54 protein-coding genes and 2 tRNA genes (1 of these 56 only partly in view) are annotated in these 55,326 nt (G+C 73.8%); 22 read left to right on the top strand and 34 right to left on the bottom strand.

All coding sequences use genetic code 11. From position 1 onward, the window contains the following. A protein-coding gene (locus MNY60_RS07340; RefSeq protein WP_242360291.1) for a hypothetical protein crosses the window boundary here: on the top strand, positions 1 to 89 show its end. The gene continues 169 nt to the left of window position 1, outside the view; the window shows 89 of its 258 coding nt (coding positions 170-258); its start codon lies beyond the left edge, outside the window; the stop codon is at positions 87 to 89. A gap of 215 nt (positions 90 to 304) precedes the next feature. Here the strand turns inward: MNY60_RS07340 and MNY60_RS07335 are convergent, their stop codons facing one another. From MNY60_RS07335 to MNY60_RS07320, 4 genes are all read right to left on the bottom strand, one after another. Next, a complete protein-coding gene (locus tag MNY60_RS07335) occupies positions 305 to 2,143 on the bottom strand; it encodes a SpoIID/LytB domain-containing protein (protein WP_242360290.1) in 1,839 nt (612 codons plus the stop codon). Further along, positions 2,140 to 2,730, bottom strand: a complete 591-nt coding sequence (locus MNY60_RS07330; protein WP_242335800.1) for a hypothetical protein — start codon at positions 2,728 to 2,730, stop codon at positions 2,140 to 2,142. The genes MNY60_RS07335 and MNY60_RS07330 overlap by 4 nt, the downstream gene beginning before the upstream one ends. Before the next feature lie 90 nt (positions 2,731 to 2,820). Then, positions 2,821 to 3,534, bottom strand: a complete 714-nt coding sequence (locus tag MNY60_RS07325) for a HEAT repeat domain-containing protein (protein ID WP_242353643.1) — start codon at positions 3,532 to 3,534, stop codon at positions 2,821 to 2,823. A 52-nt stretch (positions 3,535 to 3,586) separates the two neighbouring features. Continuing rightward, complete coding sequence (locus MNY60_RS07320) at positions 3,587 to 4,507, bottom strand: aminotransferase class IV (RefSeq protein WP_242353641.1); 921 nt, start codon at positions 4,505 to 4,507, stop codon at positions 3,587 to 3,589. Between the two features lie 139 nt (positions 4,508 to 4,646). Here MNY60_RS07320 and MNY60_RS07315 point away from each other — a divergent pair, with 139 nt between their 5' ends. Beyond that, positions 4,647 to 5,045: a hypothetical protein gene (locus tag MNY60_RS07315; RefSeq protein ID WP_242335791.1), complete on the top strand. Its 399-nt coding sequence runs from the start codon at positions 4,647 to 4,649 to the stop codon at positions 5,043 to 5,045. A 54-nt stretch (positions 5,046 to 5,099) separates the two neighbouring features. Here MNY60_RS07315 and MNY60_RS07310 read toward each other — a convergent pair whose 3' ends face one another. From MNY60_RS07310 to MNY60_RS07280, 7 genes are all read right to left on the bottom strand, one after another. Next, positions 5,100 to 6,341, bottom strand: coding sequence for a TolC family protein (locus tag MNY60_RS07310; RefSeq protein ID WP_242353630.1), 1,242 nt, complete (start codon positions 6,339 to 6,341; stop codon positions 5,100 to 5,102). Continuing rightward, the gene (locus MNY60_RS07305; RefSeq protein WP_242360289.1) at positions 6,338 to 9,478 is read right to left on the bottom strand and encodes an efflux RND transporter permease subunit; all 3,141 of its coding nucleotides are present in this window, start codon (positions 9,476 to 9,478) and stop codon (positions 6,338 to 6,340) included. Before MNY60_RS07305 ends, MNY60_RS07310 begins: the two co-directional genes overlap by 4 nt. 8 nt (positions 9,479 to 9,486) lie before the next feature. After that, the gene (locus MNY60_RS07300) at positions 9,487 to 11,040 is read right to left on the bottom strand and encodes an efflux RND transporter periplasmic adaptor subunit (protein WP_242353610.1); all 1,554 of its coding nucleotides are present in this window, start codon (positions 11,038 to 11,040) and stop codon (positions 9,487 to 9,489) included. Continuing rightward, on the bottom strand, positions 11,037 to 11,303 hold the full coding sequence (locus tag MNY60_RS07295) for a hypothetical protein (RefSeq protein ID WP_242360288.1): 267 nt from the start codon (positions 11,301 to 11,303) through the stop codon (positions 11,037 to 11,039). Before MNY60_RS07295 ends, MNY60_RS07300 begins: the two co-directional genes overlap by 4 nt. Before the next feature lie 129 nt (positions 11,304 to 11,432). Further along, entirely contained in the window at positions 11,433 to 11,738 is a 306-nt protein-coding gene (locus MNY60_RS07290; protein WP_242335776.1) for a hypothetical protein, read from the bottom strand. Between the two features lie 2 nt (positions 11,739 to 11,740). Next, positions 11,741 to 12,058, bottom strand: coding sequence for a metalloregulator ArsR/SmtB family transcription factor (locus tag MNY60_RS07285; RefSeq protein WP_242335773.1), 318 nt, complete (start codon positions 12,056 to 12,058; stop codon positions 11,741 to 11,743). Positions 12,059 to 12,190: 132 nt separating this feature from the next. Beyond that, positions 12,191 to 13,141, bottom strand: coding sequence for a c-type cytochrome (locus MNY60_RS07280; RefSeq protein ID WP_242360287.1), 951 nt, complete (start codon positions 13,139 to 13,141; stop codon positions 12,191 to 12,193). A 577-nt stretch (positions 13,142 to 13,718) separates the two neighbouring features. Between MNY60_RS07280 and MNY60_RS07275 the strand changes: the two genes are divergently transcribed. The 3 genes from MNY60_RS07275 to MNY60_RS07265 all read left to right on the top strand — a co-directional run bounded on the left by MNY60_RS07275 (position 13,719) and on the right by MNY60_RS07265 (position 15,754). Then, positions 13,719 to 13,791, top strand: a tRNA-Lys gene (locus tag MNY60_RS07275). A 162-nt stretch (positions 13,792 to 13,953) separates the two neighbouring features. Continuing rightward, complete coding sequence (locus tag MNY60_RS07270; protein WP_242335767.1) at positions 13,954 to 14,736, top strand: AraC family transcriptional regulator; 783 nt, start codon at positions 13,954 to 13,956, stop codon at positions 14,734 to 14,736. Positions 14,737 to 14,950: 214 nt separating this feature from the next. Beyond that, a complete protein-coding gene (locus MNY60_RS07265) occupies positions 14,951 to 15,754 on the top strand; it encodes an alpha/beta fold hydrolase (protein WP_242335764.1) in 804 nt (267 codons plus the stop codon). An 18-nt stretch (positions 15,755 to 15,772) separates the two neighbouring features. On the opposite strand, the gene MNY60_RS07260 is transcribed toward MNY60_RS07265, so the two are convergent. Genes MNY60_RS07260 through MNY60_RS07250 form a run of 3 tightly spaced genes read right to left on the bottom strand, consistent with a single transcriptional unit; the run spans position 15,773 to position 17,935 of the window. Then, complete coding sequence (locus MNY60_RS07260) at positions 15,773 to 16,777, bottom strand: SDR family oxidoreductase (RefSeq protein ID WP_242335761.1); 1,005 nt, start codon at positions 16,775 to 16,777, stop codon at positions 15,773 to 15,775. Continuing rightward, the gene (locus MNY60_RS07255) at positions 16,774 to 17,022 is read right to left on the bottom strand and encodes a hypothetical protein (protein ID WP_242335758.1); all 249 of its coding nucleotides are present in this window, start codon (positions 17,020 to 17,022) and stop codon (positions 16,774 to 16,776) included. The genes MNY60_RS07260 and MNY60_RS07255 overlap by 4 nt, the downstream gene beginning before the upstream one ends. A gap of 52 nt (positions 17,023 to 17,074) precedes the next feature. Further along, a complete protein-coding gene (locus MNY60_RS07250; RefSeq protein WP_242335755.1) occupies positions 17,075 to 17,935 on the bottom strand; it encodes an endonuclease/exonuclease/phosphatase family protein in 861 nt (286 codons plus the stop codon). A 306-nt stretch (positions 17,936 to 18,241) separates the two neighbouring features. On the opposite strand from MNY60_RS07250, the gene cysK reads away from it, so the two are divergent. The 3 genes from cysK (at position 18,242) to MNY60_RS07235 (ending at position 20,147) form a co-directional block, all read left to right on the top strand. Then, positions 18,242 to 19,174 carry a cysteine synthase A gene (cysK, locus tag MNY60_RS07245; protein ID WP_242335753.1) on the top strand — a complete coding sequence of 311 codons (933 nt, stop codon included), beginning with the start codon at positions 18,242 to 18,244 and terminating at the stop codon, positions 19,172 to 19,174. 148 nt (positions 19,175 to 19,322) lie between these two features. After that, positions 19,323 to 20,012, top strand: a complete 690-nt coding sequence (locus tag MNY60_RS07240; protein ID WP_242335751.1) for a sterol desaturase family protein — start codon at positions 19,323 to 19,325, stop codon at positions 20,010 to 20,012. A 62-nt stretch (positions 20,013 to 20,074) separates the two neighbouring features. Further along, positions 20,075 to 20,147: transfer RNA gene (locus tag MNY60_RS07235), tRNA-Glu, on the top strand. 161 nt (positions 20,148 to 20,308) lie between these two features. Here the strand turns inward: MNY60_RS07235 and MNY60_RS07230 are convergent. The 4 genes from MNY60_RS07230 to MNY60_RS07215 all read right to left on the bottom strand — a co-directional run bounded on the left by MNY60_RS07230 (position 20,309) and on the right by MNY60_RS07215 (position 22,455). Then, a complete protein-coding gene (locus tag MNY60_RS07230) occupies positions 20,309 to 20,695 on the bottom strand; it encodes a VOC family protein (RefSeq protein WP_242360286.1) in 387 nt (128 codons plus the stop codon). Positions 20,696 to 20,812: 117 nt separating this feature from the next. Beyond that, positions 20,813 to 21,304 (bottom strand): SRPBCC family protein, encoded by a 492-nt coding sequence (locus tag MNY60_RS07225; protein ID WP_242360285.1) that lies wholly within the window; start codon positions 21,302 to 21,304, stop codon positions 20,813 to 20,815. Positions 21,305 to 21,314: 10 nt separating this feature from the next. Further along, a complete protein-coding gene (locus tag MNY60_RS07220) occupies positions 21,315 to 21,680 on the bottom strand; it encodes a helix-turn-helix transcriptional regulator (RefSeq protein WP_242360284.1) in 366 nt (121 codons plus the stop codon). A gap of 220 nt (positions 21,681 to 21,900) precedes the next feature. Next, positions 21,901 to 22,455 carry a sugar O-acetyltransferase gene (locus MNY60_RS07215; protein WP_242360283.1) on the bottom strand — a complete coding sequence of 185 codons (555 nt, stop codon included), beginning with the start codon at positions 22,453 to 22,455 and terminating at the stop codon, positions 21,901 to 21,903. A gap of 211 nt (positions 22,456 to 22,666) precedes the next feature. Here MNY60_RS07215 and MNY60_RS07210 point away from each other — a divergent pair, with 211 nt between their 5' ends. Then, positions 22,667 to 25,003, top strand: a complete 2,337-nt coding sequence (locus MNY60_RS07210) for a protein kinase (RefSeq protein ID WP_242360282.1) — start codon at positions 22,667 to 22,669, stop codon at positions 25,001 to 25,003. A 48-nt stretch (positions 25,004 to 25,051) separates the two neighbouring features. Here the strand turns inward: MNY60_RS07210 and MNY60_RS07205 are convergent, their stop codons facing one another. After that, positions 25,052 to 25,750, bottom strand: coding sequence for a hypothetical protein (locus MNY60_RS07205; protein ID WP_242360281.1), 699 nt, complete (start codon positions 25,748 to 25,750; stop codon positions 25,052 to 25,054). Between the two features lie 568 nt (positions 25,751 to 26,318). On the opposite strand from MNY60_RS07205, the gene MNY60_RS07200 reads away from it, so the two are divergent. Continuing rightward, positions 26,319 to 26,558, top strand: coding sequence for a hypothetical protein (locus MNY60_RS07200; RefSeq protein WP_242360280.1), 240 nt, complete (start codon positions 26,319 to 26,321; stop codon positions 26,556 to 26,558). A 67-nt stretch (positions 26,559 to 26,625) separates the two neighbouring features. Continuing rightward, positions 26,626 to 27,270, top strand: coding sequence for a hypothetical protein (locus MNY60_RS07195; protein WP_242360279.1), 645 nt, complete (start codon positions 26,626 to 26,628; stop codon positions 27,268 to 27,270). Positions 27,271 to 27,352: 82 nt separating this feature from the next. On the opposite strand, the gene MNY60_RS07190 is transcribed toward MNY60_RS07195, so the two are convergent. Together MNY60_RS07190 and MNY60_RS07185 are read right to left on the bottom strand one after the other, a co-directional pair. Next, positions 27,353 to 30,364 (bottom strand): hypothetical protein, encoded by a 3,012-nt coding sequence (locus tag MNY60_RS07190; protein ID WP_242360278.1) that lies wholly within the window; start codon positions 30,362 to 30,364, stop codon positions 27,353 to 27,355. 171 nt (positions 30,365 to 30,535) lie between these two features. Beyond that, positions 30,536 to 33,439 (bottom strand): ATP-binding protein, encoded by a 2,904-nt coding sequence (locus MNY60_RS07185; protein WP_242360277.1) that lies wholly within the window; start codon positions 33,437 to 33,439, stop codon positions 30,536 to 30,538. A 167-nt stretch (positions 33,440 to 33,606) separates the two neighbouring features. Here MNY60_RS07185 and MNY60_RS07180 point away from each other — a divergent pair, with 167 nt between their 5' ends. Continuing rightward, the gene (locus MNY60_RS07180; RefSeq protein WP_242360276.1) at positions 33,607 to 34,011 is read left to right on the top strand and encodes a hypothetical protein; all 405 of its coding nucleotides are present in this window, start codon (positions 33,607 to 33,609) and stop codon (positions 34,009 to 34,011) included. On the opposite strand, the gene MNY60_RS07175 is transcribed toward MNY60_RS07180, so the two are convergent. The 4 genes from MNY60_RS07175 to MNY60_RS07160 all read right to left on the bottom strand — a co-directional run bounded on the left by MNY60_RS07175 (position 33,965) and on the right by MNY60_RS07160 (position 40,002). After that, positions 33,965 to 35,095: a pectin acetylesterase-family hydrolase gene (locus tag MNY60_RS07175; RefSeq protein WP_242360275.1), complete on the bottom strand. Its 1,131-nt coding sequence runs from the start codon at positions 35,093 to 35,095 to the stop codon at positions 33,965 to 33,967. The two genes, MNY60_RS07180 and MNY60_RS07175, sit on opposite strands and share 47 nt — an antisense overlap. A 172-nt stretch (positions 35,096 to 35,267) precedes the next feature. Beyond that, positions 35,268 to 37,829 (bottom strand): efflux RND transporter permease subunit, encoded by a 2,562-nt coding sequence (locus tag MNY60_RS07170; protein WP_242360301.1) that lies wholly within the window; start codon positions 37,827 to 37,829, stop codon positions 35,268 to 35,270. After that, a complete protein-coding gene (locus MNY60_RS07165) occupies positions 37,748 to 38,803 on the bottom strand; it encodes an efflux RND transporter permease subunit (RefSeq protein ID WP_242360274.1) in 1,056 nt (351 codons plus the stop codon). The genes MNY60_RS07170 and MNY60_RS07165 overlap by 82 nt, the downstream gene beginning before the upstream one ends. Next, positions 38,800 to 40,002, bottom strand: a complete 1,203-nt coding sequence (locus MNY60_RS07160; RefSeq protein ID WP_242360273.1) for an efflux RND transporter periplasmic adaptor subunit — start codon at positions 40,000 to 40,002, stop codon at positions 38,800 to 38,802. The genes MNY60_RS07165 and MNY60_RS07160 overlap by 4 nt, the downstream gene beginning before the upstream one ends. 526 nt (positions 40,003 to 40,528) lie before the next feature. Between MNY60_RS07160 and MNY60_RS07155 the strand changes: the two genes are divergently transcribed. Then, positions 40,529 to 42,322, top strand: a complete 1,794-nt coding sequence (locus MNY60_RS07155) for a glycoside hydrolase family 15 protein (RefSeq protein WP_242360272.1) — start codon at positions 40,529 to 40,531, stop codon at positions 42,320 to 42,322. Between the two features lie 41 nt (positions 42,323 to 42,363). Here MNY60_RS07155 and MNY60_RS07150 read toward each other — a convergent pair whose 3' ends face one another. Next, positions 42,364 to 42,759 carry a low affinity iron permease family protein gene (locus tag MNY60_RS07150; protein WP_242360271.1) on the bottom strand — a complete coding sequence of 132 codons (396 nt, stop codon included), beginning with the start codon at positions 42,757 to 42,759 and terminating at the stop codon, positions 42,364 to 42,366. 79 nt (positions 42,760 to 42,838) lie between these two features. Then, a complete protein-coding gene (gene metF, locus MNY60_RS07145; RefSeq protein WP_242335718.1) occupies positions 42,839 to 43,741 on the bottom strand; it encodes a methylenetetrahydrofolate reductase [NAD(P)H] in 903 nt (300 codons plus the stop codon). Between the two features lie 38 nt (positions 43,742 to 43,779). Between metF and greB the strand changes: the two genes are divergently transcribed. From greB to MNY60_RS07125, 4 genes are all read left to right on the top strand, one after another. Then, positions 43,780 to 44,271, top strand: coding sequence for a transcription elongation factor GreB (gene greB, locus MNY60_RS07140; RefSeq protein WP_242360270.1), 492 nt, complete (start codon positions 43,780 to 43,782; stop codon positions 44,269 to 44,271). Continuing rightward, the gene (locus tag MNY60_RS07135; RefSeq protein ID WP_242360269.1) at positions 44,268 to 44,783 is read left to right on the top strand and encodes a hypothetical protein; all 516 of its coding nucleotides are present in this window, start codon (positions 44,268 to 44,270) and stop codon (positions 44,781 to 44,783) included. The genes greB and MNY60_RS07135 overlap by 4 nt, the downstream gene beginning before the upstream one ends. Positions 44,784 to 44,830: 47 nt before the next feature. Continuing rightward, positions 44,831 to 45,604: an endonuclease/exonuclease/phosphatase family protein gene (locus MNY60_RS07130; RefSeq protein WP_242335709.1), complete on the top strand. Its 774-nt coding sequence runs from the start codon at positions 44,831 to 44,833 to the stop codon at positions 45,602 to 45,604. A gap of 83 nt (positions 45,605 to 45,687) precedes the next feature. After that, complete coding sequence (locus MNY60_RS07125; RefSeq protein ID WP_242335706.1) at positions 45,688 to 46,032, top strand: YtxH domain-containing protein; 345 nt, start codon at positions 45,688 to 45,690, stop codon at positions 46,030 to 46,032. 29 nt (positions 46,033 to 46,061) lie between these two features. On the opposite strand, the gene yihA is transcribed toward MNY60_RS07125, so the two are convergent. Together yihA and MNY60_RS07115 are read right to left on the bottom strand one after the other, a co-directional pair. Next, a complete protein-coding gene (gene yihA, locus MNY60_RS07120; RefSeq protein ID WP_242335703.1) occupies positions 46,062 to 46,712 on the bottom strand; it encodes a ribosome biogenesis GTP-binding protein YihA/YsxC in 651 nt (216 codons plus the stop codon). Position 46,713: 1 nt separating this feature from the next. Beyond that, a complete protein-coding gene (locus MNY60_RS07115; protein ID WP_242335701.1) occupies positions 46,714 to 47,160 on the bottom strand; it encodes a cytochrome c family protein in 447 nt (148 codons plus the stop codon). A 21-nt stretch (positions 47,161 to 47,181) separates the two neighbouring features. On the opposite strand from MNY60_RS07115, the gene MNY60_RS07110 reads away from it, so the two are divergent. The 5 genes from MNY60_RS07110 to MNY60_RS07090 all read left to right on the top strand — a co-directional run bounded on the left by MNY60_RS07110 (position 47,182) and on the right by MNY60_RS07090 (position 50,486). Beyond that, a complete protein-coding gene (locus MNY60_RS07110) occupies positions 47,182 to 47,697 on the top strand; it encodes a hypothetical protein (RefSeq protein ID WP_242360268.1) in 516 nt (171 codons plus the stop codon). A gap of 1 nt (position 47,698) precedes the next feature. After that, positions 47,699 to 48,331 (top strand): dephospho-CoA kinase, encoded by a 633-nt coding sequence (gene coaE / locus MNY60_RS07105; protein WP_242360267.1) that lies wholly within the window; start codon positions 47,699 to 47,701, stop codon positions 48,329 to 48,331. An 8-nt stretch (positions 48,332 to 48,339) separates the two neighbouring features. After that, positions 48,340 to 49,461 carry an SDR family oxidoreductase gene (locus MNY60_RS07100; protein ID WP_242335691.1) on the top strand — a complete coding sequence of 374 codons (1,122 nt, stop codon included), beginning with the start codon at positions 48,340 to 48,342 and terminating at the stop codon, positions 49,459 to 49,461. A 133-nt stretch (positions 49,462 to 49,594) separates the two neighbouring features. Then, positions 49,595 to 50,002 carry a MaoC family dehydratase gene (locus MNY60_RS07095; protein WP_242335688.1) on the top strand — a complete coding sequence of 136 codons (408 nt, stop codon included), beginning with the start codon at positions 49,595 to 49,597 and terminating at the stop codon, positions 50,000 to 50,002. A 4-nt stretch (positions 50,003 to 50,006) separates the two neighbouring features. After that, entirely contained in the window at positions 50,007 to 50,486 is a 480-nt protein-coding gene (locus MNY60_RS07090; protein WP_242335685.1) for a MaoC family dehydratase N-terminal domain-containing protein, read from the top strand. A 68-nt stretch (positions 50,487 to 50,554) separates the two neighbouring features. Here MNY60_RS07090 and MNY60_RS07085 read toward each other — a convergent pair whose 3' ends face one another. The 5 genes from MNY60_RS07085 to MNY60_RS07065 form a co-directional block, all read right to left on the bottom strand. Further along, positions 50,555 to 50,761 (bottom strand): DUF1059 domain-containing protein, encoded by a 207-nt coding sequence (locus MNY60_RS07085; protein WP_242335682.1) that lies wholly within the window; start codon positions 50,759 to 50,761, stop codon positions 50,555 to 50,557. Positions 50,762 to 50,994: 233 nt separating this feature from the next. Continuing rightward, complete coding sequence (argG, locus tag MNY60_RS07080; protein ID WP_242335679.1) at positions 50,995 to 52,350, bottom strand: argininosuccinate synthase; 1,356 nt, start codon at positions 52,348 to 52,350, stop codon at positions 50,995 to 50,997. A gap of 74 nt (positions 52,351 to 52,424) precedes the next feature. After that, positions 52,425 to 53,228, bottom strand: a complete 804-nt coding sequence (locus tag MNY60_RS07075; protein WP_242360266.1) for a tetratricopeptide repeat protein — start codon at positions 53,226 to 53,228, stop codon at positions 52,425 to 52,427. A gap of 3 nt (positions 53,229 to 53,231) precedes the next feature. Continuing rightward, positions 53,232 to 55,097, bottom strand: coding sequence for a molecular chaperone DnaK (gene dnaK / locus MNY60_RS07070; RefSeq protein WP_242335673.1), 1,866 nt, complete (start codon positions 55,095 to 55,097; stop codon positions 53,232 to 53,234). Beyond that, the coding region (locus tag MNY60_RS07065) for a tetratricopeptide repeat protein (protein ID WP_242360265.1) at positions 55,094 to 55,326 on the bottom strand (233 nt) is incomplete at its 5' end. The genes MNY60_RS07065 and dnaK, both read right to left, overlap by 4 nt.

Here is a 55,326-nt window from a genome sequence, read left to right as displayed (position 1 = left end):
TCGGCGCGGCGTTCGTGGCCGCCGCCGCGCTTCGACCGCGCCGCAGGAAGCGCACGCTCACCCTCGGCGACGCGGATCGCCGGCCCTGACGCCGCTCCGAGCCCCGGCGCGCGGCTCGCGGAGCTCGGCCCGCCCGGTCTCCCGGTGATCGTGTACTGCGAGACGGGGAGGAAGAGCGCCGCGGTCGCTCGCGCGCTCGCAGAGCTCGGCTACTCGCGCGTCTACGATCTCGGCGCGCGCTCCAGCTGGTGATCGGTGGAAGGGGCGACGCGCGCTCCCGGGCGGGAACCCCTCGCGGCGCTCTTCAATAGAGGCGGGCGAGCTCCGCGCCCGAGTAGTAGCTGCCCAGGATCTCGCGGTACCCCTGGCCGGCCTGCGCACGCCCCACCGCGCCCCACTGGCACATCCCCGCGCCGTGGCCCCACCCCCCGCCGCGCAGGACGACGCCGTCGCTGGTGGGCTCCACCACGAACATCGCGGAGGGCAGCTCGCCGAGGAGCCGCCGGATGCGGAGCTCACCGGCGATCTCGACGCGCCCACGCTCGCCCTCGACGGCGAGGCGGCGGGCGCGACCCGACACGCCGCGCGCGCCGACCGCGATGGCGCGCACATGACCGACCCCGAGCTGCGCGGCCGCCGCGTCGAGCTCCGCGGCCGAGAGGCGGCGCTCCCATCGGAAACGCGTCATGCCCGGCGTGGAGGGCCGGCGGCACCACGCGTCTCCGGGCTCGGCGAGGAACGCGCGGAGCCTCGCCTCGTCGGCGAGCCCTTCCTTCCATCTCGCCGCCTGGGCCGCGGGAAGATCAGGCCGTCCACGCAGGCTCGCGCTCGCGGCGCCGCCCCAGACGAGCTCGTTGTGCTCCCCGTGGCCGCCGCAGGTCGCGGAGTACACGGCGTCGACGAGCGCCTGGTCCGCCGCGCCGAAGAGCGTCTCCCCGCGCGTGGTGCGCACCGCCTCGTCCGTGCGCGAGGTCCGCGCGCCGTCGCCGCGGTACGCCTGACAGTGAACCTCGGCGCACAGCATGAACGGGTCGGCCGAGTGGCGCGCGCCGAGCTGCGCGAGGACGTTCGAGCGGGCGGTGACCGCCTGGGCCTTGAGGGCCTCGAGCGGCGAGGACGCCGGCATCTCGCTGGGGACGAGCCCGCGCAGGAGCTCCTCGAGCGGGACCCCGTGGATGGCGGCGATCCCCCCGTGCGCGTCCAGCGTGACGAACAGTCGGCCTCCGTAGGCCCTGTCCTCGCGCGCCCGGCCGCGAGGACCGCGATCGTGCTCGACGCCCTCGACGAGGAACCCGGCGTCTCCCGCGACGTCCAGCCACAGCGCCGCGTCCGCCTCGCCGAGCGGCGCGCCGCCCTCGCCGCGGAGCTCGAGCGTCCCGCGCGGCCGGGCGACCACCTCTGCGCTCAGCGCCGGCTGCTCCCCGAACCGCTCGCGCAGCGACGCGCCGGTCGCCCGCGCCGCCTCGAGCGAGCCGTCTCCCTCGGCGACGAGGAGCTCGCGGCGCGCGTCCACCACCCGGCCGCCGACGCCGTACACCGTGCCGGTCACGCGGGAGCGCACCGGCACACCTCGCGCCGCCCAGGTGCGCCGCGCCTCGTCCAGCGCGGCACGCGCCGCGAGCGGCGCCTCCGCGAGCAGGGCGTGGTGAACGACGATCGCGGGCGCCGCCTCGCGCGCGCGGACCGTGAGCCGGGCACCGGCAGGGACCTCGACGACGGTCCCCCCTCGCAGCGTGATCCGCCCGGGGGCGCGGGCGCGGAACGCGATCTCGCGCTGCCCCTCCATCAGCCGGATCGTGACGAGCGGCTCGCCGTCTCGCGTGAACGCGAGGCGGTGGGCCCAGAGGAGCTCGAGGGGATCGGCGAGATCGGCCGCGGGAGGGGGAGCGAGGGGAGCGGGCGCCGGAGGCGGGATGGCGGTCGGGGTCGGGGTCGGGGTCGAGGTCGAGGTCGGGGTGGGGGTCGGGGTCGAGGTAGGGGTCGAGGTCAGGGCCGGGGCGGGGGTGGAGATCGACGGCGACGGCGACGGCGAGGTCGAGCTCGGGGCGTGCTCCACCCTCCCCGTGCCTCCCACCTCGTTCCGCCCGATCGCGCACGCGAGCAGCGCGGCGACGGCGAACCCCAGGGCTCCGCGGCTCCTCACGACGCGAGCCGCGCGTCCTTCTCGGCCGCCAGCGCCTCCAGCGACGCGGCGGCGGCGGCCCGCGCCTCCGGGGCAGCGCCGGGATCGCGGAGGAGCGCAGCGGCCCGCGCGAGCTCCTCGCGCTCTCGAGCCTCGCGCTCGCGGATGGCGTCCACCATCGCGCCGACGTCCACCGCGAGATCGACGAGCAGGTCGCGAGCGCGCAGGGGCCGGACCGGCGCGAGCCGGCCTGCGGCGACGTCGCGACAGGCGCGGCTCAGGACGAGCGCGGGGCCGGCGATCCGGTGCGTCACCACCACCGCAGCCGCGAGGAGGCACGGCAGCACGGCGGCGAGCACGACGGCCACGAGGCCGATGCGTCCTCGGTCCTCCGCCGCGAGCGCCTGCGCGAGGGACTCGCCGGCGAGCGGATCGCCGAGGGCCACGACCCGGCTCGTCTCGCGATACGCCGTCCAGAGGAGCCAGCCCAGGCCGGCCGAGAGCGCGACCGCCACGGCGAGGAGGTAGCTCGCGAGCCGGAGCTGCAGCGCGCCGTCGAGGAGATAGTTGCGGAACCGCCGGCGCGGGGGCTCTGCGGGAGGAGCCAAAGGCTCGGGCGCGGCCGGCGCTGGCGCCGCGCCAGGTGAGGGCGGCGGGACGGGACTCTGCCGGCCGGACGCGGATTCCATCCCTTCGGTTTACCTCCCCCCGAGCCGCGCCGCGAGATCCTCGCACAGCGCCCGGGCGGCGGCGTCGAGGGCCCGGGCGGCGTAGGAGGCGATCTTCGCCTCGGGGATCGCCCCCGCCGCGGAGAGGCGCGCGCCGCTCTCGAGCATCGCCGCCATGCGCCCATCGCCGTCGACGGCGACGAGCGCCGCCTTGACGGCGACGATCGTCCGCACGGCGTCCGAGTCCACGTCGACCCGCAGCACCGTCGGCTTCAGCACCATCCCGCCGCGTTCGAGGACCTCCCAGCCGTGCGCCGCGAGGTGCCGCGCGATCGCTGCGCGGAGCGCGTCCCGGGCCGCGGCCCCGCCGGCGCTCCCGCCGGGCTCGTCGATCGAGAACGCGAGGCCGAGCACGTCGAGGGCGCGGACGACCGCGGCCCGCACGGCCGGATCCGCGTCCGAGCGGCGCGCCGCCTCGAGCGCCCGGCGTGCCCCTCCGCCCCCGACCCTGCCCAGCGCGCCGGCCGCGGCGATGCGGACCGCGGGCGCGGCGTCGGACGCGAGCGCCGCGGCGAGCAGCGGGACGGCCTCCGCTTCGCCGCGCTGGCCGAGCACGATCGCCGCCTGAGCGCGGACCTTCACCGAGCCGTCCTCGCGGAGCGCGCGGGCGGCGTCGTCGTGGGAGTCGGCGCGGGCGACCGCGGTGAGCGCGAGGAGGACTGCGCAGACTGCGATCCGTGGCATGCGCGCGCGAGTGTACGCTCGCGCCCTGCCGCCGCCAGGGCGATTTCGCCGCCTACCTGCGCACCCTCAGTCCTACAGGACCGCCCGCGAGTCGCCTGAAGGCCTGGTGCAGGTGATGGGTGAGCGGCCCGGGGCGCCCGGCGCCGACGGGGCTGTCCCCGAGCCGTGTGACGGGGAGGATCTCCCGGACGGTGGAGGTGATGAAGAGCTCGTCCGCGCGCTCCAGGTCTTCCGGTCGGAGCGGCACCTCCTCGACGGGGACGCCCTCGGCTCGCGCGAGCCGGAGCACCACCGCCCGCGTCACGCCCTCGAGGATCCCGGACGCGATGGGCGGGGTGAGCAGCCGGCCCCCGGCCACCGCGAAGACGTTGGAGGACGAGCCCTCCGTCACGAACCCCGCGTCGTCGAGCAGCAGCGCCTCCTGCGCGCCGGCCGCGCGTGCCTCCCGGACGGCGAGCACGTGCGTCAAATGGGCGCCCGTCTTCGCGGAGGGGTCCACCGCCTGCGGGGAGGCGCGCCGAACTCCCACGACCGCCGCCGGGATCCCGTCCGCGTAGGCCCGCGCCGGCGGTCCGACGAGCGGCTGCACGATCACGATGGCGAGCGGATCGACGGCGAGCGCCGGATCGAGCCCGATCTCCCCTGCCCCGCGCGTCATCACCACGCGGACGTACCGCTCGCCCGCGTTCCACGGCGCCGCGTCCGGCTCCGGCGCGTCCGCTCCGCGCGCGGCGGCGAGGGTGCGATCGATCTCCGCGGCCGTCCGTTGCGCGTCCCAGCGCGGCGAGAGCCCGATGCGGGCCGCGGAGTGCGCGAGCCGGGCGAGGTGGGCCTCGCGCTCGAACGGGCGGCCGCCGTAGGTCCGGATCACCTCGTAGACGCTGTCGCCGTACAGGAAGCCGCGGTCGAACACCGAGACCCTCGCCTCCGCGGGGGCGACGAGGGAGCCGTCGAGGTTCACGAGCGTCCGCATGCCCCTGTTCTAGCGGAGAAGCGCGCGCCCGGCGCGCCGGGGTGTGGACCGCACGAGTCGCTCGACCGCGCGGGCGCCCCCTACGGATCCGGCCCGAATTCTTGACCCTGGGATCCCCCGGCGATATCCCGGGAAATCGATGGATGCCGCGGTCGAGTGCACTCACTGCAAGGTCGTGATGACGAGCTGGTCGGCTCCGGCCAGCCAGATCCGCTACTTCCAGTGCCCGTTCTGCGCGCGGACGCACTCCTCGCTCTACGGCGAGGTGTTCCGGCGGCGCGCAGGGGCGCGGGTGATCGACGCGCCCGCCCGGGCCTCCGCGCCTGCCGAGATCCCGATGGCGAGCGCCGAGGACATCCGCTGGGCCCGCGTGAAGGCGACCGCCGCCCAGTGGTTCGCGCGGGTGGAGGCGGACGAGCGCGCCTGCGCGCCGCGCGCCGCGCCCGTGACGCGAGTCCCCGCTAGACCCGCCCCTGCCGCTCCCGCGGCAGCCCGTGCTCGCATGGCCGTGGCCGCCGGCACGAAGCGCAAGCCCTGACCTCCGCGCGCTGGGCGAGGCCGCGACCCTCCGCGCAACCGCGGGACGGCGTCCTCATCCCGCACCCCCGAAGGGCGCCTCGGATCCCATCGCCCGGGCGAGCTCTGCCTCGGCCTCCGCGAGCTCCGCGAGCGCCTCCACGTGCTCCCGCCTCGCCTCGACGGCGCCACGCCGGATGAGCAGCAGCTCGGCGACCCCGATCTTTCCGGCGTCGTAAGCCTTCGTCGCGAGCGTGACGTTCGCCGCGGCGCCGGCGAGGGCCTCGCCCTCGAACGCCTGAGCGGCCTCCGCGGCGGTCTCGAGCCGCGAGACGGCCAGCCGCACCTCCTCACGGACGCGCCGCTCCGCCGCTGCGACCTCGGCCTCGGCCCGCGCCACGCGGGCCGAGGCGAGGCCTCGCCCGCCCTGGTTACGGTTGAAGACCGGCAGCTCGAACGTGAGCGTCCCGAGGACCACGTCGGCCCCCTCCTCGCGGGAGTACCTTCCGCCGATCGCCGGAGCGGGAAGCGACTCGCGTCGCGCGAGCCGCACCTCGCTCTCGGCCGCGGCGAGCTCGCGCCGCGCCGCGACGAGATCCGTCCGGGCGGACAGCGCCCGGTTCACGAGGCCCTCGGTGTCGAGGGGGGCGGCGCGGATCGCCCGCGGCAGCGCGCCGGCGAGCTCGAGCGGCGCGCCCGGCTCGCTGCCGAGCAGCGTCCGCAGCTCGGACAGCGCGGACGCTTGTCGCCGAGACGCCACCGCGACCGCTCGCGCCGCGCGTGCTCCCTCCACGCGCGCCGCGTTCACCTCGAGCTGCGTCGTCGCGCCGAGCTCGAAACGCCGCTCGACCGCGTGCACGGCGTCACGGGCGACCGTGAGGTCCTCACGTGCGAGCGCGATCAGCCGCTCGGCCGCGAGCACGCGTGCGAACGAGGCGCGGACCTCGGACGCGAGCCCGACGCGTCGCGCCGCGAGGCGCGCCTCGGACACGTCCCGCTCCGCCGACGTCACGTCGATCCGCGCGCCGCGCTGACCGAAGAGCTCGACGCGCTGCGAGACTGCGACCTCGACGTCGGTCGTGCGCCGGTCGCCCCGGCTCCGTGGGCCGGCGGCCGCCGAGATCTCCGGGTTGGCTCGAAGCGGGAGCTCCGCGTCGGCGAGCCGCGCGCGGGCCGCCCGGGCCTCCGCGGCGAGCCCGGCGAGCTCCGGGTTCCGCTCCAGCGCGATCGCGACCGCGCGCTCGCTCGTGAGGGGTTCCGCCCCTGCCGCCGACGCCAGGCAGACGGCCGCCGCGGCGGCGATGTTCTTCGCGTTCACGCCCGCTCCTCCCGTGCCGCCGAAAGCCCGGATCGTTCGGGCTCGCGCTCCGGGTCCAGGTCCTCCTCTCGCTCACCGCGCTCCGCGTCGCCCTTCGCCCGCAGCGCGGTGAACAGGACGGGCATCACGAGCAGCGTGAGCGCGGTGGACGACAGGACGCCGCCTATCACGACCGTCGCGAGCGGTCGCTGGACCTCGGCGCCCGGTCCCGTCGCGAGCGCCATGGGGATGAACCCGAGCGATGCCACCGACGCGGTCATGAGCACCGGCCGAAGCCGGGAGATCGCCGCCTCGCGTACCGCCTCGAGGAGCGCGACGCCCCGGTCGAGCAGCTGCCGGACACGCGAGACGAGCACGAGCCCATTCAGCACCGCGACGCCGAACAGCGCCACGAACCCGACCGCCGCCGAGATCGAGAACGGCAGCCCGCGCGCGGTCAGCGCCAGGATGCCTCCGACGAGGGCGAAGGGTACGCCGCTGAAGATGCGGAGCGTGTCGAGCAGGCGCCCGCTCGAGGCGTGGATCAAGAGGAACACCAGCGCGAGCGCGATCGGCACCACGACGAGGAGCCGCGTGCGGGCGCGCTCCAGGTTCGTGAACTGCCCGCCGAAGCGCACGAAGTAGCCGTCGGGCAGCTCCACCCGCTCGCCGATCGCCTGCCGGGCCGCCGCCACGAAGGACCCGAGATCGCGGCCGTGCACGTTCGCCTGGACCACCACGCGCCGCTTGCCCCACTCCCGCTGGATGGTCGTCGGGCCCGAGTGCTCCTCGACGTGCGTGAGCCGCGAGAGCGGGATCCGCTCGCCGGCGGGGCCCGGCACCTGCACGGCCCCCAGCGCCTCGGGATCCCGGAACTCCTCCGGGAGGCGGACGCCGAGCGCGAAGCGGCGGTCCCCCTCGCGGATCTCTCCCACGTGGCGGATCCCGACCGCCTCCGTGGCGTCGAGCACGCTGCGGGCGGTGATCCCGTACCGGGCGATGGCGTCGCGGTCCACGGTGACCTGGAGCACGGGCTGCCCGGTCACCTGCTCCACCGTCACGTCCGCGGCCCCGGGGATGCCCCTCAGCACCGTCTCGACCTCGCGTGCCTTCGCGCGAAGGAGGTCGAGATCGTCGCCGAACAGCTTCACGCCCAGGTCGCTGCGGATGCCGGCGACCATCTCGTTGAGCCGCATCTCGATGGGCTGCGTGAAGGCGAGCCGCTCGCCCGGGAGGCCCTCGAGCTCCTTTCGCATCGCCTCGACGAGCTCGGCTTGCGTGTGCGCGCGCTTCCAGCGCTCCCGCGGGCGGAGCGCCACGAACACGTCGGACAGCTCGACGCCCATCGGATCCGTCGCGACCTCCGGCGTGCCGGTGCGTGTCCAGACGCGCTCCGCCTCGTCCGGGAACTTCGCCAGGATCACCTGCTCGATCCGCTCGCCCATGCGGACGGACTCGTCGAGCGAGACCTCGGCGAGGCGCGCGACGTTCACGACGATCGTCCCCTCCGACAGGCGCGGCACGAACTCGCTCCCGAGCCGGAGCGCGCCGATCGCCGCCAGCGCGACGACCGCCGCGGCGCCGCCGAGTACCCACCGTGAGTGCGCCATCGTCCACGCGAGGATCGGCGCGTACGTCCGCTTCAGCCATCCCACCCACCTCGGCTCCGGGTGGGCACCCCTGCGAAGCGCCAGCGACGCGAGCACCGGCGCGAGCGTCATCGACAGGAGGACGGAGCCGAGCAGCGCGAGCACGACGGTGAGCGCCATCGGCCGGAACAGCTTCCCCTCGACGCCCTCGAGCGTGAGGATCGGCAGGTACACGAGCGCGATGATGAGCTCACCGAAGAGCGTCGGCTTGCGCACCTCGACGGCCGCGTCGCGCACGACCTCGCTGACCGTGCGCCGCCCGCCCTCCATTCCCAGGCGCCGCTCGGCGTTCTCGACCAGGATCACGGAGCTGTCCACGACGAGCCCGAAGTCGATCGCGCCGAGAGACATGAGCGTCCCGGCGACGCCGAACCGCAGCATCCCCGTGAACGCGAAGAGCAGGGAGAGCGGGATGGCGCTCGCCACGATCAGCCCTGCGCGGAGGTTCCCGAGGAACGCGAACAGCACCGCCACGACGAGGAGCGCCCCCTCGAGCAGGTTGTTCCGGACCGTCCGCAGCACGAGGTCCACGAGCTCGGTGCGCTCGTAGACCGGCTCGGCCGTGATTCCGGCAGGGAGGCTCTTCTGGAGGTCCGCGAGGCGCGCCGCGAGCGCCTTCGTGACCTCGTGGCTGTTCTCGTGGACGAGCATGAAGCCGAGCCCGAGCACGGCCTCGCCCTCGCCGTCCGCCGTGACGGCCGCGCGGCGGATCTCGTGCCCGACCTCGACGCGGGCGACGTCGCGGATCCGCACGGGCACGCCGTCGTGCGCGGCGACGACCACGCCTTCGACGTCGCGCCCGTCCGTGAGCGCGCCGACGCCCAGCACGAGGCGGCTCGTCCCGCCGCGATCGAGGACGCCGCCGCCGACGTTCGCGTTGTTCTTCTCGAGCGCCTCGTAGACGTCGCCGAGCGACAGGTCGAACTTCTGGAGGCGGCGCGGATCGACGACGACGTGCCACTGCTTCTCGTTGCCGCCCCAGGCGTTCACCTCGGCCACCCCGGGGACGCTCCGGAGCTGGGGCGCCACGATCCAGTCGTGCGCGGTCCGGATCTCCTCGAGCGACCTGCCCTTCCCCTTCACGAGATAGTGGAAGACCTCGCCGAGACCGGTCGCGACCGGCCCGAGCGCCGGCCGTTCGATGCCCGCGGGGAGCTCGAGCCGGGAGAGTCGCTCCGAGACCTGCTGCCGGGCGAACCACAGGTCCGTGCCGTCCTCGAACTGGACGGTGATCTGCGAGAGCCCGAACTTCGAGATGGAGCGGAGGTCCTCGACCTTCGGCAGCCCCGCGAGCACCTGCTCTACGGGGATCGTGAGCTGCCGCTCGACCTCGAGCGGCGCCAGGGCGGGCGCGACCGTGTTCACCTGCACCTGCACGGGCGTCGTGTCCGGGAAGGCGTCCATGGGGAGCGCGCGGAACGAGAGCACCCCGGCGACGACGATCGCGATCCAGGCGCCGACGACGGCCCGGCGGTGCCCGAGGGACCACTCGATGATTCGCGTGAGCACGGTCGCTCCTAGTCGTCGGCGCAGCCAGCGCCGATGGAGTCCTTCAGGATCTCGGTCTTGAGGACGAACGCGCCGGTCGTGACGACCTCCGAGCCGGGCGCGAGGCCGCCGACGACCTCCACGTCACCGCCGACCCGCGCGCCGAGCCGGACCGCGACGGGGTCGTACTGGCCCGGCGCGGTCCGCACGAACACGAGATCGTGCTCCTGCGCCCGCTGGATCGCGTCGCGCGGGACGAGGAGGGCGCCCCGCGGCGCGGCCACCTCGATGGTGCCGTGCACGAACGCGCCTGCCCGGAGCGCTCGGTCCTGGTTCGGCAGGTCCACGCGGACGCGGACCGTTCGCGTCCGCGGGTCGACCGACGCGGGCACGCGCGCGACGCGCGCCTCGCGGACCTCACCGGACCCGTCGACGCGAACCGTCACCTTCTGGCCTGCGCGGAGCGCTCCCGCGTGCTCCTCGGGGACCTCGAGCACGGCCCAGAGCGTGCGGACGTCCGCGATCTCGACGAGGGAGTCCTCCGGCGAGACCGCCCGTCCCGCGACGGCGGCCCGCGCGACCACGGTCCCATCGAACGGGGCGACGAGCGCGTACCGGCCGCCGCTCCCCGCTGCGCCCGCGCCTGCGGCGCGCAGCTCGGCTCGAGCCGCGTCACGCTCGGCCTCGGCCGCGGCGAGCTCCGTGCGCGCCTGCTCCACGTCGCGTCGCGAGCTGATCCCGTCGCCCACGAGCGACTCCTCACGGGCGAGCGCTGCCCGCGCCGACTGAGCGCGCGCCTCGGCCGCGGCGAGCCTCGACTGCGCCCCGCCGACGGCGCCGGAAGCGAGCACGACGAGCGGCTGGCCTCGGCGGACGTCCTCGCCCACGTCGACCTTCACCTCGACGACGGTCGCCTCGCCGCGCGCGGACAGCCGCGCGAGCTTGTTCTGGTCGAACTCGAGCTGGCCGACCGCCTCGATCCTCGGCGCGAACGGACGCTCCACGACGCGCGTGGTCACGATCCCGGCTTCCCGCTCCAGCTCTGCGGAGGCGAGGCGGATCTTCGTCCCCGGCTCCGGAAACGAGGGGAGCTCGTGCCCGGCGGCCTTCACCTTCTCGGGGTGACAGTACGGGCACACGGACTCGGGATACCCGTGCTCGCGGCAGTAGTCGCCGGCCTGGATGAACTTCGCGATGAGCTGCGGCCGGCACTTCGTGCACATCTCCTCGGGGACCGCGTGCTCCTTGCACCAGGGCAAAGGGCCCGGCGCGGCCTTCGCCGTCGTCTTCGCGGCCGCGAACGTGAGCCCTGGGTTGCACTTCACGCACTGCGACTCGGGGACGCCGTGCTCGTTGCACCAGTCGCCCATCTCCTTGAACGCCGGGATGAGGTCCGGGTTGCACCTCGTGCACAGGTCCGCGGGGACGCCGTGCTCGCAGAGCCTCGGCGCCTCGGCGCTCGCGGCGTGCTCCGCCTTCTCCGAGGTGCCGCCGTGCGGTCCCTCCGCGCCCGGCGCCGTGCGCGTGCAACCTGCCCCGGCGACGACCGCGGCGAGCGCTACCGTCAGGGCGACCCGGGTCACTTCACGCCCTCCTTCGCGAGCTTCGGGTTGCACCGGGCGCACTGGCTCTCGGGCACGCCGTGCTCCCCGCACCAGTCGCCCTTCGCCTTGAACACGGGGACGAGCTTCGGGTTGCACCGCGCGCAGAGCGTCTTCTTCACGCCGTGCTCGCACCTGGCCGCGGTGGAGTCCGTCGCGGCGCGCGCGGCCGCCTCTGCGGCACGGCCCGGGACGGCGAGGGTGAACAGGGTGACCAAGCCGAGCGCGAGGACGATCGTGCGCATGGACTCTTCTCCTTCCGCGCCGTGGGCGCGGCGAGCGGACCGCGCTATCGCGCGGGCGCGTCGTGGACTTTGGACGAAGGACGGGGAAACCCGCTCGAGCGGGCACACTGCTCCCGTGATGGGAGCGCGTCAGGCTCTCGGCGGGTGAAACACGCCGGCCGTCACCATCGGGAGCCGAGGCGACGCTTGCGCGACGACGACGCTGCGCACGATCGTCGCTGCTGCCGGGCCGGGGCACGGCGCGCCGACCACGGCGAGGGATGCATGCACGTTCGCGCAGATGCCCTGGGCGCAGTTTGGCGGACAGTGCTTGCCGTCGAGCGCGCCGTCGCACGCCGCCGCGCAGTCGTCGTCCAGCGCGGCCGTGAGGACCTGAGGGACGCCCGACGTGAACACGCCGACGGCGACGAGGACGAGCACACGCAGGAGGCGCATGCTCACCGCGTCCTTTCGAGCGCGGTCTCGAGCGCTTCCCGGACCCACGCGTCGGCGAGGCTGTAGTACGCGAGCTTGCCGTCCATCCGGAACTTCACGAGGCCGAGCCTGCGGAGGAGCTGCAGCTGCTGCGAGGTGGCGGGCATCGAGCGCCCCGCGACCTTCGAGAGATCGCAGACGCACAGCTCGGCGCGGCAGAGCGCGTGCAGGATGCGGACCCGGGTGGGATCGGAGAGCGCCGAGAACCGCTCGGCGACCTGCAAGATGGCCGCGTCGTCCGGGGCTGCGGCGCGAACCGCGGCGACCCTGCGCGCGTCCACGCACACCACCGCGCACTCACCCGACGCGTCGAGGCGCGGGGGACGGGCACGGCGGGGTCGGGCGGAAGTCACTTCCACGACTTCGAAACTACGAAATCGGCTCCGCTCGGTCAAGCGGCCGTGGAGTCGACGTCAGCGCAGCGTCTTCAGGAACAGGAGCAGATCGTCCCAATCCTGCCCGCTCAGCTGCCAGCGCGGCATCCGGGGGTCGAGCGTCTCGCCGTCGGCGCCGACGCCCTCGGCGACCGCGCGGCGGATGAGCTCGTCCGTATACGTGGGGCCTCGAGTGCCGTCGGGCTCGCGCAGGCCGGACGGGTCCGTGAGGTTCGGGTACGTGATGTTCGGCGTCGTGAACATCATGGTGCGGAGGCCATGCCCGTCGGACCCGTGACAGCCTGCGCAGCCGCTCCTGGTCATCATCATCATCCCGAAGCCGCCGCTGCGGACGATCGGCTGTCCGTCAGCGCCGATCCCCCAGTCGAAGATGCGCTCGCCGAGAGCGACGGGATCGCCGCTCGGGCCGGGGACGACGCCGGGGCCCCCGCCGCATCCGTTCGCCATCGGTCCCCAGCCGTAGCCGTAGCCGTCGAGACCGCTCATCATCTGTCCGCACCGCGCGTAGACGTGCGCGGAGTACGAGGCCATGACGTCCGCGTGACGGAAGGCCTCCGCCTGGTCGTCGGTCAGGCTCGAGAAGGTGCACGCGACGCGGCGGTGCGCGTCGAGCTCGGCGAGCATCGCGCTCGCGACGCAGCTCATGTCCACGTACGCGACGCCGTCGTGCGCACCGATGAAGCCGTCCATCGCGCCGCTCAGCTGGACCATCTGCGAGATCCACGGACGCACCTGCGCGTCGTAGGCGTCGTGCGCCGCCGAGCAACCCGTGACCGTCATCGCGGAAGCGCCCATCGTCGCGCGATAGGAAAGCGCCGCCGACTGCACGCGCGCCGTCAGGTCCTGGTAATCCGCTATCTGCGTCCTGTCGGCCGTCGTCGAGCTGTTGCTCGGGTTCGTCGACGAGCCCCCGCAGGCGATGACGGCGAGCAGGCCTGCGCTCGCAAAGGCAAGGATTCCGATCCGCATGTCGACGCTCGCGTGGCTCGGGGTTGAACGCCGGGGTGAAGCAACACGCGCGCCTCACCACGCCAGCAAGCGATCCGGGACGTGCGCCACCCACCAGGGGTGCGCAAGCGATGCGGAAGGCGCCCATTCGCGTGCACACATCGCGCTCGCAATTCCCGGGCACGCGGCTCGGTGACGGCGCGAGCAGCGTTCTCCAGAGTCGTCCACGGTCTCAGAGAGCGGACGCCACGCCGGGCGCATCCCGGTCAGGCGGCGGCCGGCTGCGCGGGGGCGCCAGTCACGTGACGCCGATGACCGCCGCAGAGAAGAGCGCGCTCATCGACTCGCGACTCGGGCAAGCGACGTCCACGGGGCGCACCCGCCGGCTGCGAGCCTCGTCCGGTCCCGCTGCTCCACGAGCGCCTCCCGCGGCGCTCAACTCGTGCAGCGTTCCTCGCCGGCCACGTGGTATCAAGCGACGCGACACACGGGGGCGAGTCACCGGATCATGGCCGGGGTTCCGGCGCGACCGCGTGCCACGGACGTGAAGGAGGGCGATGCATCGCCCGGCGTGATTAGCTAAGAAGTGCGGAGCCTCGAGGCGCTAGCTCAACTGGCAGAGCATCGGCCTTTTAAGCCGGTGGTTCTGGGTTCGATTCCCAGGCGCCTCATTAGCCGCAGCGACCTGAGCGAGAGCCGGCAGCTGGTCGAGCACCGACCGAAGGGCGCCGGCGCCGCTCCGTGGTGAACGCGACGTGCGGAACGCGAGATCAGCCCACGATCGACCCGCGCCGGCAGTACGCGTAGCGGGTGCGCCGGGCCGCCCCGCGGCCGTGTTCACGCCGCCTGCCCCGGACCTCGCCGGACGGATCGATCTCTGCTGGTCCGCCGTGGGCGCCGGCCCCGGCACGACTCGCCACGAGTTCTTCCCCGACGCCGGCGTGCACCTCGTCTTGCGGCGGTCCGAGACCGGGTCCCGGCTGGTGCTGCTCGGGCCCGCGACCGAGCGGGCCACGATCGAGCGCGCCGCCGGCGCCGAGTACCTCGGGATCCGCTTCCGCGCCGGTCAGGCTCCCCGCCTCGCCGACGTCCGCGCCTCGGAGCTCACCGACGGCTGCGTCGAGCTCGACCGGCTCGCGGGCGAGCCGCTCGAGGTGATCGCCGAACGGCTCGGCGCGCTGCCGGACCTCGCCTCGCGGCAGCGCGCGCTCGAGGCGCTCGTGCGGCGGGCGGCGCGACCGCTCGTGGAGGACGAGCGGTGCCGGCAGGCCGCGCTCCTCCTCGAGGCCCGTGGCGGACGGGTCAGGGTGGACGCGCTCGCCGCCGCCGTCGGCCTCCACGTCCGCAGCCTGGAGCGGCTGTTCCTGGACGCCTTCGGGATGACGCCGAAGCGCGTGGCGCGGCTCGTCCGCCTCCGCCACGTGCTGGGCGCGCTCCACGCCGGCGGGTACGGGAACCTGGCCGACCTCGCCCATGCGTGCGGCTACGCGGACCAGCCGCACCTCGTCCATGACTTCAAGGCGCTGACGGGTCGGCTCCCCGCCGACGACGACGCCGCTCGCAGCCGGACGCTCGCGCGCAGCGACACGCGGGTCGTCCACCGCGTGAGACCGTAGCGCGCGGATCGCCGGGGCGGCGTGTCGCATTTCCACAAGACGGCGCCGCCCGGGCCGCGCTACGAACGGCGCGCACCCCAGGGAGGACGCCATGCGCGCGGAACGTGAGCTCGAATCGAACGCAGGACGGGCGGCGGCGGCTGACGGCTCACCGCGCGTGGTGAGCACGCGGCGCGGGCCCGTCGAGTGCGCCATCTCGGGCGAGGGTCCAGCGGTGCTATCGCTCCACGGCGCGATGGGCGGCCACGACCAAGGGCTCATCCTCGCGCGGACGATCGGCGCGCCGGGGTTCCGGTACGTCGCGCCCTCGCGCCCGGGGTACCTCGGCACGCCGCTCTCCGCCGGCCGGACGCTGGCCGAGCAGGCCGATCTCTACCGCGACCTGCTCGACGCGCTCGGCGTCGAGCGCGCCGCCGTGATGGCCGTCTCGGGGGGCGGCCCGTCCGCCCTCCAGTTCGCGCTCAGCCACCCCGATCGCTGCTGGGGCCTCGTGATCGTGTCGTCCGTCTGCCGGCGCGTCGAGCAGGGCCTGCCGCTCGCGTGGTACGTCATGAAGCTGACCGCGCGCTGCGGCCCGCTCGCCGCCGCGATGCGCCGGAAGGCGGAGCGGGATCCGGAGGCGTCCGCGCGCCGGTCGATCCGGGACCCGGCGGTGCGCGCGCGGACGCTCGGCGATCCCGAAGCAGGCCCGCTGCTCAGGGAGCTGCAGCTCAGCACGATGGATCGGATGGCGCTCCGCATGCCCGGCACGGAGCTCGACGTCGCCGCCACGCGCAGCGACCTGTCGTTCCCGCTCGAGCGGATCGCGGCCCCTCTCCTGGTCGTGCACGGGACGCGGGACAGCGCGGCGCCGTTCGCGCAAGGCCAGGAGCTCGCGGCAAGGGTCCCGGGCGCGGAGCTGCTCGAGATCGAGGGCGGCGAGCACGTCGCCATCTTCACGCATCGCGATCTCGTGCGCGCGCGGGTCGCGCGGTTCCTCGCGGCGCACGCGCCGCCGGTGGGCTCGAAGGAGAGCTGATACCCTTCCCCTCCCTCCTCAGTGCGCCCCGAGCCGTCTGGCGCCCCACCCTGCGAGGGCGACGGCCGCCAGCGAGGCGAGGATCGCGCCGCGCCGGAGCTGCAGCCACATCGACAGGCTCGTCGCGTGCGCCTCGCGATCGAACTCGCCGCGCGCGCCCGGATCGCCCGGGACGGGCGCGTCGACGTCGTCGGGCCGACCCGGCTCCGGCGGGAAGTCGGCCTGCTGGGCGCGGTAGCCGATCCGCCCGAGGTAGCGATCGAGCAGGCCGGGGATGACGAACTGGCCGAGGATCGCCCGCGCGGTCGGCCAGCCGAGCCAGAGCTCCCGCACCGGGCGGCGCGCCACGCGGAGCACCGCGCGAGCGATGAGCTCGGGCTGGTAGATGGGCGGCACGGGCTTCGGGTGCCCGGGTAGCCGCGTGCGGACGAGGTCGAACTGCGCGGTGTTCACGGCAGGGAGATGGATCATCGAGAGCTTCACGCGCGAGCGGTCGTGGTGGAGCTCGCAGCGGAGGGCGTCGGTGAAGCCCCGCGCCGCGGCCTTGGCGGCGCAGTAGGCGCTCTGGAGCGGGATGGACCGGTAGGCGAGCGCCGAGCCGATCTGGATCACGTGCCCGCGGTCGCGCGGGAGCATGTGCCGGAGCGCGGCGCGCGTGCCGTGGACGACGCCGAGGTAGGTGACCTCGGTGACTCTCCGGTACTCGTCTGCGGTCATCTCCATCACCGGGGAGAAGACGCTGACCATCGCGTCGTTGACCCAGAGATCGACCGCGCCCCACTCGCCGACCACGGCGTCCGCCGCCGCCTGGACCGCCCGATCGTCCGCCACGTCCGCCACCAGGACCAGCGCCTCGCCGCCGGCGGCGCGGATCTCGGCCGCCGCGTTCTCGAGCGCCTCGCTCCCGCGCGCGAGCAGCCCCACCCGCGCGCCCTCCGCGCCGAACGCCCGCGCGATGGCGCGGCCGAGCCCGGCGGCGGCCCCGGTGACGACGACCACCCTCCCCGCGAACCTGCGGCTCACCCCTCGCTCCCGCGCCTCGGCGGGCGCCGGGGGGCGGGATGGTGCGGGTGCTCCACCGGCTCACCCTTCCGGTTCTCGACCTCCTCGTCCCGGGGCTCGAGCGCTCCCTCGGGCGGGTAACCCGGCGAGCCGTCCCCCAGGATGCGCGGCGTCCCATCGTCGAAGCCGGGCGGCTTCGGTCCCGGCCCGCCCGCGAGCCCCGGCTCGGTGCCCAGCTCGTCCTTCGGTGTCCGTTCTTCCGCCATCGAAAGTCCCCCTTCCCTTTCAAGGTGGGGAGTCCGTGCCGCCCGCGCGATGTCACGGCAGGCGGAGATCCAGCACGATCGGCTGATGGTCGGACGCGCGGGCGACGTCGGTCCCGTGCACCACCTCCGCGCGCACGACCGCGCCCGCGTGCCCCCGCGCGACGAGCAGCGCGTCCAGCCGCTCGGCGGCCACGCCCGTGGACCAGGTCGTCGCCTCGGCAGGCAGCGGATCGAGGTACGAGCCGTCGGCGGCGAGCGGCCCGAGGGCGGGCGCCGTGGGCGGGTCGTTGAGATCGCCGCCGGCGAGCACGACCACGTCCGGATCCGCCATGGCGAGCGCGTCGGCGATCTCGCGCATGCGCGCCGCCTGGGCCGCGCGACGGGTGCCGTCGTCCGAGAGGCGCGAGCTGAGGTGGCTCATGACGATCGCGAGCCGCGTGGCGCCCGCGGCGAGGTGGACCTCCACGCAGTCGCGCGGCCAGAGCACGCGGCCCGCCGCGTCGCGCTCCCCGGCGTGGCTCACGTAGCGCGAGATCGGCCGGCGCGAGAGCGCCGCGACGTCGATGCCCCGCGGGTCGTTGCCCTCGACGAGCCGCGCGACCTCGTATCCCGCGCCCGCAGCGAGCGCCTCGAGCAGCGCGAGGTTCTCGATCTCCTGCAGCAGCACCACGTCGGCGTCGAGGCGAGCGAGCACCGCCGCGAGCGCGCCGAGCTTCGCCTCCACCTCTGCGGGCGAGGGCACCTCGTCCTCCGCGCCGGGCGGCAGGAGGCGGTCCTCGGCGTCGAAGAGATCGTGGACGTTCCAGGTGACGATCCGCACCGCCCGCGCCTCGGGCGCACGCGCGGGGACGTCGAGCAGGGGCTGGCAGCCGGTGAGGAGCGCCGCGGCGAGCGCGGCCAGAGGGCGTCGCATGCGGCGCCCCCGTGCAAGCGCGGCGCCCCGACAGCGCCGCGCTCGCGGGGCGCCGGAGTCGGGCTCGGGCCGCGCTGCGGGCTTACCGTGCGCGCGACGGCCGGGGAGGCACCGAGCTCGCGCGGGTTGCGGGCGAGGCGCATGCCGCGCCCCGCCGCCGGCCCGCGCTCACCCTGGCGACCGTCTCTCCCGGTGCGGGTCGGCCCGCCCGGCGAGCCTCTGCTTGACAGGACCCGCATCCGCTTTTAAAGATGGCGTCCGTTATAGCGGAAACCCGCGCCGGGACCGCTCGCGAGAGGACACGGGATGCGCATCGCGGACGACGTGACGAAGCTCATCGGCAACACGCCGCTCGTGCGGCTCAACCGGGTGATGGACGGCGCGCGCGCCAACGTCGCCGCCAAGCTCGAGAGCTTCAACCCGTGCTCGTCGGTGAAGGACCGGATCGGCGTCGCGATGATCGAGGCGGCCGAGCGCGACGGGCGCATCAAGCCCGACACCATCCTCCTCGAGCCCACGAGCGGCAACACCGGCATCGGCCTCGCCTTCGCGGCCGCGGCGAAGGGCATCCCCATCGTGCTCACGATGCCGGAGACGATGAGCATCGAGCGGCGCAAGCTCCTGCTCGCGCTCGGCGCGAAGCTCGTCCTCACGCCCGGGCCGGAGGGCATGAAGGGCGCCATCAAGAAGGCGGAGGACCTCGCCGCCGAGGACCCGCGGTACCTCGTCCTGCAGCAGTTCGAGAACCCGGCGAACCCCGAGATCCACCGCCGCACCACCGCCGAGGAGATCTGGCGCGACACCGACGGCCGCATCGACATCCTCGTGGCCGGCACGGGCACGGGCGGCACGGTCACCGGCTGCGCCGAGGTCCTGAAGGCGCGGAAGCCGGGGATCCGCATCGTCGCCGCCGAGCCGGCGGACTCGCCGGTGCTCTCCGGCGGCAAGGCCGGGCCGCACAAGATCCAGGGCTGGGGCCCGGGGTTCGTGCCGAAGGTCCTCAACGTGAACCTCATCGACGAGGTGATCACGGTCGGGAACGATCCGGCCGGGGAGATGGCGCGGCGCCTCTGCCGCGAGGAGGGCATCCTCTCCGGAATCTCCTGCGGCGGCGCCGCCTGGGCGGCGCGCGAGGTGGCCCGCCGGCCGGAGAATGCCGGCAAGCTCGTCGTCGTGGTGCTGCCGGACACGGGCGAGCGCTACCTGTCGACCTGGCTGTTCGAGGAAGGCGCCCGCTGACACCTTGCGCGCCGCGTCGGGGCGCCGCCGCCCCGACGCGCTCCGGCTCCGGGTACGCTTCCCGCGTGTCGCGTTGCGGGCCGAACGGCCGCCCCCTACCTTCCAGGGAGAAGGGCGCTCCTGCGCCGCCCGGAGGCTAGGCCGCCAAATGACGCACGCGTCGCGCGAGGAGCTCCGCGCCGAGTTCACGGGGCGCATCCCGAGCACCTACTCGCCCACGCTGCACCTGTTGCTGCCGAGCCTCGGCGGCCTCGCGCTCGCTGCCCTCGCCCTCTCGCGCGTCGAGGGCCTGACCGCCTGGCAGCTCCTGCTCGTCCCGGTCTTCTTCGCCTTCGGCAACGCCGTCGAGTGGCACGTGCACCGCGGGCTCCTGCACCGGCGCGTGCGCTGGCTCGAGGTCTTCTACACGCGCCACACGCCGCAGCACCACGCCGTGTTCGTCGGCCAGGACATGGCGCTCCGCAGCGCGAAGGAGCTGAAGCTCGTGCTCCTCCCCGCGTACGCGGTGTTCGGCATCGCGATCCTCACCTCGCCGATGGCGCTCCTGTTCCTCTGGCTCCGCCAGCCGAACCTCGCCGCGCTGTGGGTCGCGACGGTCGTCCTTTACGTGCTCTCGTACGAGTGGCTCCACCTCGCCTATCACCTGCCCGAGGAGAGCCCCATCGGCCGCACCCGCGCGATCGGCTACCTGCGCCGCCACCACCAGCTGCACCACGCGACGAGCCTCATGCAGCGCTGGAACTTCAACGTGACGTTCCCGCTCTGGGACCACGTCCGCGGGACCGTCTACCGCCCGCGCGGCGCACCGGCGCACCCCGCCGCCGCCCGTCGCGTCTGAACCGACGCCCGGCGAGCGCCGACCCTTTGACAGACGCCGCCTTGTCGGGTACTAGACCGCCCGACCCCATCGTCTAGAGGCCCAGGACTCGGCCCTTTCAAGGCCGCAACCGGGGTTCGAATCCCCGTGGGGTCACTCACCATCCATCGATTCCGACCCGGGTTTACGGAGACGCGCCTTTCTGCGCCTCCGTTGCCCGAGTCGTCGTTCGTCGGACGCGCGTAGAGGGTGTTCCCGGCGGACGGCCGCACAGCGACATCCCGCGGAGCGCTTGCCACCGCCGCGCCCGCCCGAAGTCACTGCGCCTCGTGACAGACCGCCTCGATGTTGTGACCGTCAGGATCGAGCACATAGGCGCCGTAGTAGTTCGGGTGGTAGTGCGGCCTCAGGCCCGGCGCCCCGTTGTCCCTGCCGCCTGCTGCGATGGCCGCCTTGTGGAAGGCATCGACCGCTGCACGCGAGGACACGCGAAATGCGATGTGGATGGGCGGTGTGATCGCATCGCCCTGGCTGATCCAGAAATCGGATCCGTCGGCATGACAGAAGCCGGCGGTCAGCGCATGGCCATCGCGCGCGGCAGGCAGCTCCACCAGCCGCGAATGGCCGGTCTGCGCCAGCGCATGCAGGTAGAAGGCCTTGCTCTTCGCGTAGTCGCTGACGATGACGCTCACGTGATCGATCATCGGAACTCCATCCGGTGTGCAGCGTGAGGGGACGCATCGCCGTAGGTCGGGTGCTGGCTTGGACGCGCAAGAAGCATCAGAGCCGGCACTCGGCCTTCCGCGACACCCTCGACGACTTCATGACCGTCCCACGCCCGCGCCCAGGGTGACGACGAACTCGTCCAGCTGGTCGAACGTCTCGAGCATCCCGGCCTCCACCCCGGAGGCGCGGGCGGCATCGAGAGCTTCCTTCGAAGGATAGAGCTCGTGCAGGACCAGCAGCGTCTTGCCACCTCGTTCCTCGAAGGTCACCGTGGTGACTTGCCCAGCGTCACCGCCTTCCTCGTTGGTCCAGACGAGGCGCGAGCACGGTGTCACTTCGATGTACCTGCCGAAGAACGCCATGGGCTCCGAGCCCTCGAGGCTGAACACCAGACGGTACCTGCCGCCGACACGAACATCCGCCTCGCAGGAAAGCAGGGACAAGCCTGTCGACTTCGGTACCCACCACTGCTCGAGCAACTCGGGCTTGGTCCACGCCTCGAACACGATGCGCGCCGGGGCGTCGACGGTTCGCGTGATGACCAGCTCACGCTCGGACTTCCGTTCCACCGTGGTGCGGTTCTTCATGGGGGCGACATCACTCTCTCTTCTTGCGCCCATCGACCTTCTCCTTCCTTTTGAGTTCCTCGACAACCTGGTCCAACGCGTCGAAGCGTGCGTCCCAGAGCTGGCGGTACCTCTCGAGCCACGCCGTCTCGTCCTCCAGCCGGCGCGGGCCCAGCTTGCAGGTCCGCACGCGACCGACCTTCTCCGTGGCCACGAGACCGGCTCGCTCCAAAACGCCGACGTGCTTCTTCATGCCCGTCAGGGACATGTGGAACTTGTCGGCAAGGTCCGTGATCGAAGCGTCTGCACGTCCGAGTTGCTCCAGAACGCCACGCCGGGTGGCGTCCGAGAGCGCGGCGAACGAGGCATCGAGCCGGGCTTTCGAATACTGCACCATGTGGTTCAGTATTTAAGGCACGGCTTGGCGGCACGCAAGGGGAGACCGCCCGCCTGCCGAGCCGAAGGCGCACGGCGCCTAGCGCGGCCGCCCATCGGCAACGTCAGCTGATACAGGCGACCTCTTCCCTCGCCCGGGAGTGGGCACGGCTAGACTGCCGGCAGGGACGGCTGGCGCTCACCGAACGCACTCTTCGCCCAGAGGCTTCGCCACGTTCACCTCAGCCCAGGCGCCGGATCACCTTGCATGGGTTTCCCGCCGCAACGCAGCGCGGCGGCACGTCTGCCGTGACGACGCTCCCCGCCCCGATGGTCGAGCCCTCGCTGATCGTGACGCCGGGGAGGATCACCGCGGCGCCTCCGATCCACACCCGCGACTCGATGCGGACGGCGAGGGCGCGCTCCAGCCCTCGGATTCGCTCCTCGGGGTCGACAGGGTGCGTCGCCGTGTAGACATGGACCCCCGGACCGAAGAACACGTCCTCACCGACGTCGATGCGGTTGCAGTCGAGCAGGATGCAGCAGGTGTTGAGGTAGGTACGCGCTCCGAGCCTCACGTTGAACCCGTAGTCCACGAACAGCGGCGGCTCGACGTAGACACCCGATGCCACCGAGCCGAGCAGGTCCGACAGGACCGCGACGCGAGCGTCGAGGTCGTCGACGTCCACCTCGGATAGATGCTTGATCAGACGGCGAGCGCGGGTACGCGCTCGGACGAGCTCCGGGTCCGAGGCCAGGTAGAGCTCGCCCGCAGCCATCTTGTCTCGTTCGGTCATCGCGCGGTCGTAGCCCGGTCAGTCGGTCCGCGCTGCGAGTTGCCGCGCCTGGGAGCGAGGCGGGGGACGGCTGCCCGTGCCCTCGTCTTCCGGTCATCGAGCCGCGGCGGGCGTGCCATCGCCGGGTAGCTGCGCTGCATTCCCGCGTTCGGCGGACGCTGCTAGAGCCTCCGCGGAGCTATCGTCTCGCTGGCTGGGCTGAGGGTCTCTCATGCCGGAGCAGGGCGTGCGCAGCGTCGCTGAGCCGTCGTCGCGTCAAGACCCCGGCGCGCTCTCGGCTTTGCTCGCGGAGCTCGCGCGGGCGCCCGAGGGCGCGTGGGAGGCCGAGCTTCGGCCCGGAGCGGTCATCGGCAGGTTCGAGCTGATTCGCGAGCTCGGACGCGGCGGCTTCGGGATCGTCTGGGAAGCGCGCGACCGGGAGCTGGGCCGTGGCGTCGCGTTCAAGGCGCTCCGCCGCGGGGCAGGGCGCGACGTCGCCGAGGATCCCCTCCTGCGAGAGGCGGCGATCGCGGCGAGCCTCTCGCACCCGAACGTCGTCACGCTCTTCGATTTCGGGCGCGCACCGGCGGGTCCTTTCCTGGTCCTCGAGCTCCTCCGGGGCGAGACGCTCGGAGCACGCCTCGCCCGCGGGCCGCTCCCGCCGCGCGAGGCGATGCGCGTCGCGCTCGAGATCGCCCGAGGGGTCGCGCACGCGCACGCGAGCGGCGTCGTCCACCGCGACCTCAAGCCCGGAAACGTCTTCCTGTGCAGCGACGGGCGCGTGAAGGTCCTCGATCTCGGGATGGCGCAAGCGTTCGCGCACCGCGCCATGCCGGGCGGAACCCCTGGTCACATGGCGCCCGAGCAGGTACGGGGCGCCCCGGAGGACGAGCGCACCGACGTGTTCGCGCTCGGCGTCCTCCTGTTCCAGATGCTCCGGGGCGAGCTGCCGCCGCGGGACGGCGCGGGCGACGTCGAGGGCGCCGTGCTCAGGGTCCCCGAGCTCCCTTCGGTCGCTCCGCTCGTCGCGCGGATGCTCTCGGCCGATCCGGTGGAGCGCCCTCGGGACGGCGGCGAGGTCGTCGCCGCGCTCGCCGCGCTCGAGCCCGGTCCCGCGGCGCCGCCGAAGCCATCTTCCGCCTCCTGGCGCGATACACGATACGAGCCGCACGGCCGCGGCTCCGGCCCGCCATCGATCGCGGTGCTGCCGTTCGCGAACATGAGCCCGGAGCCCGGCCAGGAATTCTTCTCGGACGGGGTCGCAGAGGAGATCCTGCACGCGCTCACGCGGGTCCGCGGGCTCCACGTCGCCGGGCGGACCTCGTCCTTCTCCTTCCGCGGCTCGCGTGAGGACGCGGCGACGATCGGGCGCAAGCTCGGGGTCACGAACGTGCTCGAGGGGAGCGTGCGCCGCGCCGGGGACCGGGCGCGCATCACCGCGAAGCTCCTGAGCGTGTCCGACGGGTTCACGCTCTGGTCGCAGACCTACGACCGGGAGCTGACGGACGTGTTCGCGGTGCAGGAGGGCATCGCGAGCGCGGTCGTCGCCGCGCTCGAGGTCCGGTTCGCGCGCGGCGAGGCGCCGTCGGTCGAGTCGCATCGCACCGCGCGCCCGGAGGTGTACGACGCCTACCTCATCGCGCGCCGGCTGCTCGAGCGACGCGACCTGCTGGGCCAGGCCGGCGCGACGACCGCTTACGAGAAGGTCATCGCGCTCGATCCCGGCTACGCGCCGGCGTGGGGGGACCTCGCGGAGGCGCTCCTCTGGGCCTCCGACCTGGTGGCCGACACGGCCTCCCGGACCGAGCGGCGGAGGCGCGCGCTCGAGGCGGCGGAGCGGGCCGTCGCGCTCGATCCGGGGCTCGCGACGGCGTGGAGCACGCGCGGCACCCTGCGGATGCTCCTCCGGTGGGATTTCGCCGCCGGTCGCGAGGACCTCGAACGCGCCGTCGCCCTCGGGCGGGGGGACGCGCGCGTGGTGCGGGACCACGCGTGCATGGTCCTCGTCCCGATCGGCCGGGTCGAGGAAGGGCTCGCGTCGCTGGTGAGGGCCACCGAGCTCGATCCGCTCGACGCGCTCGCCTGGACGTACCTCGCGATGACGTACGCCGGCACGGGCGACGTCGAGCGGTGCGCGCAAGCCGCGGAGCGGGCGCTCGAGCTCGATCCCGGGAATCCCTACGCCGCGTTCTGGCGGTCCGCGGCCCTGGTCCTGAGCGGTCGCGCCATCCAGGCGACCGCCGTCTTCGCGCCGCACACGTCGCAGGCGCACGAGGGGTTCGGGCTGACGATCGCAGCGATCGCCCATCACGCGCTCGGCCACGCCTCGCGCTCACGCGTGGCGCTCGAGGCGCTCGAGGCCAGGTTCGCGTCCTCGATGCCGTACCAGCTCGCCGAGATCCACGCGTGGCGCGGCGAGCACGAAAGAGCGTTCGCCTGGCTCGAGCGGGCGCGGACGTCGCAAGACGCCGGCCTCGTGCTCGTCACCCGCGACCCCTTCCTGCGAAGCCTGCGATCCGATCCCCGATATCCCGCCCTGCTCCGCCGCCTGAACCTTCCTCCGGCCTGAGGCTTGCGGTGAGCCTCCGGGACCACCACCCCTCGGTCCCCTCCCCGCCTACCGGAGGTGTCCCCGCTCCAGCGCCTTGCGGGTACGCGAGCCGGGTGGGAAGACCCCGAGCACGAACGTGACGGTGGCGCTCATCACGAGCAGCTCGCCGATCTCCTCGATCAGCGCGCCTCCGCGGAGGCCCGCCAGCGCGAAGTCGATCACGACTCCGAACCCCGCGAGCAGGGCCGTGAGCCCGAGGAGCCAGCGCGCGAAGCGTCTCGTGTCCGCGTCGCTCCGGAGATAGCCGAGACCGAGCGGTACGAGGAACATCGACCCGACGGCCGCGGCCCACGCAGGCTGTCCGAGCTTCTCCGGGAGCAGCCCCGAGGCTGCCACCGCCGAGCCCATGACCTCGTGGATCCGCAGCGAGTCGTCGAGGAGGAGGTACAGGTACAGCAGCGCCAGGACGGCGAGGAGCGTGCTCCGCTTGCGGACGCGGGCGATCCCGAGGAGCAGGAGCACGGAGAGCTCCTTCGCGTACTGGAACCACTCTGCGCAGCCGCGGTCCTGGGACAGCGAGAGCATGGGATCATCCGGGAGCCACCCGAAGTGCCTGCCGAGGTGCAGGAGCACGAAGCCCGCGTCCGTGCCGACGAGCGCGAGGGCGACCCGGAAGTCGATCCGGGCGGGGACCTTCACGCCAGCGGGAACGGACGAGACGAAGGGGTCGAGCGGTACGGTGACGGATCGAACGACGTCGGCCATGGTGACGCTCCGTGTAGCCGCCCACGACCGGCCGCCGCATACCGGCGCGTCGACCGCGAGGGCTTCCGTTCTCCTGCTTCGGCGACTCTACGTGACGGCGCCGCTCCGGCGAGCGGCGCTCGCGGGGGCAGATGGGCGGGCGCCCTATTCGCGCCGCGATCCACATCCGCGCCTCCCCTCCACACGATCGCGTGCCCGCGCCGAGCGGGACTTGGGCCTAACGCCGGAGGCCGAGCGGGGACCGGAGGGCCGCCGCCGACGCTCCGCCCGGCCCTGCGCGCCGGTTCTCGGGAACCGCGTCCTCGGCACACCAAGGCCCGGAGGCCGCGCAGCGTGATCTCGTGTAGCGCGGATCACGGACGTCTCGCGCGCCCAGGGGGCGCGCGCAGACCGCGCAGCCACCTGGGCCCGCCGCAGCCATGGAGCTTCGCCCGTGGCCGCAGCAGCGAGCCCGTCGAGCCCGGCGGCTACTTCGCTGACGCAGTCTGCATTCCCCTGGCTACTCCACGCACCCTGCGTATGAGTCGCAGACCGCTCCGCCCGAGCAGTCCGCGGCCGTGAGAACCTCGTGCAGCTGTTCCGCGAGGCGTCGCACGCGTCGAACGCGCCCGAGCACACGGCCGCATCGGTGGCGCAGCCGGCGCAGAGGCCGTCGAGGCAGAGCGCGCCCGCGGCGCAGTCGTACGTTACCCCGCGCGCGGCCGCGGGCTGGCGGCTGGGGAGCGCCGATCCGAGCCCCCTCGAGTCGAAGCGCCACGACGAGTCCCGCGTGATCGGTAAGCAATCGGGGCTCCGTATCCTTCTGTAGCTTCTCGCCGCGACGTCGTCTCATGCTTTGCGCCTCACAGGCCTCTAATCCGTGTGTCATCCGTGTGATGCGCCGCGACATCGTCTCACCGTGGCGGCGGAGCGTAGCCATCGCCGCCGAGGAGGAAACGATGACATCCGCAAACGTCAGGAAAGGGATCTCTTCGATGGCGGCCCGCGCGTACGTGAGCCAGGTGCGTGGCGCGACGACGCTGGTGCTCGCGGGCCTGGTCCTCGCGGCTCTCGGTGCATCGCCCGCGTTCGCAGGCGATTTCCCACCCTACGCCGGCTCGTGCGACGACGCCTCCTACGGCGCCGCATCGCACGGGACGTACAGCGTCGCGCTCCCGCGAGACGACGGTGCGCTCTCGCTCGGCTCCTCGCATGACGACGCCTCCTACGGATCCACCGAGAGCGCGCGCCGGGAGGAGCCGCGTGCGCTCGCGGCCCGCGGCGATTCCGCCCTGCCGGTGCGCGCGTCGAGCGCGCATGGGGTCGTCCTCGCCGCCATGAGCCCGCCGGCGACGCGGCGCGAGCCCGCGGCCGGAGAGGCAACCGCGTCGGCGAGCGCTCCTCGAGAGGGCGCGCCGGTGCGGGCCTCGCTCGACGAGGCGCCGGTGGCCATCGCGCTCGCGCACGGGGACGAGCCTCCGTACGCCGGGTCCCACGACGACGCGGCCTACGGGGACGGGTCGCAGGCCGCCGCGTTCTAGCGGCGCCGGGAGGGGGGCAGGGAGCACGTCGGACGCGACGCGGGCGCTCGGAGGCCGGCGCCCGCGCTGCTCACCTCCCCGATCATCCCGGGCGAGCTCCGACGCCCGGGTCGCGGGCGTGAAGCCCGCTCACGAGAGCTTCCGCTCGCGACCCGCCTGGCCCACGGAGGCGAAGCGCCTCGAGGTGACGCTCGAGCCGGCGCCGGAGCTGACCGCGCGCGGCGATCACGCACGGGAGGTCGTCGTCGCCGGGGAGGAAGGAGCCGCGGTACAGCGCGGTCGCGCGCTCGGTGAGCGCGAGCGCGTCCTCCCGTGAGCCGCGCTCGAGGCGGCCGCTCGCGCGCTCGAGGAGGCGCGCGACGACGAGCGCGTCCACGAAGCACCGCGCCGGATCGAGCGAGAGGGTCCTCCCCTGCGCGACGACCACGTCGGCGCCCACGAGGCGGCGCAGTCGGTACAGCGTGGTCTGCAGCGCGTGGACGCCCGCGTCTCCGTCTGCGCCCGGCCAGAGCGCCTCGGCGAGGCGCTCCTCCGGTACCTGTCGCCCCCCGAGCGCCACGAGCGCCTTGAGCAGCTCGAGCGGCCTGCGCTGGACCTTGCTCCGGAAGCGGATGGGCTCGCCCTCCCGCGCGATCTCGAAGTCCCCGAGGGTGCGGATGCGCACCGGCCACGGCCAACCCTCGAGCGCCTCCGCGGCCGGCGGCGCCTGCAGCGCTCCGGCGCGGATGAGGACGCGGGCCTCGTCCGGATCGAGGCCGCGCTCGATCGCCGCCGCGCAGAGCTCCGCGAGGATCTCCGGGGACACCCAGGGCTCGGTCACGGTTCCGTGTGCGCGCGCGCACGCGAGCGCGCGCGTCACGAGCTCCGGCCCGCTCGCGTCGCCCTCACGCAGCGCCCATACCGCCCGCGGGACGAGGCAGCAGAGCTCGAGGAACGGGCTCTCGAGCTCTCGCGCCAGCCGCTCCGCCTCCTCGAGCCGCGCGCGGCCCTGCGCGAGCGCGCCGTCGAGCATGCACCCGACGCCGGCGATGACCCGGCTCGAGCACTGGTACAGCGGGACCCCGGCGCGCTCCGCGAGCGTCAGCGCCACCTCGCCGTGCTCCCGCGCGCCTCGACCGTCCGACCTCCGCAGCGCGATGGCCGCTGCCACATGCCGGTAGACGCAGGCGCTCATCCGCCGGCCCGGCACGGAGGTGGCGCGCATCGCGGCCGCGTGCCGCTCCGCGAGCGGGAGGTCGCCGCCGGCGCACGCCGCCGAGGCCGCGACCGCGTGGATCATGAAGTCCCACACGTGCACCCCCGTCTCACGGGAGAGCCCCAGCGCGGCTTGCAGCGAGCCGAGCGCGTCTCGCGGCCGCCCCGCGAGCCACGCGTTGAGGCCGAGCAACCCGAGCCCGATGATGCGAGTGAAGGGCTCCACCCCCGGGTTCAAGAGGTCGGCGCGGACGACCTCGATCACGGCGTCACGGCCCCGCTCTCCCCACCACTGATCCTGGAGGACGAGGACGCGCGCCGCCCTGGCGCGCACCGCCGGGTCCGCGCTCTCGAGCGCCACGCCGCGGAGGTGCGCCATCCAGGTCGCCCGCGCCGGGCTGGCCGGCTGCCGGTACATCAGCGCCTCGGCGAACGAGATGCCGACGAGCTCGGCCGTCGCATCGTCCGGGAACTCCGGCTGCCGGCGCCTGAGCGCGTCGAACTCGGCGATCCAGCGATCGAGCGGCGCGAAGTCGTGCCACTCGAAGAAGAACGCCTCGAGGACCGCTGCCCACGCGCGGTATTGTCCCGCGCCGTCACCCGCCGCCACGAACGCCGCGTACGCGCGCTCGAGCAGGGCCCGGGCGGCGGAGACGTCTCCTTCCATCGCCTCGACCCCGAGCCAGTAGAGGAGCCACGGGTGGCCGTCGCGGATCGCCGCGGGGATGCGCGCGATCCAGCGCGCGAGCGTCCTGCCCCGCCCGGTGCGAAACAGCTCGGGGGCGTGGCGCACGACGAGCTCCGCGAGCTCGAGCGCGTCCTCGGTCCCGGAGAGCAGGCCCACTGCGTCGTCGACGAGGCCGCGTGCCTCGAGGAGCGCGGCCGCGCGAAGGCGCACCTCGCGCCGCCGCTCGGGGGTGAGCGCCCGGGAGCCGCGCGCGACGAGGAACTCCCGGAAGAGCGGGTGGAACGCGTACGTGGGCTCGGCGTCGTCCGTGCGGAAGGTGAAGTAGCCCCTCCGCGCGAGCTCCGCCAGGATGTCGGTCGCGGCGGGCACCCCGGTGAGCGGCACGGCGCTCGACGCCGGGATGCTCGGGACGAGCGCGGTCTCGAGCAGCACCTGGCGCGTGACGGCGTCGGCGCGATCGAAGACCTCTCCGGCGAAGTAGTCGAACACCGTCGAGGGAGTCTCCGCCGGCCCGCTCCCGGCCCCGCGCGGCGATCCGGCGAGCATCAGCACGACGCCCGCCGCCCAGCCGTTCGCGCGCGCACGGACCGACTCGACGCGCTCGCCCTGCCCATCCACTCCGTGCAGGCGCGCGAGCGCCGCCACCTCCTCCGAGGCGAGCCGCAGCTCCTCGGGCCCGATCATCTCCAGCTGCCCGTTCGCGCGCAGCCGGGCGAGCGCGGGAGGCGGCCCCTCGCGCGCGATGAGGAGCGCTCGCGCCTCCGCGGGCAGCTCGAGGAGCGCCTCGCGCAGCAGGTCGGGGAGCTCGCAACCAGGCGGCACCTCGTGCAGGCCGTCGAGCACGAAGACGAACGGCACCTTGATGCTGGCCCAGAGCTGGCGGAAGAAGCGGCGCGCGAAGGTCTGGAGCCCACCGTGATACGGAGGGGTGAAGAGCGGGAGCGGCCGCCGGGAGCCGGGCGTCGCGCGCCGCGACGCCTGGACGAGATAGTAGAAGAAGGTCGCGGGGTCGGCGTCGCCGGGATCGAGCTGGTACCAGAGGCAGCGCAGCGCGCGGGCCGTCACGTAGCTCGCGGCGAGCGTCGTCTTCCCCGCGCCGGGAGGCCCGGCGATCCAGGTCGCCGCTCGCGCCTCGTCGAGCCGCGCGAAGAGCCGCGCGCGGGGCACGACGGCAGGCAGCCGCGGGCGGGAGATCTTGGCGAGCGAGGCCATGGCCGGATCCGGGCGCAGGCGCACCACTTCACGTGGGCAGCAGGCGCCCCATGCGCAAGGAGCTCGGGCGCGCCGCTCCGTGACGGCGCCTCGCGCGATCGCCCTATACCAGGAGCGGAAACCCACCCGGAGCACACCGACCGAGGCGCCGGCCGACGGCCTGCGCTCCGCTCACCGCTCGCGTTCCGGCCGGCGCCGCGCGACCGCCCCGCGCGCCGCCGCGGGCTGGCCGCTCGGGAGCGCCACGACGAAGGTGCTCCCCATCCCGGAGGAGGACGCCAGCTCCACGCGCGCGCCGATCGCGGCCCCGAGGTCCCGCGCGACCGTGAGGCCGAGACCGAGCCCCGGGACGTATTGCTCGGCGGCGCGCGCGCTGCGCTCGAAGGGCTCGAAGAGGCGGGAGCGATCCTCCGGCGCGATGCCCGGTCCGGAGTCCTTCACCTGCACGCGGAGCTCGTCGCCGCGGCTCTCGACCGCGACCTCCACCGCGCCGGCGGCGGTGAACTTGATGGCGTTCCCGACCACATTCGCGAGGATGAGGCGCAGGAACCGCGGCTCCGTCTCGATCCAGGGGACGTGATCAGGCGCGCGGAGGACGAGCTCGAGCCCCTTGTCCTCCGCCTGCGGGCGCTGCTCCTCCACCACCTTCGCGACCAGCGCCCCGAGATCGACGTCCTCGACCTCGGCCGCGAGCCGGCCGCTCGCGAGCTGGGCCTGATGCAGGAGCGCCTCGACGAGCCCGGTGAGCCGCGTCGCGGCGAACACCCCGCGGCGCAGGATCGCGCGCTGGTGCTCCTCGAGCGGATGCTCGGCGTCGCGGGTGAGCCGCTGGAGCTGGAGGTGCAGGGTCGTGAGCGGAGTCCGCAGCTCGTGGGAGACGAGGCGGAGGAAGTGCGTCCTCACCGCGTTCGCCCGCTCCGCGTCCTCCTGCGCGCGCCGCGCCACGTCGAGCGCGGCCTCGAGCTCGCGCTTGCGCGCCGCGAGCGCTCCGGCGAGCGCGACGACGTCGTGCGTCTGGGAGTCGAGCTCGCGCTGCAGGACCTCCCGGGCGCGCTTCACGGAGACGAGGTTCGCGACGCGGGCCCGCGCCTCCTCGGCCACGAACGGCTTCATGAGGTAATCCTGCGCGCCTTCCCGGAGGAGCTGGGCGCGCAGCGCGTCGTCCGCCCGCGCGGTGAGCACGAGGACCGGGACGCCGTCGAGCTCGCGGCGCTCGCGCATGGCGCGGACGAGCGCGTCGCCGCTCATGCGCGGCATCATCACGTCCGTGACGACCGCGTCCGGCGGTCGCGCGAGCGCCTCCACCAGGCCGGCCTCCCCGTCAGGAGCGGTCGAGACCTCGAACTCGCCGGAGAGCACCTCGGCGACGAAGCGGCGCATCTCCGCGTTGTCCTCCACGACGAGCACGCGCGGCCTGTCCCGCCCTCCGCGCGAGACCTCGTCCGGCGGCTCCGCGGCGGTCCGCAGCTCCTCGACGGCCCCGGACCCGTAGTCGCCCTCCCCGCCCGCGTCGCCCGGGGGGAGCTCCTCCTCCCGGGCCTGTGGCGGCAGGTGGACCGTGAAGAGCGCGCCGCCCTCCGGCGCCTCGCCCACCTCGATCCGGCCGCCGTGCAGCTCCACGAACTCCTTCGCGATGGCGAGGCCGAGGCCGGTCCCGCCCACGCGGCGCGCCGCCTCGTCCTCGCCGCGCGCGAAGCGGGCGAAGATCGACTCCCGCTGTCCCTCCGGCACGCCCGGCCCGCTGTCCGAGACCTCGATCGCGAAACCCGGCGTGACCTCCGCGCCGGCGGCCGTGACGGTGCGCAGGGAGCAGCGGATCCGCCCCCCCGCCGGCGCGAACTTGAAGGCGTTCGAGAGGAGGTTGAACAGGACGCGCTGGAGCTTCCCGGGATCGACGCGGGCCGCGAGCGTCTCGGGCCCCTCGACGGCGAAGGCCGTGCCGCGCTCCGCCGCGAAGGAGTCGAAGTGCGCGGCGACGAGGCGGACCAGCCGCCCCACGTCCGCGTCCGCGAGCTCGAGCGCCATCTTGCCGGCCTCGAGCTTCGAGACGTCGAGCAGGTCGTTCACGTGCTTCGCGAGCGTACGCGCGTTGCGCGCGATGACCTCCAGGTCGCGCCGGGTCCCCGAGGGAAGCTCCGCGGCCAGGAGCTCGTCGGCGGGGCCGAGGATGAGCGCGAGCGGGGTCCGCAGCTCGTGGCTCACGTTCGCGAAGAACCGGGTCTTCTGGCGCTCCAGCTCCTTCGACCTGTCGTAGGCGGCGCCCAGCTCGCCGAGCGTCGCCTCGAGCCGTGCGTGCAGGCGCGCCCGCTCCTCCTCCGCGCGCTTGCGCTCCGCGACGTCGCGGATGGCGGTGATGGCGAGCGGTCCGTCCTCGGTCTCCAGCGGCGAGAGGCTGATCTCCGCGGGGAACTCGGTCCCGTCCTTCGTGAGGCCGAAGAGCTCGAGGCGCCCCGCGCCCATCGGGCGGGTCCTCGGCGAGGCGAAGTACTCGGTGCGGTGGGCCGGGTGCGCCGCGCGGAAGCGCGCCGGGATGAGCGCCTCCACGCGCTGGCCGAGCAGCTCCTCGCGCGAGTAGCCGAAGAGCTTCTCGGCCTGCGCGTTCACGAGGATCACCTTGCCGCGCCTGTCGGTCACCACCATCGCGTCCGGCGCCGCCTCGAGGACGCCCTTCACGTACCACTCCACCTTCTTGCGAGCCGTGACGTCCCGGAGCGCCGTGATGGCGTACATCCCGTCCTCGGTCTCGAGGGGAGAGAGGCTGATCTCCGCGGGGAACTCGGTGCCGTCCTTGCGCAGCCCGAAGAGCTCGAGGCCGCCGACGGCGCCCATGGGGCGGGTGCGCGGGTCGCGGAAGTAGCCGTTCCGGTGGTGCGGGTGCGCCGCCCGGAAGCGCTCGGGCATGAGCATCTCGACCGGCTCGCCGAGGAGCTCCTCGCTCCGGTAGCCGAAGAGCCGCTCCGCCTCGGCGTTCACGACCACCATGCGGCCGACGCGGTCCGTGATCACCATCGCGTCCGGCGCTGCGTCGAGCACGGCCTTGAAGCGCGAGGCGATACCGTTGACTGACTCCGTCATATCGGCCCAGTGCCTGTGGGAGCGGCGCGCTCGGTGCCATGACCTCTCGGGGCCACACGCCGCTCAAAGCCGGGCGATCCGCCGACCGCCCGCACGGAGGAGGAGCCTTCGATGTCACACGCGACCCGGCTGATGATCGGCGCCACCCTCGTCACCGTCCGACCATCGTGTTCGGCGGCCTCGCCGTGCTCGGCCTCGTCACGGCCGGCGGGGCGGGCGTCCCCGGCCCGGAGCTGACCCCGCTGCAGCTCACGCTGTACCGTGCCGGCCATGCTCACGCGGGCGTGCTCGTCCTGCTGTCGCTCGTGCTGCAGCACCTGCTCGACGCGGTCCGGCTCTCACCGGGCGTCGCCTGGAGCGCGCGCGTCGCCGCCCCTCTCGCCGCGATCCTGGTCTCGGCGGGCTTCTTCGGGCTCGCCCACGCGCCCCCGCTCCGCGCGCTGCTCTACGCGGGCGCGGCGCTCGTCGTGTACGCGACGCTGACCGTGGGGATCGGCCTGCTGCGATCGCTGCGGCCGCCGCCCGTCACGGCGGCATCACGGTCGCCCAGCGCGGGTCGTCCGAGACCATGAGCTCGAGCCAGGCCGCGAGCGTGGTCCCGCCCTCCTCGTGCGAGGCGACGTAGGAGCCCCCGGCGAACGGCGTCGCGGGCGTGAGGAGCATGTGGGCGTCGAGCTGCCCGCCGTCCGTGTCGTAGAAGACGCGCGCGTTGCCGGTCGGCGCGAAGACGAGCGCCTCGAGCTCGCGGAGCGAGGCCTCGAACGCGTCCGGGGTCGAGAGCATGAACGTGGCCATGACCGGGTCGCGGAGGTGAGACAGGAAGGCGATCCGGTCGCCCGCGTGCGAGGACGAGAGCTCGCTGAACGCGGCGGACAGGTTCGAGCGGCACTCGACGCAGACGGGGTCGAGCGCCTCGCCGAGGTGCCAGGAGCCGTAGAAGGCGTCGCGCAGGTCCGCGGGCACGTCGTTGTTGACGAGCGCGGGCCCGGAGTCGTCCACGAGGTAGCCTCGCGCCTCCGGCCAGTACCAGCGGAACGCCTCGTAGCTCACCAGCGCGCCGAAGCCGCCGGCGGAGGAGCCCGCCACGACGAGCTTGCGGGGCGACGGGAACGTCGGGGCGAGCCGCGCGAGGTACGCGAGCACGTTCGCGTGCCCGACGTGCCTCCAGGTCTCGGAGAAGACCGCGTTCCCGTACACCTTCACGTTGCTCCCACCGTGCACGTCGCCCGTGCAGTAGGGCACGAACACGATCGTCGCGCCGGCGAGGGAGGGCGGCAGGTTCGCGCGATCCGTGAGCGAGCTCGGCACGTAGTCCCGCAGCTCGACGTCCCACTGAGCCGGGCCGTAGTGGTCGTCGACCGCGGTCCCGGCGGCGCAGGTCGCGTAGTCCCAGCAGGCGCCCCCGCCGTCGAAGAACACGAGCAGGTCGGACCCGCTCCCGCGGTTCACGGCGAGGCCCGTGGTGGAGCCGTCGGCGCACACGGCGTCGTCGAAGGGGATCCAGGCCCAGGTCTCGAGCGGCAGCTCCGCCTCGGAGATCGCCTGCCCGAGCGGCGGCTTCCCGGTGTAGCCCTTCTTCTCGATGGGGGTCGTATTCTGCGCGCACGCGGCGAGCGCGGCGGCGAGCACTGCGGGTACGAGGCGGCGAAGGCGCATGCGAGCACTCCCCAGGCGAAGAGCGGCGATGCTCGTCCGGGAGCGGGTGAGCGCTCAAGCCCGGGAATCGCACACGCAGCCTGGGGCGAGGGTGCGCCGGGCGCGGACCGACGGTCGAACACCGGGGCCCGCGCGAGCCGGCGGAAGGGTGCCCCACGCGTTTCAGGCCTCGTCACGTGTGCGCGGCGGCGTCGTCCCGCTCCGTCGGCTTCCAGGCGACGAGCTTCAGGTCCTCGACGAGCACCACGTACAGCAAGGGCACGACGCCGAGGGTCACGAAGCTCGCGAGCAGCAGCCCCGCGACGAGGACGTACACGAGCTGCTGCCACATGGGCCCGCCCTCGATCGCGAGCGGGATGAGGCCGCCGACGGTCGCGAGGACGGTGGTGAGCACCGGCCGGAGCCGGACGAGACCCGCATCCACCACGGCCTTCCGGAGGGGCACACCCTCCTCCCGTGCCTCCTCGATGAAGTCGTTCAGCACGATGATGTGGCTCACGATGACGCCCATGAGGCTCGTGACGCCCAGGAACGCCATGAACCCGAAGTTCGTCCGCGTCGCCCAGAGTCCCAGCACCGCACCGACCATCCCGAACGGGAGCGCTCCGAGGACGACGAGCGGCTTGAACACGCTCGCGAACTGCCACACGAGCACGAGGAAGATGAGCGCGATGGAGACCTTCAAGGCGATGGCGACCCCGGCGAACGCCTCCGTCTGCTGCTCGTACTCACCTCCGTAGGAGAGGTGGTACCCCGGCGGCAGCGGCATCGCCTCGAGCCGGGGCCGCGCGTCGCCGAGGAGCGTCGACGCGAGCACGCCCGCGCGCGGACTCGCGCCCACCGTGATCGTCCGCTCCTGCCGGTACCGGACGATCTTCTGCGGCTCGTAGCTCTCCTCGAGGGCTGCGATCTGGTCGAGCCGGACCGCGCGTCCTCCCTCGGCGCCCCAGACGTACAGATCTCGCACGCTCGAGGTCGAGGCGCGCTCGCTCGGAGTGAGCCGCAGGACGATGTCGATGAGGCGATCGCCGTCGCGGAGCTGCGTGACGGTCTGCCCGCTCAGCGCGGTCGTGGTCGAGCTCGCCACGTCCGCGTGCGTCACCCCGGCGCGGCCGGCGCGCGCGTCGTCCACCTCGACGCCGAGCCGGGCGCCCTCCGCTCCCCAGTCGTCGCTCACCTCGCCGCTCGCGGGGAGCGTCCGGAAGATCCCCTTCGCCTCCTCGGAGAGGCGGCGCAGGACCTGGATGTCGGGGCCGGAGATGCGGACCTCCACCGGCACCACCGCAGGCGCGCCGGACGAGAGCCGGTACACCGCGAACCGGGCTCCCGGCACGGAACGGGTGAGCGTCTCCTGGATCCGCCCCTGCATCGGCCGGGACTCCGCCGGGTCCCGAGCCTGGAGGATGAGCACGCCGTAGGCCGGGTTCTTCGGCTCCGGGCCCACGTTCGCCCACCAGCGCGGCTCGCCACCGCCGACGAAGGAGGTGATCTGCTCGAGCGCCTCTCCCTCCCGCGCGAGGATCGTCGTGCGCGCGCGCTCGAGGACGTCGTGCGTCGCCCGGACGTCCGAACCCTCCGGGAGCCGCACCTCGACGTAGAAGCGCTCCAGGTCCTCCTCCGGGAAGAATTGCGTTCGGATGAGGAGCGCCGGCGCGAGCCCGACCCCCAGGAACACCGCCGCGGCGACGAGGCTGCGCCGCTTGCGACGGAGCATCGCGTCGACCGCGCGGCGATACCAGGCGGCGACCCGCGCGGACCGCGCGCCGCCCGCCTCGACTCCGCGCTGCCCGCGCAGCAGGTACATGCCGAGGAGCGGCATGAACGTCATCGACACGACCCGGCTCGAGAGGAGCGCGAGCGAGACGACCACGGGGAGCGAGTAGATGAACTCGCCCATCGATCCCTCGACGAGGAGCAGGGGGGCGAACGCGACGACGTTCGTGAGCGTGGCGAACAGGATCGCCTTCGCCAGCCGGGTCGGGCCCAGCCACGCGGCTCGCCTCCGCGGCGTGCCGGCGGCCAGCTCACGGTTGATCGCGTCCGCCGCCACCACGGGATCGTCCACCAGGAGGCCGAGCGCGATGATGAGCGAGGCGATCGAGACCTGCTGGAGGTCGATCCCCAGGAGCTGCATGAGCCCGAAGGTCATCGCGAGCGCGAGCGGGACGCTCGCCGCGACGAGCAGCGCGCTCCGCCGCTCCATGAACAAGAGCGCCACCCCGATGACGATCGCGACCGCCTCGACGAGGCTTCGCGAGAACTCCCCGATCTTCTCGCGCACGAGCTCGGGCTGGTCGCTCGTCTTGACGACGCGCAGATCCGCCGGGAGCCGGTGACGCAGCTCCTCGACACGAGCGTCGAGCTCGTGACCGAGCTCCGCCACCTGCACGCCGCTCCGCGCCTGGACCGCGACCGCCAGCGAGCGCGTGCGATGCCAACCGCCCCGCGCGTCGCGCCAGGAGACCCAGCTCGCGTCGGAGACCGGCGTTTCGTACGTACGGTGAACCTCGGCGACGTCCCGGACGTACACCGTCCGCCCGTCCTTCGTCCGGGCCACCGGCGCGTCGAGCACGTCGCGCTCGTCCTCGAATGCACCCGAGGGCTCGAGCAAGATCGTCTGCCGCCCCGCGGCGACGCTCCCGCCCGGGAGGATCACGTTCCGCCCCCGGAGCGCCGCGGCGACTCGCTGCGGCTGGAGGTCGAACGAGGCGAGGCGCTCCTGGGAGTAGAGCAGGTACAGCTTCTCCGGGACGACCCCGTACCGCTCGACCGTCCCACCGCGGGCAGGCGCGCCAGCTCGTCGCGGAGGACCGTCGTGAACTCGTCGAGCTCGCGATAGCCGTACTTGTCGCCGGCGGACGCCACGAGCTGTGCGCGCACGGCGGCGGGGTCGCGGACCAGGATCGGCGTCCAGATGTCGGGGTGCGGGAGCTCTCCCCCCATCACCTCCTGGCGAAAGTGCGCGTCGAGCGCCGCGATCCGCTCCTCTCCTCGCGGCGAGTAGTCGATCGCGACGAAGCCGCCGCCGCCCAGGACCGCGCCGTCCGCGATCGCCCCCATCCGCTCGCCGGTCTCGAGGTACTTCCGCGCGGCCGCCGCGACCGTCCGGCCGTCCACGCCCGCCGGGAACACGAAGACCTTGGCCGCGCGCCCGGCGGCGTCCGGCTTCCCCGCGCGGTGCGCCTCGATCGCCTTCCGGATCGATGCCGCCCGGACGTCGACCTCCACCTCGTCCACCGGCGGGCTCGCCACGGAGTACAGGACGGTCGCGGTGTCTCCGAAGTGCGTGTTGAGCAACGGGCGGAGCGCGCCGGCAGGGAGCCCGCGCAGGGTCTGAAGGCGCGACTCCAGATCGTTCCAGGCCTCCTCGAGCTCCTGCTCGCCGACGTCGTCCTCGAGCGTCACGAAGAGCGTGGTCGTGCCGGTGCGCGTTATGGACTCGATCTCGTCCACGTGCGGCACCTGCGCGACGAGGAGCTCGAGCGGGCGCGCCACGAGCTGCTCGACGTCGGCGGCCTCCGCTCCGGGCCACGCGGCGGTGACGGTCGCGGTCTTCACGAGGATCTCGGGATCCTTGCGCTGCGGCATCTGGACGTACGCCCAGGCGCCCCACGCGAGGGTCGCCACGAGCGCCACCCACGCGATGTGCGGGTGCTCGACGAAGAAGCGCGCCGTGTTGAAGCGCCCGCCGGCCGGGTGCACGTTCACGGCACGACCTCGACCTGCTGCCCGTCGTGGAGGAACTGTGCGCCGTCCACCACGATGCGCTCGCCCCCCGAGAGCCCCGAGACGATCGCGACGTCGTCCTGGTGGAGGTCGCCGATCACCACCCGGCGCGCGGCGACGTGCCGGCCGCCCTCGCGCAGCACGAACGCGGCGAAGCCCTTCCCGTCGGGCGCTCGCGCGACCGCGGAGAGCGGGACGAGGATCGCCTCGCGGGCGTCGTCCGGCGCGATCCGGGCGGTGGCGACCATCCCCGGCTTGAGCGCGCCCGCGGAGTTGGGGATCGTCACCTCGACCGCGTACGAGCGCAGCCCGGGATCCGGGACCGGCGAGATCTTGGTGATCCTCCCCTCGATGAGGCGCCCCGGCAGCGCGTCCACCTCCACCGGGACCCGCTCGCCGAGCGCGAGATCGTTCACCCGTCCGTCGGGCACGCCGAAGACGGTCCTCATCTCGGCGGTGCGGAGGATCGTGAAGACGGGCTGCCCCGGTCCGACGCGCGCGCCGGCGGTCACGCCGCGCCGGGCGACGACGCCGTCCACGGGGCTCACGAGCCGCGTGTCCTCGACGTTCCCGGCGGCGAGCGCGGCCTCCTCCGCGCGCGAGCGGCGCTGCGCCCGCGCCGCCGCGAGGTTTCCCTGGGCCGTACGGAGTGCGGTCTCCGCGCGATCCAGCTCCGCACGCGCGATGGTCTGGTGCTCGAGCAGGTAGCGCGCGCGCCGCGCATCGAGCTCGGCCTGCGCGAGCGCCGCCTCGGCCGAGCGCTCCTGCGCCTCGACGTTCGCGAGCGACGCCTGCGCCGCGCGCGCCTGCATGAGCAGGTCCTGCGGGTCGAGCGTGGCGAGCACGGCACCCTTGCGGACGACGTCTCCCTCCTGCACGGCACGTCGACCCTCGTCGGCGTTCACCTCCAGAAGCCTCGCCACGCGGCCCCCGAGCTTGAAGCTCAGCTCGAGCCGTGTCTCCGGCTCCAGCGCGCCCGCGAAGCGCGACGGAGTCCCGGTGGGTCGGGCACCGACGGTGGCGACGCGGACTGCGCGAGCGAGTCGCGGCGGGGGCTCGGCCTCCCGGCACGCGAGCGCAGCGCCGACCGAGACGACCGTCAGGAAGACGCGCAGCCGGACGGCGCGGTCTGCGAGCACGCCTGGCGCGACGAGCGTGGAGCGGATGCGGTGGAGCTTCATGGAGTGTCCCCCTTCGCGACCCCTGCAAAGCTCGGCCCGAGGCACGATGCGAGCGCGACGAACGGTCGAGAAGCGGTGAGGGCGCCCTCATGCGGCAGCGCGGTCAATCGGCCGTTGCCATCGCCCGTCAGCGTGTCAGGAAGACCGGCATCTCCGTCGGATTCGTTTACACCGGGTCCCCACCCCGCTCGCCCAGGGGCGGCGCGAACGTCCCGGCGCGGCGCCGGCCGGCGCGCAATGCCTCACGCGCGTGCGCCGCTCGGCCGCAGGCGCGAGGGGTCGCCGCGGCGCCAGAGCGCTGCTCGTGGTCCACCGAGCGTGCAGCCGACGTGAGCCTGCGCGCGGGCGTCGAGCTCGGCCCGTCGCCCGGAGCGCCCGGCGGCAGGCGGCGCCGCTGGGCGCTGCTCGCGCAGTACTTCGACGGCAACTCTCTACGGGCAGTTCTTCTCGGAGGAGGTGTCGTTCGCCGGGATCGGCCTTCACCTCTTTCTCTGAGGCGGCACGCACGTTGCGAGGGAGGACGATGATGCCTGCCTCGATCTCGGAACACGCGCTGCTCGGGGACACCCACTCCGCCGCCCTCGTCGCATCCGACGGCTCGATCGACTGGGCGTGCCTGCCGCGCTTCGATTCGCCCGCCGTGTTCGCAGCTCTGCTGGGAGACGGGCGACACGGCCTCTGGCGCGTCGCGCCCCTCGCCCCTGCCCACGCAGTCCGCCGCCGGTATCGGCCGGGCTCGCTCGTCCTCGAGACGGAGCTCGACACACCCGACGGCACGGTGCGCCTCGTCGACTTCATGCCCCCGCGCAGGGGCCCGCCGCGGGTGCTCCGGATCGTGGAGGGCGTCCGCGGGCGCGTGGAGATGCGCATGGAGCTCGCGCCGCGGTTCGGCTACGGGGCGATCCTGCCGTGGGTGTGGCGATCAGCCGGCCAGCTCGTGCTCGTGGGCGGCCCCGACGCGCTCGCGTACCGCGGCACCATCGAGCCTCACGTCCGCCCTGGCTCGGTGACGGCCGAGTTCGCGCTGGAGGCCGGCGCGAGCGCGGAGCTCGAGCTCGCGTGGTTTCCTTCGCACGAGCGCTCGCCGAACCCGGAGGATCCGGCCGCCCTGCTGGCCGAGACGGACGCGTACTGGACCGCGTGGTCGGGGCGTGTCCGGCATGCCGGGCCCTGGCGCGACGCGGTCGTGCGATCGCTCGTCACGCTGAAGGCCCTCACGTACGCCCCGACCGGCGGGATCGTGGCGGCACCGACCACCTCGCTTCCGGAGCGGCTCGGCGGCGAGCGGAACTGGGACTACCGGTACTGCTGGGTGCGGGACGCCGCGCTCACGCTGTACGCGCTGCTGCACGCCGGCTACCGCGACGAGGCGCGCGCGTGGCGAGACTGGCTCCTGCGCGCGGTGGCGGGTGCCCCGGAGCAGGTCCAGGTCCTCTACGGTGTCGCCGGCGAGCGGCAGCTCCCGGAGCTCATCCTGCCCTGGCTGCCCGGCCATGCGCGCTCCGCGCCGGTCCGCGTCGGGAACGCCGCCGCGGGCCAGCGGCAGCTGGACGTGTTCGGCGAGCTGCTCTCCGCCCTGCACGCGACGGCGGAGAGCGGCGTCGAGCCGGCCGCGCGGGGCTGGGAGGTGGTGCGGGCGCTCGTGGAGCTGCTCGAGTCCCGCTGGCAGCTGCCGGACGAGGGCATCTGGGAGGTGCGCGGCGGTCCGCGCCACTTCACGCACTCGAAGGTGATGGCGTGGGTGGCGTTCGACCGCGCCGCGCGGGCCGTGGAGCGGTTCGGGCTCGATGGACCCGCCGCGCGTTGGCGCAGGGTGCGGGACGAAGTCCACGCGGAGGTGTGTCGCCGGGGATACGACGAGGCGCGCGGCACGTTCACGCAGGCCTACGGTTCCGCGGAGGTGGACGCGAGCCTGCTCACCCTGCCGCTCGTCGGGTTCCTGCCGCCGCACGACCGGCGCGTCCTCGGCACCGTCCGCGCCGTCGAGCGCGATCTCGTCCACGACGGGCTCGTGCGCCGGTACCGGGACGACGCCCACGTGGATGGGCTCCCACCGGGAGAAGGGTACTTCCTGCCGTCCAGCTTCTGGCTCGTCGACGCGCTCGCCGTGACGGGCCGGGTGGGCGAGGCGCGGGCCCTCTTCGAGCGCCTCCTCTCGCTCCGCAACGACGTCGGCCTCCTCTCGGAGGAATACGATCCCGCCGCTGGGCTGCTCGGAAACTTCCCCCAGGCCTTCACGCACGTGGCGCTCGTGAACTCGGCGCGCGTGCTCGCGGCGCTGGAGATCGAGCGCCCTGCCTCGGCGGGCGATTCCACGTAGCACGGCGTGGCGAGGCCGCCGGGCCGCGGCGTCCGCTCGCCTCAGTGCGTGTTGCCCGCGCTCTTCGCCGCCTGCCGCGCCTCGGCGCGCGCACGGACCTTCCGGAACTCGGCCTCGAGCTCCGCGAGCTCGTCGTCCGTCGCGTGCTCGAGGTCGGTGAAGATGTTCCTCGCCTTCCGCTGCGAGCGGATGAGCTCGTCGAGCTTCAGGTGCAGCGCGCGGGTCTCGCGGTTCTGGGTCGCCTGGATGAGGAACACCATGAGGAAGGTCACGACCGTCGTGCCGGTGTTGATGACGAGCTGCCAGCTGTCGCTGAAGTGGAAGAGCGGCCCGGTCACCCCCCACACGACCACGAGGGCGAGCGCGAGGAGGAACGCGCGGGGCGTCCCCACCACCTCCGAGATCGCCAGGGCGAAGCGGGCGAAGCGGCCGTTCACTCCAGGAATCTAAGGCGCGGGCAAGGCCCGGGCGGGCCTCCGGCCCTCCGAGCGCAGCGCGGCGCCGGCCAGCGGGCGCTCAGCCTCTCCATGGCTCGCTCGCCCGCAGCGCGGCCACGATGGCGCGGGTCGAGGTGGAGCGGTTGAGCGTGTAGAAGTGGATGCCGGGCGCCCCGCGGCGCAGGAGCTCGGCGCACTGCAGGGTGGCGTAGGCGACCCCGAGATCTCGCGCCGAGTCCGGATCGCTGCGGCGGACCTCCATCGCGGCGCGCAGCGGCGGGGGGATGGCCGCGCCGCACATCGCCGTGAAGCGCTCGGTCTGGTCCACGTTCGTGAACGGCATGATCCCCGGCACGATCGGCACGGTGATGCCCGCCGCGCGGGCCCGCTCGACGAAGCGGACGTAGTGCGCGTTCTCGAAGAAGAGCTGGGTGACGAGGAAGTCGGCCCCGGCCTCCACCTTGATCTTGAGGTGCGCGAGATCGGCCGCGAGGTCGCGCGTCTCGACGTGGCCCTCCGGGTACGCCGCCGCGCCCACGCAGAAGCGCCAGCGGTCCGGGCGCGAGCGGATGAAGGCGACGAGCTCGCTCGCGTAGCGGAAGCCCTCCGGGTGCGGCTCGAAGCTCGCCTGCCCGCGCGGGGGATCGCCGCGGAGGGCGAGGACGTTCTGGATCCCCGCGTCCGCGAGCTCGTCGAGGACGCCGGCGAGCTCCTCGCGCGAGGCGCCGACGCAGGTGACGTGCGCCATCGCCTCGACCTCGGTCTCGCCCTTGAGCCGCTTCACGAGCTCGAGCGTGCGCTGCCGGGTCGACCCGCCGGCGCCGTAGGTCACCGACACGTAGGCGGGCCCGAGCGGCCGGAGCGCCTCGACGGTCTCGAAGAGCTGGCGGACTCCGTCGTCCGTCTTCGGCGGGAAGAACTCGAACGAGAAGATGGGCTCGCCGCGCTCGCGGGCGAAGCGGAGGAGGTCGCTGATCCGCACGGTCCGCCGGAGGTTACAATGAAGCCTGTCCCGCCGCCATGTCGAAGCCGCCCCGCTACATCACGCCCGAAGGTTTCCGCCGGCTCGCCGCCGAGCACGAGCGCATCTGGTCCGTGGACCGCCCCCGCATCGTGGCGGAGGTCGAGGCCGCGGCCGCCCTCGGCGATCGCAGCGAGAACGCCGAGTACATCTACGGCAAGAAGAAGCTGCGCGAGCTGGACCGGCGGCTGCGCTTCCTATCCCAGCGGATGGACGCGCTCACGGTGATCGTGCCGCGGCCCCACCCGCACGGGCGCGCGTTCTTCGGGGCCTGGGTGACGGTGGAGGGGGAGGACGGCGACGAGCGGACGTACCGGCTCGTGGGCCCCGACGAGTTCGACGTCCCGGCCGGACTCATCAGCGTGGACGCGCCGCTCGGCCGGGCGCTCCTCGGCAAGCGCGAGGGCGACTCGGTCGTGGTGCATCGCCCCGCCGGCGAGGCGGAGCTGACGATCGTCGAGATCTGCTGGACCGCCCCGGAGAGATCATGACCGCCGTCACCGACCGGGCAGCGCAGCGTGCTCTCGTCGAGCGCTACGTCCGCGAGCGCCCCTTCGCCCTCCTCCTCGACGCGACGGGCCCGTCGCTCCTCGACGTCTTCTCTGGCAAGGCGCTCCCGCTCGACTACGCCGCCCTCGCCGCCGTCGAGGAGCGGAGGGACGCGACGACCGGGCGTGCCTACCTGGCCCTGCTGCGCGATGGCGGGACCGAGATCGCCCTCACGGACGCGGGGCTCGCCTTCCCGCCGGTGACCTCCAGCACGGGACCGCTCGAGGGGCTCCCCGCCGCCATCTGCCTGCGCGACCTCGCCGGGGCGGAGGCGAGGCTCACGCACTTCCTCCTCGAGCATCCGGGCGAGCGGCCGGACCGCGCGCACGTCGATCTGTTCATGTTCTGCCTGGCCGTGGTGGAGGGGGCGAGGGCGGCTGGGCTGGACGTCGGCCCGGAGGAGCGCCGCCTCGAGCGCATCCTGGGCGAGCTCGAGGCGCGCCGCCGCGGCTGATCCCCCGGCCTCGCGGCCGGCGTCCTAGCTTTCAGGTCGTGAGAGTGATGAGCTGGAACGTCCACTCGCTCCGCGGGACGGACGGGCGGCGCGATCCCGAGCGCATCGCGCGGGTCATCGACGAGCTGCGCCCCGACGTCGTCGGGCTGCAGGAGGTGGGCGGCGAGCTCTCGGCGGGCGGGCCGCAGGACGCCGCGGAGGTGCTCGCGCGCCTCACCGGCATGCACAGCGCCTTCGGACCCACCCGGAGCTTCCACGGCCATCCCTACGGGAACGGGATCCTCTCGCGGCACCCCATCGACGCGACGCGCACCTACGACCTCTCGGTCCCCGGCCGCGAGCCGCGCGGCTGCCTGCGCGCGGACGTCGAGATCGCCGGCCTGCGCGTCCACTTCTTCGCAGCCCACCTCGGCCTGCACTGGAGGGAGCGCCGCCGCCAGGTCGCGGCCCTCCTCTCGGCCGACATCCTGCGCGACGCGGCGCTCGCCCACCCGCTCGTCCTGGTCGGAGACTTCAACTCGCTCTCCAACCGCTCCGCCGTCCCGCGCTGGCTCCGGCGCCAGCTCGTCGACTGCGCCCACGCGTCGGGCGACGAGGCGCCGACCTTCCCGTCCCGCTTTCCCTTGCTGCGGCTCGATCGCGTCTTCGTGGACTCGGCGTTCACCGTCGTCCGGAGCACGGTCGTGCGCGACCCGGTGGCGCGGCGCGCCTCGGACCACCTGCCCATCGTCGTGGACCTCGAGCTCGCGCCGGCGGCCCGGCGGCCGCCCGAGCTCCGGCCGATCGAGGCAGCAGGCGTCGTGACGACCGTCCGCACGTGAGGGCTTCCATCCGCCGCGCGCGGCGGCGCGAGGCGCGGCCGCAGGAGGTCCGCCCGCCGGGGTGAATGTGAGGGAGAACGACCGTGCGCAGCCTAAGAGCGGCGCCCGAGGCGGGCGGGAGGGACTCGATGGACATGAACATGAACTGGAAGCTGATGAAGAAGTACCTGGAGCGGGATGCGCTCTTGAAGCGCATCGGGCTCGAGGAGCGCAGCCCGACGACCGACGTCTTCACCGGCCTCGGCCTGTTCGCGGTGGGGGTGCTCGTGGGAGCCGGCCTCGGCCTCATGTTCGCGCCGAAGCGGGGCGACGAGATGCGCCAGCTCGTCGGCGAGGCCTGGAAGAACCGCGGCCGGACGGGCCAGGACTTCCAGCGCGAGATGGGAGTGGAGTCGGGGCTTCCGCCCACGACGTCGGCAGGTCACTGAGCGCCGCGGGCGCTCGGTGCGAGGGGGCGCTACGCGCCGGTCCCGGCCGGCGCCGGCGCCCCCTCGTCCGACGCGGACCTCGCGATGCGCGCCCAGAGCGCGTCGGTGCCGGTGCCCTCGATCGCCGAGAACGGCACCGCGTCTCCCCGCTCGAGCTGCAGCGTCTCCTCGACCGTTCGGAGCGCGGCGCTTCGCCGCGTCTTCGGCAGCTTGTCCATCTTCGTCGCGGCCACGAGCACGCGCCGGCCGGTGGCGCGCAGGAACGACGCGGCGTCGACGTCGCTCTCGGAGGGAGCGTGGCGAGCGTCGACGATGAGCACCACCGCGCGGAGCACGTCGCGGGCGCGGAGGTAGTCCTCGATCATCGCCGCCCAGCGATCGCGCTCGTCGCGCGACACCTTGGCGTAGCCGTAACCCGGCAGATCGCAGAAGCGCACGTGGCGTGGCCGCGCGGCCGGCGTGGGCCGGAAGGCGATGTCGAAGAACTGGAGCGCGCGCGTGCGGCCGGGCGTCGCCGACACGCGCGCGAGCCCCTTCTTGCGCGTGAGCGCGTTCAGCATCGACGACTTGCCGACGTTCGAGCGGCCGACGAACGCGAGCTCCGGCGTGGCGCTCATCGGCCACTCCTTCTGCTTCGTCGCGGTCTTCACGAACTCCGCGGAGACGACCTGGATCGGCACGTCAGCGCCCCTTCCTCTCGTCGACCCAGTGCTCGATGAGCGGCATCTTTCGCTTCGCGTCGAAGCGCTCGAGGCTCGGGGTCGACTCCGTGTGGCACGCGCCGCAGGTCTTCTCGCCGGGATCGACGAGCCCGAGCGCGTGGGAGAGCTCCGGATCGCGCATCACGTAGCTCGCGGCGTAGAGCTCGCCGGGGCCGTGGCAGGCCTCGCAGCTCACGCCGGAGATCCCGTCGGCGGCGTCGGGCGCGTGGCAGGACAGGCACCGCCGGTCCTCGCGGCTCTTCTCGGGCAGGCTCTCGCGGGCGCGCGCGTGCGGCCCGGCGCGCCAGCGTGCGTACGCGGCGGGGTGACAGGCCTTGCACGTCTCGGGGCCGACGCGGTCGCCGGCGAGGGCGAGGGCGGGCAGCGCGAGGGCGCACACGAGGGCGAGACGGACGGGGGCGATCACGGGCACGGAGTATAATGTCTCATGCGTCCCGTCCACCCTGCTCTGCTGGTCCTCGTCGCCCTCGTGCCGGCGCTCGCGGTCGCGCGCCCTTGGCAGGGCATCCAGCCCGGCGCCAGCACCCAGCGCGACGTGGTCGAGCGCTTCGGGGAGCCGGTCACGCGGGCGAAGCGCGGCGCGCGCACCGTCCTCGCCTACCACGGCGAGCACGCGCCCGCGGGGACGCGCCAGGCGCAGTTCCACGTCGATCCCGCCGGCGTCGTGCAGGAGATCACGATCTTCCTCACCGCCCAGCTCGACGCGGAGACCGTGGAGGGGACGTACGGGAAGCCGCCGCAGCGCACGTTCCTCGAGGACACCTTCCAGAAGGTGTGGCTCTATCCCGCCGCCGGCGTGACCGTCTACTTCGGGAAGGACGGAAACGTCGAGGCGCTCACCTTCTCCCAGGGCAAGGCGCGCCCGGCCGCCTCGGGCCCCTCGGCCGGCGGGGCGCCGGCCGCCGGGGCCGCCGCGCCGGGCGGGACCCAGGCGGCGCGCTAGCGTGCGTGTCATCGGCCTCACCGGCGGGATCGCCACCGGAAAGAGCACGTTCGCGGCGGCCCTGCGCAGCCGGGGCGTCCCGGTCATCGACGCTGACGCGCTTGCGCGCGCGGTGGTCGAGCCCGGCACCCCGGCGCTCTCCGAGATCGCGCGCGTCTTCGGGCCCGGCGTGCTCGACGCCCGGGGCGCCCTCGACCGGCGCGCGCTCGGCGCCATCGTCTTCTCGGACCCGGGGGCGCGGCGGCGCCTCGAGGAGATCACCCACCCGGCCATCCGCGCGGCGATGGTGGCCGAGACCGCCCGCCTCGCCGGCCTCGGACACGACCTCGCCTTCTACGACGTGCCGCTCCTCTTCGAGGTCGGCCTCGACGCGGCGCTCGACAGCGTCGTCGTGGTGTGGGCGCCGCGCGACGTGCAGCGCGCCCGGGTCGTGCGGCGGGACCGGAGCACCCCCGCCGAGGCGGACGCGCGCCTCGCGGCGCAGCTCCCCATCGACGAGAAGGCCAGGCGGGCCGACTTCCTCGTGGACAACGCCGACGAGGAGGACCTCGGCCCCAAGGCGGACCGCCTCCTCGCGGACCTCCGGCGGGGCCTCGGGCGGAAGCTTCCCAACGCACCCGCCGTACGTTATTGACCCCGCCGATGCCCTCCTCCGAGCGCGTCCAGCTCGTCACCGGCTACCCCGGCTTCATCGGCAAGCGCCTCGTGCGCCAGCTCGCCCAGGCGGCGCCCGACCGTGGCCGGCTCGTGCTGCTCGTGCAGCCGAAGCACGCGGCCGCCGCGCGCGCCGAGCTCGCCGCCCTGGGGGCGCGGCACACCGAGGTCGTCGAGGGCGACGTCGAGCAGATGCACCTCGGCCTCTCCGGCGCCGAGTTCAAGGCGCTCGCCGGCGCGGTGACCGACGTCTGGCACCTCGCCGCCATCTCCTGGCTCGGGGCCGATCCGCGCTACGTCCGTCGCGTGAACGTCGAGGGCACCCGCAACGTCCTCGAGCTCGCGCAGCGCGCTCGCCGGCTCGCGCGGCTCAACCACTTCTCGACCGCGCTCGTCTCCGGCGACCGCGAGGGCGTCATCCTCGAGGACGAGCTGGCGCTGGGCCAGCGCTTCCACGACGCCTACGAGGAGAGCAAGTACGAGGCGGAGCTGCTCGTCCGCCGCGCGCAGGCCGATCTTCCCGCGACGATCTACCGGCCGAGCATCGTGGTGGGCGACTCGCGCACCGGCGAGATCGACCGCTTCGAGGGCCCGTACGCGCTCGCGATCCTCCTCGTGGCGTCGCCGCTCGCCGTCCCGCTGCCGCTCCCGGGCGCCGGCTCGGCGCCGCTCAACGTCGTGCCGATCGACTTCGTCGTCGAGGCGTCGCTCTCGATCGCGCGGAACCCCGCCGCGGCGGGCAAGACCGTCCACCTCGTCGACCCCGCGCCGCTCTCGACGCGGCGCGTGTACGAGCTCATCGCCGCGCGCGCGGGCAAGCGGCTCCCCTCGATCGCCTTCCCGTCCCGAGCGTTCGACGCGATCCTCCAGCTCCCCGTGCTCGAGCGGCTCTCCCGCCCGCACCGCCCCGCGCTCGCGCGGGTGAACCACCTCGCGATCTACAACCCGCGCAACCTGCTCGACCTGCTCGAGGGCACCGGCATCCGCTGCCCGCCCATCGCGAGCTACCTCGACCGCCTCATGGACTTCGTGCAGGGCGCCTTCGCGCGCCGGCGCGAGGACGCCGCCCGGGCGGCGGAGGTGGAGGACCCGCTCGATCCGCGCGGGTGACCGGGCGCCGCCGCCGTGAACCTCGCGACGGCACGGCTCGGCCCTGGCGAGCGACGCCGTGACGCGCGGCGTCAGGCGCGCCGGCCGGGGCCGGAGACTTGTGCTGCCGTCCGCTCTCCCTTACAGGGATGGGATGAAACGCCTCCAGGACTTCACCGCGGGCGACACCTTCGAGCTCGTCCGGGAGGTCGATCCTTACCGTCCCGTCTACTACGCGGGCGCGTCGGGCGACTTCAACCCGATCCACATCGACCCCGAGGTCGGCCGCGCCGCCGGGTACCACGGCGTCATCCTCCAGGGCATGTGCACGTTCTCGTGGCTCTCCGACGCGTGCGTGGGGTACCTGGACGATCCCGCGCGGCTCGTGCGCGTGCGCGCCCGCTTCACGAAGCCCGTACAGGTGGGCGACGTCATCCGGATCGAGGGGCGCTGCGTGGCCGTCGAGGGCAGCGCGGTGAAGCTGGAGCTCTCCGCGAGGAACCAGCGGGGTGAGGACGTGCTGAAGAGCGCCGTGGCCGAGGGCCGCGTCGAGGAGAGGTGATCGCGTGCCCGTCGACAGGAAGCACCTCGGCCGCCGCTACGGGCCGTACCGGTTCCAGGTGAGCGTCGAGCAGATCAAGGACTTCGTGGCCGCCACCGGCGGCGGCGTCCCCGGCCATGCGTTCCCGAGCCCGCCGGACCGGTTCCATCACCCGTGGACCTGGGACGAGGAGGCCGCGAAGGCGTCCCCGCACGGCGGGATCGTCGCGCCCCCGACGTTCGCGACCACGTTCGCCATCGAGCCGTTCGCGCGGGCCTGCTCGGATCCGGAGCTCGCGGTGAACGTCCTCCGGCTGGTCCACGGAGAGCAGGAGTTCGAGTTCCACGAGCCGGTGCGCCCGGGCGACGTCCTCGAGACCGAGGGCGAGATCACCCGCCTCCAGGAGCGCGGCAACCTCGACTTCGTCGAGGTCACCACGACCACGCGCAACCAGCACGGGCGCGTGGTGGTGAAGGGCGTCTGGACGGCGATCGTCCGTAATTGACGGCTCGAGCGACGGCGTGATTCGCGACACCGAGTGGTCGCGAATCACGCACCGTCACGCGCTGCCGCTCAGCGCCGCGCCATCGACCGCTGGTGGGCGTCGCTCGACTCGTCGTGGATGAGCCCCTTCACCTTGTCCGCGAGCTCCGGCGTCACCGTCAGGTTGTGCGCCTGCTGCGCGTGACGACCGGCCTGATCCAGGATCTCCTGCTCGTTGCTCCCGCGCGCCACGAAGTCGCAGCTCATCCCCACGTCCCGGCAATGGAAGTCCTTCATGGTCCACCTCCCCGCAGCCACGTACCGCGGGCCGGCGGCGCCGGCGAGGGGACGCACGGGTTCCCTCGCACTCGGGCTCGCGCGGTGGAGCGGGCGCACGCCCGCGGCGCAGCCGCCACGGCGCGCGCAGGGCGGCGCGCGCCGCGGGCGGTGCCCGAAAGCAGGACGCCCCCGCCGGCGAGGCCGACGGGGGCTCCGTGACGACTCGCGCGGCGCGCCGGGCGCGCCTCGAGTCACTCGTCGTCTTCGCCGGCCCCGAGCAGCGCCGAGATGCTCGGCCCGCTCTTCGCCGCCCCGAGCGCGCGCACCGCGTCGAGGTGGTGCAGGAGGAGCGCGCGGTTGTCGCCCACGTTCAGGTTCTGCAGCTCGAGCGCGCCGATGCGGTCCTCCGGCGTGAACGCCGGCTCCTCCACCCGCTCCATGGAGAGCTTCTCGGGCGCGTAGCTCATGTACACGGCCTTCGTGGCGACGATCGTCCAGTCGTCCCCGCGGCGCAGCTCGACCTTCACGGAGCCGGTGACCGCCGGGGCGATCCAGCGCGTGAGCGCGTCCCGGAGCATCATCGCCTCGGGGTCGTACCACTTGCCCTCGTACAGCAGCCGGCCCAGCCTGCGCCCGAGCGTGAAGTAGAGATCGAGGGTGTTCTCGTTGTGGATCGCGGAGAGGAGCCGCTCGTAGGCGAGGTGGAGGAGCGCCATGCCGGGCGCCTCGTAGATGCCGCGGCTCTTCGCGTCGATGACGCGGTTCTCGATCTGGTCGCTCATCCCCAGGCCGTGGCGCCCGCCGATGCGGTTCGCCTCGAGGAACAGCTCGTAGGGCGACTCGAAGCGCTTGCCGTTGAGCTCCACCGGCTGGCCGTTCTCGTAGGCGACCGTCACCTCCTCGGCCTTGACCGCCACCTCCGGCTTCCAGTGCGCGACGCCCATGATCGGGTTCACGATCCGCATGCCCGAGTCGAGCCGCTCGAGGTCCTTCGCCTCGTGCGTGGCGCCGAGCACGTTGGCGTCGGTGGAGTAGGCCTTCTCCGTCCCCATCTTGTAGGGGAGCTTCCGGCGCTCGAGGTACTCGCTCATCTCCTTGCGGCCGCCGAAGGCGGTCACGAAGGCCTGGTCGAGCCAAGGCTTGTAGATCTTGAGGTCGGGGTCGACCAGGATCCCGTAGCGGTAGAAGCGCTGGATGTCGTTGCCCTTGTGCGTCGAGCCGTCGCCGAAGACGTGCACGCCGTCCTCGCGCATCGCCCGCACGATGGCGGTCGTGGTCACCGCGCGGCCGAGGGGGGTCGTGTTGAAGTACTTCTTGCCGCCCGAGGAGAGGTGGAACGCGCCGCACTGGATGGCGGCGAGCCCCTCCCGCACCATCGAGTCGCGGCAGTCGATGAGCCGCGCCTTCACGGCGCCGTGCTGCAGCGCGATGGGCGGGATGTCGGCCGGGTTCGCCTCGTCCGGCTGCGCGAGGTCGGCCGTGTAGGCGTGGACGGCCATGCCCTGCTCCGACAGCCAGGCGACGGCGCAGCGGGTGTCGAGGCCTCCGCTGAAGGCGATTCCGAGGGCGGTTCCCTTGGGCGGGAGCGACTTGTAGATGCGGCTCATGGTCCCCGCGACGTAGCAGAAAATGCCGTCGCGTTCCAGCGCGGCCCGCGCCGGGAGGCGCGCTCGCTCGCCTCCTAGACCGCGATCACGCCCTCGGCGAGCAGCCGCGCGAGGATCCGGGCCGTGTCGAGCCGCGGCAGGCCGGAGAGGGCGAAGAGCGCCTCGAAGTCCACCGTCCCGTCGACCTGCGCGAGCAGGAAGCCGGCCCGGTGATCGAGGTTCAGCCAGAGGACCTCCTCCGGACGGATGGCGAGGCGCGGCACGCCCGTGCGCGGGCCGAGCTTCGACTCGTACATCGCGACGAGCGTCGCCTCGTTCTCCGCCAGGTACGCGCGCGCCTCCGGGTGGTCGGGATCGACCTGCAGGACCTTCTCGATGAGCTCGAGCGAGCCCGAGAAGTCGCCGAGCGCGAACAGCTCCTTCGCGGCCGCGAGCCACGCGGTCGGCTCGCCCCGCCGGTCCGCGCCGCCCGGGGCGCCCGGGGCGCCCTCCGGCACGAGGGGTCGCAGGCCCGACTTCTCCGAGACCGCCTCGAGATCCAGGCCGCCTCCCGGCTCGAGCACGTAGGTCGCGGCGGCCGCCGGACCGTCGTCCCAGGGCGACGGCGCGAACTCCTGCCCGCGCTCGGTCCGCGGCGAGGCCGGGACGGGGTGCGGCGTCACGTACCGCGAACCGGGCACCGGCGTCACCGCGCGGAACGTGCCCGGGGTGGGCGTCGAGGCGGGCGTCACGGCGTGGATCCGGACGATGTACCCGCGCGCCTTCGCGTTGCCGGGATCGAGCACCAGGACCGCCTGGAACGCGGCCAGCGCGTCCTTCACGCGCCCGGCGAGGTAGGCCTTCACGCCCTGGTCGATGAGCTCCGCAACCGTCGCCATCGCTCACCGTCCCCCGGGCGTGCGCCCGCCGGCGGCGAGCCCCTGGAAGAGCGCGAGCGTGCGCTCGAGGGGCTCCACCTCCGCGGCGAGGGCGTCGCCGTCCCGCGCCTGCATCGCCGCCCGCGCTCGCGCGAGTACGGCCTCGGCCTTCCTCAGCGCGTCCCCCCCGAAGCGCGTCCGCTCGATCGCGTCGCGCGCGGCGGGGACGAGCGCCTCGACCTCGTTCACCATCCGGCTGACCCACTGCCGCCGCTCCTCGATCTCGCGCGTCGTCTGCTTGCGCTGGAGCTGCTCGTCGAGCTGCTCGTCGAGGATCCGCCGCAGCTCCTCCTCGGTCAGGCCGGAGGTGGCGGTGACCGTGATCGACTGCCGCTGCCCGGTGGCGACGTCCTTCGCCGAGACGCCGACGATGCCGTCCGCGCTGATCTCGAAGGTGACCTCGATCGAGATCTCGCCGCGCCGGGCGGGCGGGATGCCGTCGAGGACGAACTCGCCCAAGAGCTCGTTCTCGATCGCGCGCTCGCTCTCGCCCTGGAGGACGGCGATGCGCACGGAGGTCTGATCGTCCTTCACCGTCGTGAAGAGGTGGGTCTGCGCGGTGGGGACGGTGGTGTTCCGCGGGATGACCGTCTGGAAGTAGCCGCCCACCACGAGCAGGCCGAGGTTCTGGGGCGTGACGTCGAGGAGGAGGACGTCGTCCCCCTTCGCCGGCGCCGCGAGGGCGTGGGCCTGGATCGCCGCGCCGAGCGCGACCACCTCGTCCGGGTGGACCCCCTTGCACGGCTCGCGCCCGAAGAACTCGCGCACCGCGCGCTGCACGCGCGGCATGCGGGTCATCCCGCCGACGAGGATCACCTCGCCGACCTGGGCCGGGCGGACGCCGGCGTCCTTCAGGGTCCGATCGGTGACGGCGATGCAGCGATCGACGAGGTCCTTCGTGAGCTCCTCGAGCCCCTCGCGCGAGAGCTGGCGGTCGAGGTGCAGGGCGCCCTTGCCCTCCCCGCCGCCGAGCAGGAACGGCAGGTGGATCGCGGCGGTCTGGGTGGAGGAGAGCTCGCACTTGGCGCGCTCGGCCGCGTCGCGGACCCGCTGCAGCGCCATCTTGTCCTGGCGAAGGTCCACCCCGCCGTGCTCCTTCGCGAAGCCGAAGGTGAGCCAGTCCATGACCCGGCGGTCGAAGTCCTCGCCGCCGAGGTAGGTGTCGCCGCCGACGGCGACGACGTCGTAGACGCTCCTGCCGATGTCGAGCACCGAGACGTCGAACGTGCCGCCGCCGAGGTCGAACACGACGACCTTGCTCTGCACGTGCTTCCCGAACCCGTAGGCGAGCGCCGCGGCCGTGGGCTCGTTCACGATCCGCAGCACCTCGAGCCCGGCGATCCGCCCCGCGTCCTTCGTGGCCTGGCGCTGCCCGTCGTTGAAGTAGGCGGGGACGGTGACGACGGCGCGGCGCACCGGCCGGCCCAGGAACGCCTCCGCGTCCCCCTTCAGCTCGGCGAGCACGAGCGCCGAGATCTCCGGGATGGAGACCCCGCGGCCGCCGAGCTCCACGCGGACGTCGTTCCCCTCCGGGCCCGCCACGAGCGCGTAGGGCAGGACCTTGCGGGCGTCCTCGACCTCCTGCGACCCCCAGCGCCGGCCGATGAGCCGCTTCGCGGCGAACACCGTGCCGTCGGGGTTCGTGATCGCCTGCCGCTTCGCGAGCGCGCCCACGAGGCGCTTGCCGTTCTTCGCGATCGCCACGACCGAGGGCGTGAGCGGCTGTCCGGTGCGCCCGGGGATGACGCGCGGGACGCCGTCCTGGACAGTGGCGACCACCGAGTTCGTGGTGCCGAGGTCGATGCCGACGACGGGATCGAGGTCGCTCATCCGAGGAAGCTCCACCGGAGGCTCTTCAGGCGCGCCCTGGCCGACGCGCGTCCGGGCTCGAGCTCCAGGGCCCGCTCCAGCGCGCGGCGGGCCTCCTTCCGCTCACCCTGCGCGTCGAGCACCATCCCGAGCGCCTCGTGGGCGATCGCGGCCCGCGGCGCGGCGCGCACCGCGGCGTCGGCGAGGGCCCGCGCCGCCGCGACGTCGCCCGCCGCGAGCGCCGCGCGCG

This window comes from Anaeromyxobacter sp. SG17 (assembly GCF_022690695.1).
GTDB lineage: Bacteria > Myxococcota > Myxococcia > Myxococcales > Anaeromyxobacteraceae > Anaeromyxobacter > Anaeromyxobacter soli.
This window is presented reverse-complemented; position numbering and strand designations above follow the sequence as displayed.

Excerpts from the sequence above, each read along its gene's own strand:
- MNY60_RS07110 (WP_242360268.1), top strand. The coding sequence starts at position 47,182 with ATGCGTCCCGTCCACCCTGCTCTGCTGGTCCTCGTCGCCCTCGTGCCG.
- cysK (WP_242335753.1), top strand. The coding sequence starts at position 18,242 with ATGCGCATCGCGGACGACGTGACGAAGCTCATCGGCAACACGCCGCTC.
- greB (WP_242360270.1), top strand. The coding sequence starts at position 43,780 with ATGTCGAAGCCGCCCCGCTACATCACGCCCGAAGGTTTCCGCCGGCTC.
- MNY60_RS07230 (WP_242360286.1), bottom strand. The coding sequence starts at position 20,695 with ATGATCGATCACGTGAGCGTCATCGTCAGCGACTACGCGAAGAGCAAG.
- MNY60_RS07075 (WP_242360266.1), bottom strand. The coding sequence starts at position 53,228 with ATGGCGACGGTTGCGGAGCTCATCGACCAGGGCGTGAAGGCCTACCTC.
- MNY60_RS07160 (WP_242360273.1), bottom strand. The coding sequence starts at position 40,002 with ATGAAGCTCCACCGCATCCGCTCCACGCTCGTCGCGCCAGGCGTGCTC.
- MNY60_RS07135 (WP_242360269.1), top strand. The coding sequence starts at position 44,268 with ATGACCGCCGTCACCGACCGGGCAGCGCAGCGTGCTCTCGTCGAGCGC.
- MNY60_RS07190 (WP_242360278.1), bottom strand. The coding sequence starts at position 30,364 with ATGGCCTCGCTCGCCAAGATCTCCCGCCCGCGGCTGCCTGCCGTCGTG.
- MNY60_RS07155 (WP_242360272.1), top strand. The coding sequence starts at position 40,529 with ATGCCTGCCTCGATCTCGGAACACGCGCTGCTCGGGGACACCCACTCC.
- MNY60_RS07130 (WP_242335709.1), top strand. The coding sequence starts at position 44,831 with ATGAGCTGGAACGTCCACTCGCTCCGCGGGACGGACGGGCGGCGCGAT.
- MNY60_RS07095 (WP_242335688.1), top strand. The coding sequence starts at position 49,595 with ATGAAACGCCTCCAGGACTTCACCGCGGGCGACACCTTCGAGCTCGTC.
- dnaK (WP_242335673.1), bottom strand. The coding sequence starts at position 55,097 with ATGAGCGACCTCGATCCCGTCGTCGGCATCGACCTCGGCACCACGAAC.
- MNY60_RS07280 (WP_242360287.1), bottom strand. The coding sequence starts at position 13,141 with ATGCGGATCGGAATCCTTGCCTTTGCGAGCGCAGGCCTGCTCGCCGTC.
- MNY60_RS07215 (WP_242360283.1), bottom strand. The coding sequence starts at position 22,455 with ATGACCGAACGAGACAAGATGGCTGCGGGCGAGCTCTACCTGGCCTCG.
- MNY60_RS07295 (WP_242360288.1), bottom strand. The coding sequence starts at position 11,303 with ATGCGCACGATCGTCCTCGCGCTCGGCTTGGTCACCCTGTTCACCCTC.
- argG (WP_242335679.1), bottom strand. The coding sequence starts at position 52,350 with ATGAGCCGCATCTACAAGTCGCTCCCGCCCAAGGGAACCGCCCTCGGA.
- MNY60_RS07220 (WP_242360284.1), bottom strand. The coding sequence starts at position 21,680 with ATGGTGCAGTATTCGAAAGCCCGGCTCGATGCCTCGTTCGCCGCGCTC.
- MNY60_RS07250 (WP_242335755.1), bottom strand. The coding sequence starts at position 17,935 with ATGCGACGCCCTCTGGCCGCGCTCGCCGCGGCGCTCCTCACCGGCTGC.
- MNY60_RS07325 (WP_242353643.1), bottom strand. The coding sequence starts at position 3,534 with ATGCCACGGATCGCAGTCTGCGCAGTCCTCCTCGCGCTCACCGCGGTC.
- MNY60_RS07320 (WP_242353641.1), bottom strand. The coding sequence starts at position 4,507 with ATGCGGACGCTCGTGAACCTCGACGGCTCCCTCGTCGCCCCCGCGGAG.
- MNY60_RS07315 (WP_242335791.1), top strand. The coding sequence starts at position 4,647 with ATGGATGCCGCGGTCGAGTGCACTCACTGCAAGGTCGTGATGACGAGC.
- MNY60_RS07205 (WP_242360281.1), bottom strand. The coding sequence starts at position 25,750 with ATGGCCGACGTCGTTCGATCCGTCACCGTACCGCTCGACCCCTTCGTC.
- MNY60_RS07225 (WP_242360285.1), bottom strand. The coding sequence starts at position 21,304 with ATGAAGAACCGCACCACGGTGGAACGGAAGTCCGAGCGTGAGCTGGTC.
- MNY60_RS07195 (WP_242360279.1), top strand. The coding sequence starts at position 26,626 with ATGCGCCGCGACATCGTCTCACCGTGGCGGCGGAGCGTAGCCATCGCC.
- MNY60_RS07085 (WP_242335682.1), bottom strand. The coding sequence starts at position 50,761 with ATGAAGGACTTCCATTGCCGGGACGTGGGGATGAGCTGCGACTTCGTG.
- MNY60_RS07175 (WP_242360275.1), bottom strand. The coding sequence starts at position 35,095 with ATGCGCCTTCGCCGCCTCGTACCCGCAGTGCTCGCCGCCGCGCTCGCC.
- MNY60_RS07210 (WP_242360282.1), top strand. The coding sequence starts at position 22,667 with ATGCCGGAGCAGGGCGTGCGCAGCGTCGCTGAGCCGTCGTCGCGTCAA.
- MNY60_RS07185 (WP_242360277.1), bottom strand. The coding sequence starts at position 33,439 with ATGACGGAGTCAGTCAACGGTATCGCCTCGCGCTTCAAGGCCGTGCTC.
- MNY60_RS07290 (WP_242335776.1), bottom strand. The coding sequence starts at position 11,738 with ATGCGCCTCCTGCGTGTGCTCGTCCTCGTCGCCGTCGGCGTGTTCACG.
- MNY60_RS07100 (WP_242335691.1), top strand. The coding sequence starts at position 48,340 with ATGCCCTCCTCCGAGCGCGTCCAGCTCGTCACCGGCTACCCCGGCTTC.
- MNY60_RS07255 (WP_242335758.1), bottom strand. The coding sequence starts at position 17,022 with ATGGCGGAAGAACGGACACCGAAGGACGAGCTGGGCACCGAGCCGGGG.
- MNY60_RS07240 (WP_242335751.1), top strand. The coding sequence starts at position 19,323 with ATGACGCACGCGTCGCGCGAGGAGCTCCGCGCCGAGTTCACGGGGCGC.